Here is a 53,340-nt window from a genome sequence, read left to right as displayed (position 1 = left end):
CGCTGTCCATCGCGGTGACATAGATCGCGGCCGGGCGGCTGTCGGGGGCGGGCACCTTGGAATAGGGGCGGGTGCGAAACGAGGTCCAGAGACCAGCGGCGCAGAGACGTTCTGTCACACCCTCGGGAGTGTCGGCATCGCCCACTTGCGAGAAGTCCACCGGCTCGGCGGCGCCATGATCGACCTCGATCTCGACACTGACCAAAACGCGCCGTGCACCGCGGTTGATCGCCTTGATTCGGCCTGCGACCGGCGCGGTCACCTGCACCTCGGGCGTGTCCTTATGCGCCAGGATCGGCGCCCCGGCGGCCACGACATCGCCCTCCTGAACCGAAAGTCGCGGCTTCAGGCCAATGTAATCCCGGCCTAGAATCGCGGCGGTCCGGACGGGAGCGGCCTCGTGAATCGTCAGGTCGGGTGCGCCAAGTACCGGCACGTCCAGACCTTTTTTCAACGTAAATTGCTGCACGTCTTTTCGTCCTGTCTTCTGTCCCGCCGCCTTATGCGACACTGCGTCCGGGTTTTAAAGGCGGTTTAGACACCCATCTTTCGAATAACTGTTGAACCCCGTGCCGATCTGTCCCAGAAGCTCACGGAATGAACACCGGACCAGATTGCAGCCAGCGGAGCCGTCCCATGACAGACCCTCTTCTTCTTACCCGCCGTAGCGTGTTTGCGATGCCGCTTTTTCTCATGGCGTGCAAGAAAGGCTGGTCGGTACTGGAGCTGACTGGTCTGACCATGGGCACAGGTTATTCCATCGTCGCCGTCGATCACAGCCGCAATGTCGACAAGGCAGAGCTGCAGGCTGCCGTCGACGCCGCCCTTGGCCGGGTCAACGAACAGATGTCGAACTGGGATGCCGGGTCCGAGATTTCGCGCTTCAACGCGAGCGCCGAGGGCGAGAGCCTGACCGTCTCGCCCGAGCTGGCGCAGGTGATGCAGGCCGCTCAGCAGGTGAACACCGCCAGCGATGGCCGGTTCGACGTCACCGTCGGCGCGCTGATCGACCTTTGGGGCTTTGGCGCCGGCCAGAGCCGCCGCGACCTGCCCGCCGAGGCCGAGATTGCCGAGGCAATGGCGTGCTGTGGCCAGTCGACCTCGGTCGGAACCGACGGCACCGCGCTCACCAAGCTGAACGGTGGCGCCAATGTCTACCTGTCGTCGATCGGCAAGGGCTTTGGCGTCGACCAGGTCGCCCGCGCGCTGGCCGGTTTCGGCATCACCGACTACATGGTCGAGATCGGCGGCGATCTCTATGCCGCGGGCCGCAATCCCGATGGCCAGCCCTGGCAGATCGGCATCGAGACGCCGCAGGCCTTCGACCGCGGCATCAGCCAGGTTGTCGGCCTGTCGGGCATGGGCATGGCGACCTCTGGCGATTACCGCAACTATTTCGACCACGATGGCCAGCGCTTTTCGCATATCATCGACGCCACCACCGGCCGACCGGTGACCCATGACACCGCCTCGGTCACCGTGCTGACCGAGAACGCGATGCTGGCCGACGCCTGGGCCACCGCCCTGCTGGTTCTGGGCCGCGAGCGCGGGCTCGAGATCGCCGAGCGCGAAGGCATCGCTGCGCTGTTCATCGACCGCGCTGCCGAGGGTTTCGTCACCACCGCCTCCGACCGGTTTGCGGCGGTCACCGCCTAAGAGGACGCCATGTCGACCTTTCTGCTCGCTTTCGGACTGCTTTTGCTGGTGATGCTGGGGATGGCGCTTGGCGTCATCCTGAACGGCCGCACCATCAAGGGCAGCTGCGGCGGGCTGAACGCGATTTCCGACGCCGACCAATGCCTGGTCTGCAAAAAGGACATCGACCCCGACAGCCCCCTGCGCGAGCGGCTGCAATGTCCGCGGGCGCGCAGGATGCTCGATGAGATGCAGGCCGAGGAACAGCCGGGCTGAGCGCTCAGCCCCGCATCGGTACAAACCCCAGCACCAGCAGCGTCGCCGCGGCGATCACCCCGTAGAGCCACAGCCGGCTGCGGGGGCCTTCCGCCTTCCAGACCGAGCGATAGCGCATGCCCGCCAGACAGGCGATGACGAAGAGCGCCGTCGCGAGCGCAGGCGTGAGGGTGAAATCTGTCAAGCAGCGGACCTTTATGCGCGTGTTGGAACCCATTTACACAGGCACGATTTTCTATAGCGTATAAAGGGAAACACGGAGAGATTACCATGCCGGCGTCTTATCAGCCAAAAACCCGCGACTCGGAAAAGCACGAGAGAACCTCCAGCCAATCGGTGCAGACCAACATGTCGGCCGCCCAGGCCACCGTGGCGCAGGTGCTGGAAAGCAAGAGCGGCGAGATGTTCTGGATCGCGCCCGAAGATACCGTTGGCCATGCGGTCGAGGTGCTGCGCGACAAGAAGATCGGCGCGCTGATGGTCAAGAGCCCGCAGGGCGAGCTGGTGGGCATCCTGTCGGAGCGCGACGTGGTGCGCCGGCTGGCCGACACGCCGGGCCACACCCTGCCGCAGAAGGTGTCCGAGCTGATGTCGACCGAGGTGCAGACCACCACGCCGAACGAGACCCTTGTGACGGTGCTGCGGCGGATGACCGACGGCCGGTTTCGCCACATGCCGGTGATGGAGGCGGGCCAACTGGTCGGGCTGATCTCGATCGGGGACGTGGTGAACTATCGCCTGACAGCGCTGGAATACGAGGCCTTGCAGCTCAAGCAGCTGATCGTCGGCTAGACTTGCGTTAGCCGGGCCAGCGGCTGCCCGCGAGGGGCCGCTGCAAAGCGGGTGTCCCGGCGCTTAATGGCAGCCAAGGTCACCTCGCAGCATTGCGCCTGCAGCAACCGGTCACGCCAGAGGTATGCCACGGTTTGTCGGCGCACCTTTGGTGCGACGGGGCGGGCAGCCGCTGGCCCCTCGCACTTTGCGTGCAAAGTGCTGCCGAGAGACCGGCGGGCTGAGCCCTTGGTCCGGACCGGGCGCAATTCAGCAACGTCGATTGAATCCAAACGGAATGCGCCCTACTACAACGCAACAGTCCTTTTCACTTTCGAGGTTGCCGCATGAAACGCTCCCGCATCAATGACATCATGGCTCAGGCGGACGATATGATCCGCAGCCATGGCTTCGTCCTGCCGCCCTTTGCCTACTGGACGCCAGAGGACTTCAAGTCGCGCAAGGACGAAGCCCGCGCGGTGATCGAGGCGCGCTGCGGCTGGGACATCACCGATTACGGCGAAGGCCGGTTCGACGAGTTGGGGCTGTTCCTCTTTACCCTGCGCAACGGCCGGCTCGCCGACCTGCAGCGCGGCGGCGGCATGTGTTATGCGGAAAAGCTGCTGATCTCGCGGCAGGACCAGCTCTCGCCGATGCACACCCATGTGATCAAGGCCGAAGACATCATCAACCGCGGCGGCGCCACCATGGTCATCGAGCTCTACGGCTCTGACGACGAGGGCAATTTCGCCGAGGACAAGGGCGGCACCGTCTGGTGCGACGGCATCCGCCGCGAGTTTGCCCCCGGCGAAAAGCTGAAATTCGCCCCCGGCGAAAGCGTCACCCTGATGCCCGGCGACTGGCATGCCTTCTGGGGCGAGGGCGGCGACGTGCTGATCGGCGAGGTCTCGACGGTGAACGACGACGAGACCGACAATGTCTTCCGCGAACCGATCGGCCGGTTTGCCGAGATCGAGGAAGACGTGGCGCCCAAGCACCTGCTGGTCAGCGACTACAAGACCTGGCTCGCCTGAGCCTGACGGCGGGCCACCGGATGACGGTGGCCCCTACCCCTCTCAATAGACCAGCCGGAACCCCTGGTGCGAGGTGGTGCTGTCGGGGGTCGAGCCGGTGCGCGCGGCGATCCGGTAGCGGTAGCAGTAGCTGGCGTGGCAGAGGAACGAGCCGCCCTTGGCCAGCTTGTAGCCGACCTTGTCGGCATGCGCCTGCTGCACCGATTTCTTCAGCGACTTCACCTTGAACGGCTGGCTGGTGTACTGCCAGATATTGCCGACCATGTGATAGAGCCCGTAGGCATTGGGCGCGAAGGAACGCGCCGGCGCGGTGCCGCGATATCCGTCGAGCCCCAGGTCGGTCTGCGGAAACCGCCCTTGCCAGATGTTGCAGGGAAAATGATCCTGATCGTTGGGCTCAAGATCGCCCCAGGGAAAGCGCACGTCGCCCTGCCCGCCCCGCGCCGCATGCTCGTACTCGGCCTCGGTGGGCAGACGCCCCCCGGCCCAGCGGGCAAAGACCTGTGCGTCGTTCCAACTCACATGCACCGCCGGGTGATCGTCGAGACAGGCCGCGGCAGAGCCCGGCCCCAGCGGTTCAGCCCAGCTGGCGCCATCGATCACTCGCCACCAGGGCACCGCCGCAACCGCCTGTGTCGGCGGATGATCGGCCGGCAAGAGGTTCTGGAACACGAAGGAATTGCCCAGCCGCTCGGCATCGGTGACATAGCCGGTGGCCTCGATGAACCGGCGGAAACGGGCATTGGTGACGGTGGTGGCGTCCATCTCGAAGGCTTTGATCCGGGTCTGGCGCAGCGGTGCCTCGCCGTCGATCGGCAGCTCTGGCCGGTCGGTGCCGATCAGCCCGCGGCCGCCGGGAATGCGCACCCGTTCGGGCGGATCGGTCTCGCGCGCCTGCGGGTCGTGCGACCGGGTCGCCTGCGTCGGGCGTGTCGCGGTTTCGTCCTCGCGCGCCGGGGCGCAGCAGCCTTTGGCTGGGGTGTCGGTCATCTTGAGGCCTCCTGCCGGCCTTTTTGCCTCAAAGCCCGGCAGAGTTCCATGCCAGGATGGGCCGATTTCGCGCCGCTCAGGGCCGCGCGACGATGAAATCCGGCATAATGCCGGTCTCGGCGATGGCGCGCCCTGCGTCCTGGCCGGCAAAGAAGCCGTACCGTGTGATCAGCGCCGAGGCGAGGCCCGCAGTCTGGGCGCCGAGGATATCGGTGTGCAGGCTGTCGCCCACCATCAGCACCCGGGCGCGGTCGATGGTGCCGATCCGGGCAAAGGCGAGGTCGAAGATATTGCCGAAGGGCTTGCCGAAGAATTCCGGCACCACCCCGCTGCGGTCGGCGAGCCGGTGGGCGAAATGGCCGGGCTCGGCCGAAAAACCGGTTTCGCGCGGGGCGACGATATCGGGATTGCCCACCAGCACCGGCCGCGGGCGGCGCTGCAGGGCCGCCTCGAGCAGGCTCTGGCGCGACTCGGTCCAGTCGGCGCTGCCGATCATCAGGACCCCCTCGACCGCGTCATAGGCCGCCGGATCGTCCTCGAGATAGGTCAGGTTCAGCCCCTCGAGATCCTCGAACCCGCTGGACCGGGTGGCGATCAGCCCCCAGTGCAGATCGCGCCGCGCCTGCAGGCCGGCCAGCAGCGTGGCCCGGCTGGTGATGATCTCTTCTGGCGCGAAGTCATAGCCGATGCGGCGGTACTTGCGCACAAGCGCCGCATGCGGCGCGCCGGCGGCGTTGGAGACCACGAACACCCGCTTGCCCGCCGCCTTGAGCGCCGCGATCCGCTGCGGCGTGTCGGGAATGGCAATTTCTCCGATGTTGAGCACGCCGAAGGCATCGAGCAGGAAGACATCGAAGTCATCGGCCAGGTCTGCCAGCGTCTCGCAATGCTGCCCGGGCCTTGCGGCAGGGACGGCGGCAGGCAGGCGATGGCGGATGGCCTCATAGGCCTTCAGTGCGACCTCTGCGGTCAGCGGGGTCAAATGATCGCCCCCCGCACCTTGGCCGAGACCCATTCGCTGATCACCACGGCGGCGAGGATCACCAGCAGGATCAGGCTCACCTGTGGCCAGGCCAGCACGTTGAGCGAGGCCGAAAGCTGCAGGCCGATGCCGCCCGCCCCCACCAGCCCCAGCACGGTCGACTCGCGGATGTTGATGTCCCAGCGGAACACCGCAACGCCGGCGAAGGCGGGCATGATCTGCGGCACGATCCCGTAGGCCATGACCTGCCAGCGGCTGGCGCCGGTGGCAGTGATCGCCTCGACCTGGGCGTGGTCGATCTCCTCGATGGCCTCGTAAAGCAGCTTGGCGCAGAAGCCGATCGAGCGGATGGCGATGGCGACGACACCGGCGAAGACCCCCGGCCCGATGATGGCGATCAAGAGCAGCGCCCAGATCAGCGAGTTGATCGAGCGCGTCGAGACAATGATCAAGAGCGCGATGGGCCGGATGAAGAGCCGCGACGGCGTTGTATTGCGCGCCGCCAGAAACGCCACCGGCACCGCGAGGAACAGCGCGATGATGGTGCCCAGCGTGGCGATGTTGAGCGTGTCCCAGATCGGCCGGCCCAGCTGGGTGATGTATTCCCAGCGCGGCGGCGTGGCGCGGGTCCAGATATCATTGGCGATGCGCGGCGCGTCCCAGACAAAGAACCACGTCGTGCTTTCCGAGATGATCTGCCAGCAGATCGCGAAGACCAGCAGACCGGCCAGCCAGCCGCCCCAGCGCAGCACCTTTTCGCGCGGGGTGCGCAGGCGCCAGACCTGGGCGCCATCCTTGGCAAACACCGGCATTACTGCACCCTCGCGCGGATGATGCCGGAGAGGTATTCCAGCGCCATGACAATGCCGATGATCAGGATCAGGATCGCCGCGGCGGTGTCGTACTCATAACGGTCAAAGGCGGTGTTCAGAGTCGCCCCGATCCCCCCTGCCCCGACGAGGCCGAGGATCGCGCTTTCGCGGAAGTTGATATCGATACGGTACATCGACAGTCCAACGAGGCGCGGCATCACTTGCGGCTGCACCCCGTAGTTGATCCACTGCATCCAGCGCGCGCCGGAGGCCCGGATCGCCTCGGCCTGCACCTTGTCCATCGCTTCGATGTCCTCGGCCAATAGCTTGGAAAGAAAGCCGATTGTCGCGAAAGAGAGCGTCAGGAAGCCCGCCAGCGGACCGAAACCGAAGATCGCGACAAGCAGGATGGCGACGATGATCTCTTGCAGCGCGCGGCTGATGGCGACGATGCCGCGACAGATGACGTAGACCGGCAAGGGCGCGACATTGCGCGCCGCGCCCAGCCCGATGGGGATCGAGATCGCGATGCCCACGACCGAGGCCGCCACCGTCATCACGATGCTCTCCATGAGCCCGCCCCAAATATCGCTCCCGCGAGTGACGAAGTCGGGCCGCGTGAAGGACAGGATGAAGGCCCAGCCGCGGTCGAGCCCGGCGTAGACCCGGCTCCAGTCGACCTCGATGGTGAGGAACGCCGCGATCAGGTAGGCGATGAACCCAAGGAGCAGCCCCCAGCGCAGCGCCGGGCGCTTGATGAAATGCGGCTTGCGCCAGCCCTGCCCCAGCATGTCGTCCAACTCGCGATGGCTCATTCCGCGGCCTCGATCTCTTCGTCCTCGACCTTTTCGATGGTGGCTTCCCAGTCCTCCTCGCCGTAGATCTCGGTAAGTTTATCCGGGGTCAGCCCGTCCGGCGGGCCGTCAAAGACGATCTGGCCGAACCGCAAGCCCACGATGCGCGGCACGAACATCTGCGCCAGCGCCACGTCGTGAATGTTGATGATCGCCGCCAGCCCGCGCTCACGGCAAAGCTCGGTGATCAGCCGCATGATCTGGCGCGAGGTCTTGGGATCGAGCGATGCGGTGGGCTCATCCACCAGCAGGAGCTTCGGATCCTGGATCAGCGCCCGGCAGATGCCGACCCGCTGGCGTTGTCCGCCCGAGAGTTCGTCGGCGCGCTTGTCGGCCATGTGCAGCAGGCCCACGCGGTCGAGCAGGCGAAAGGCCTCGTCCACGTCGGACTGCGAGTAGCGGCGCGTGAACGACCGCCAGAAGCCGACGTAACCCAGCCGGCCCGACAGGACGTTCTCCATCACCGTCAGCCGTTCGACCAGCGCGTATTCCTGAAAGATCATCCCCATCTCGCGCCGCGCCCGGCGCAGCGCACCGGAGCCCAGCTTGGTCAGGTCGGTTCCGTCCAGCATCACCGCGCCTTCGGTGGGCTCCACCAGACGGTTGATGCAGCGGATCAGCGTCGACTTGCCAGCGCCCGACGGCCCGATCAGCGCCAGCACCTGGCCGGAGGGCACCTCGAGGTCGATGGCCTGCAGGGCCTTGTCACCGGTCTTGTAGGTCTTGGTCAGGTTTTGCAGACGCAGCATGAAGGCCCCCCGAGGCAACAGGCGAACAGGCCCCCACCGGGGGCCCGCCGCAGGGTGATGGTCATTCGCAGGCGTAGGAGACGTCGTTGGCCGCGTCGATCTTGCGGATCACCTCCCAGTACTCCTGATAGGTGATCGGGATGAACTGCGCCTCGCCGTTCTTGGAGAATTCCTCCTCGAGGCTGCTGCCCTCCCAGTCGAAGCTGAAGAAAGCGTCCTGGATGGCCTCCTGCAGCTCGGGCTTCAGGTTGTAGACCACGCCGTAGCCGGTGGTCGGAAAGGTCTGCGACTTGTAGAGGCTGACGATCTGGTCCTCGCTGACCACGTCACGCTCGAGCATCCGCTGCATGACGGAGTTGGCGATCGAGGCCGCCGGGTAGTCCTTGTTGGCGACGCCGAGGATCGAGTTGTCATGCTTGCCGGAATAGACCGGCTCGAAGTCGCGCTCAGGCAACAGGTCGTAATCGGCCTTGAGGATCGCCGAAGGTGCCTTGAAGCCGGAGTTCGATGTGGGCGAGGTGAAGGCCAGCTGCTTGCCCTTGATATCCTCGACGCTTTCGATGCCGGAGCCGGGATAGGTGATGATCTCCATCTCGTAACCAAATGAGCCGTCCTCGCCCGCCATGATGGTGAAGGGGCGGAAGCCGGCGCAGTTTACCGCCAGCGGGTTCGAGCCGGTATTAAAGCCTGCGATGTGAAGCCGGCCGGATCGCATCGCCTCGATCTGGGCAGCGTTGGACTGAACCGGGAAGAAGACGATCTCCTTGCCGGTCTTTTCGGCCATGTGATCTAGAAAATCCGTCCAGGCCGTCTTGTAGACCGCCGGGTCCTCGACGGGAGTAAAGGCAAAGATCAACGTTTCAGGGTCGATCCATTGGCTTTCATCGCTGGGAATATCTGCAATCAGGTCGCCATCGGCATCGCAGAATCGATCATTCAGATCGCCGCGCGGGCAGTCCTGCGCCGAGGCAGCCCCGCTCAGCGACAGCAGCGCTATGGCCGAGGCCGAAAGCATCAGTTTCAGGTCGATTTTCATGTTTTTCCTCCCATGGAAAGCGGCTTTGCGCCGCGTTGGTTTTGGTCTTCACTCCGGATCGGCGACGACAATCTCCACCTCGGCGCCATCGACGGCCGCCAGCAGACGGCCCTGCGGACGACAATCGACGACGATGGAATCGAGGTCGGCCATCTCCCCCACCCGGGCCAGCCCCCTGCGGCCGAACTTGCCTGCGTCGATCAGCAGGTGCCGCTTGGCGGCACGCTGCAGCATCATCCGTTTTACGGCACCAAAGCCGCGCACGGTCTCGGACGGGCCCTCCTCCGATAGGCCCGAGGCCCCGATCATGCACCGGTCGACGTTGAAACGCGACAGGAATTCCAGCGTCTCGGTGCCGACAACCGCCGATTCCGCCGCCAGGTATTCACCGGGGCACAGCACCACGTCGGGCGCGCCGTGGCCGATGGTCATGGCGACCGGGATCGAATTGGTGATCACCGTGCAGCGGGTGCCGCGAAAGGCCAGCGCCCGGGCCAGCTGGATGGTGGTCGAGCCGCTGTCGATCATCACCGTCTCGCCGTCGGTGACAAGTTCGGCGGCGCGGCGGCCGATCCATTCCCGCTCGGCAATCCGCGCCGTGCTGCGCTCGTCAAGGCCGGGGTAATGGCCCTGCGCCGGCGCCGAGGCGCCGCCATGCGCCCGCGCGATCAGCCCGTCCTCGGCCAGCGCGTCGAGGTCGCGGCGCACCGTCTCGGTCGAGACGTTGAAGCCGCGCGCCAGCTCGCTGATCCGCACATGCGGTCGCAGCTTGAGCTCGAGCAGGATCTGCCCGCGGCGGTCGGATTTCTTCAGCCGGTCGCGCCCGCCCTCTGCGTGTTTCCTGCGTGTCTTGGTTCCGGGCATCTCTTGGTCCGACTCGGTTGCCACCCCAGAATTGTGGTGTTTACGACAATTTTGCAATTATTTTGTTGCATTGCCCTCGGACCGGTGGTGAGACTTGCCGGTACCCCAACGGTTGAGACAGTTGATCGGGACGAGATGCAGCAGCACGCAGCACACCGAGGACCAGCCACATGATCGCGCTTGCCACGCAACTGGCCGCCGCGGTGGCGCTGCTCTTGTGGTCGGTGCGGTTGATCCGGACCGGGGTGGAACGGGCGTTCCTGCCAGAGTTGAAACGCGGCCTGAAGGGCTTTTCCAGATCGCGCCTGCTGGCCGCAGCCGGCGGCGGGCTGGCGGCGATGGTGCTGCAGAGCTCGACCGCGGTGGGTCTGATCGGCGCCGGTTTCGCGGTCTCCGGGATGCTGGCGCCAACGGCTGCTCTGGCCTTGCTGCTGGGCGCCGATCTGGGTTCGGCGCTGATGGCGCAGGTGCTGCTCTTGCCCGTGCAGGCGGTGGTGCCCTATGCGCTGTTGATCGGCGTGGTGACCTTTCTCAAGGCCGGCGGACGGCGCACCAAGCAGGTCGGGCGGATCCTGATCGGCTTTGCGCTGGTGCTGATGTCGCTGGGCATGATCCGCGCGGCCACGGTGCCGATCGGGGCCGACCCGATCGTGCAGAGCATCGCCATGTATTTTCAGAACGACCTGGCCAGCGCCTATGTGCTGGGCGCGCTGCTGGCCTGGGCGATGCATTCCAGCATTGCCGCGGTGCTGACCTTTGCCACTTTTGCCACCACCGGGCTGATCGGCGCCCCGGTCGCCGCGGCGCTGGTGATCGGCGCCAACCTCGGGGGTGCGGTGGTGCCGCTGGCCCTGCTCTGGTCGCAGGAGCGCCCTGCCCGGCTGGTGGTGCTGGGCAACCTGATGGCACGCGGCGGCATGACGCTTGCGGCGCTGGCGCTGCTGCTCTCGGGCCAGCTGAGTCTCGGCCTGTTGGGCGCCACCGCCGGCCAGCAGGCGATGACCCTGCACATCCTGCTCAACGCCGCCCTGCTGGCGCTTGCCTTGCCGCTCACCGGCCCGCTGGTGCGACTGGCCGGGGTGATCCTGCCACGCCACTCCGCCAGCACGCCCGAGCAGGTCAGCGCGCTCGACCCCGGCGCACTCGACCACGTGCCGCTGGCGCTGGCCTGCACCCAGCGCGAACTGCTGCGCATGGCCGAGACGGTGCAGACCATCCTGATGCCGGTGGTCAAGCTGTTCCGCACCTGGGACCCAGAGCTGGCGCGGATGATCGAGCTGCGCGAGGACGAGATCGACCGGATGCATTTCGAGATCAAAATCTATGTCTCTCGCCTGCGCGAAAGTACGCTGCAGGCGCCGCAGGACAAGAAAACGCTGGAGCTGGTGGCAATGGCCAACAGTCTCGAGGATGCCGCCGACCGGATTGCCGTCAACCTGGTGGCGCTGGCCAAGCGGATGTCCGATGAGGCGATCACCTTTTCCCGCGAGGGGCTGGACGAGATCGAGCAGTTCCACGACCAGGTGGCGACCAACGGCCAGCTGGCGCTTGGCGTTCTGACCACAGGCGATGCCGAGGCCGCGCGGCAGCTGGTGGCCGAGAAGGATCGCATCCGCATCGAGGAACAGCGCCTGCAGGAACGTCACCTGAAACGGCTGCAGACCGGCACCACCGCCAGCATCGAGACCAGCAACATCCACCAAGAGGTGCTGCGCCTGCTCAAGCAGATCAACGCCGCGCTGGCCTTTGTCGCCTATCCGATCGCCGAGGAGACCGGCGACCTGCTGGGCAGCCGGCTGGCCAAGCCGCGGGTCATCGGGGGCACCGGGTGAAGCCGCGGTGCCGGACCGCCGACCAGATCGCCGCCCTGCCCGTCCATTGGGAGAAGACCGGCAAGCTGCGGGTGCTGATGGTCACCTCTCGCGACAGCGGTCGTTGGGTGATGCCCAAGGGCTGGCTGATGGACGGAAAGTCCCCTTGGCGCGCCGCCGAGATCGAAGCGCTGGAAGAGGCCGGCGCCACCGGTTTCATCTCGAAACGGGCGCTCGGGACCTATCACTACGACAAGCTGCTCGAGGACGGCAGCAGCCTGCGCTGCCGGGTGACGCTCTATCCGATGGTCGTGGGCAAACTGAAACGCCGCTGGAAGGAACGCGCGCAACGCAAGCGGCATTGGTTCGCACCGAAACGCGCCGCCGGGCTGGTGGCGGAGAAAGAGCTGGCGGACCTGCTGACCGGCCTGGCCGAAAAACCCGACCTGCTGGCGGCCATCAAGAAATTGCGCAAGGCCGCCTGAGGGCTGGGTGACCGGTGCCGTCCGACCTCTGGCGCCAACTTCGCCTCCCCCCTGCCCTATCGCGACCAAGCAAGGCGCGCTGACCGTGGCGCGATACCGGTGTCAGAAATCTGTGCGAGCCGGTTTGACCAAGGGCTCTGATCCTTGGCCAGCGCAATCACACACCCGTGTGCGGCTTTCGGTTCCCTTGATTTCGTTCTCTCTTTGTTCTATGTATCTATTCTCATACGACGAAGGAGTTACCAAGATGGAAAGAGTGACCCAAGTCCTGCCCGCGACACCGAGACAGATCGCCTATGCCCGATCGCTGGCGTCGCGCAACCAGATCTCCCTGCCCTGGGAGGTGCAACAGGATCGTCGCACGCTCAGCGCCTGGATCGACAGCCAGAGCAAGGTCGCACCGCAGCGCGACAACCGGCCAAGCTCGAAACAGGTGGCCTTTGCCGAAAGACTGGCGCGGATCAAACGGCGCGCGGTGCCAGACGAATGCTTCCGCGACCGCGGACTGATGTCGAAATGGATCGACGGCAATCGGTGACTGTGCGACGGCGGACCGTTTCTGTCGCGCATCAAGAGCGACCCGAAAGTTGGCCATGGCCAACCCTCGGCTGTTCCCGCCGCAAGGCCATAGCAAAATACTGATCGGGGTTCGCAATCTTGACGATGTCCCTGGCAATCCTGTCTTGCAACAGCAGGGTCTTGGCAGAGCCCAGCACGGCGATGGCGCGCGCCAGGGCGTTGTGAGGAATGCCAAGCATCTTTCCAAAGCCATAGATGACATCGTGGAACCCGTGTTCAGATGTGGGCTTCTCAGGGAAAAACTTCGGGACAGTCGAAAGCTGTGACCAGTCGTCGATCTGGTTCGCAAAAGATTTTTTTGTATAGGGTTTTACAGGCTCTTTGTGCCGGACGTTTCGTCCGTCAGTGGCGGGCGTTTCGCGGGAGTCCACAGTGCTCCCGAGCGTCTTCGCGAGCGTCACATCAGCCGTCTGCGCGGCGTCGGCGCACGGCGTATCCTTGCCGGCATCGGACAGCATCCGGGCGAGTCTCATCAGGATGGCCTTCGCTTGCGCCACGCTCGCCCCGGCCCTCCGCATCAGGTTGCGGGTGCTCTCGACAAAGTCGCGCGCCGCAGCATCCAGAGCGATCCGCAGGCATTCCGACCTGAGCTGCTGGATATGCGCCTTCAGTCCGCGCAGCTCGGCAGCCTCGTCCCGGCGCAGCTGCGCGCGGGCAAGAAGCTCCCGCGACTGCTGCAGAAGCGGTGACAGGTCGAGCCCGAAGGCCCCCACAACCCGACCGCCGCGATAGATCGGAAAGCGTTTGCCGTTGGCGCTGTCACGGCGTCGGAGCAAGCCGACCTCTTCCAGCCGCTCCAGATGCCGGCGCAGCTGGCGGTCGGTGATCCCCTTGGCGCGGTAGCACAGGGTGTCGTTGCTGGCGAAGACCGTCAGCAGGATCGCGGGGGTGATCGGTTGATCGCGGCCATCAGGACCCTTGCACGGCAGGCAGCTCAGCAGCGCATCAAGCACCACGATCGAGGCCGGACGCAACCCAAGGTCGCGGCCAAGCGTGTTGACCGCGGCCATCAGATCGCGCCGCCGGATGGGCTGGAACCCTGGCTGCGCGTCGATTGTGCCCATCCCGTGGAAGGGGCGCGGTCCCGACAAGGCACAGGTCTCCTGTGCCGCGACGCTGAACGTCGTGACTTTTGTGGAATTCATCAATTTTCAGACGGCAAAAGGGTACCGATCACCGAAAACGGTGTTGCAGCGATTCGTTTTTGGGGGTACCAATAGAGTGCTAGTAAATCGGGACCCTCTGGAGTGCTTCACCGCCTTCGGGGGGTTTCTTTTTGCGCTTCTGTCTGCCTCCTTGCTGCTCGTTTCTGTCTGTTTGCGTCTGGTTGGCCAGGGCCAACCATCGCGAAATCAATCGGTTACCGTTTCTTTTCCTCGGTTCCCCGTTGCTTCCACTCCCGGTAGAGCGTCTCGAGATTGTCTTCGACAAACCCGATAAACCCCTGTTCCTTTTTCTCGGTCACTTCGATCATTAGCCGTTTGCCCTTGGCCTTGAACCCCACCGGTGCGCCTTTGACACGCGACAGCGGGGCAGGGGGGGCGGATTTGCCGGGTTGGGGCGGACGTTGAGCGCTCTCGAGGTCCGCCTGCAGGGCGCCGATCGTGACGGCCAGCTTCTCTGCCGGGCTGCCGTTTTCGGGCACCAGCGCAGCGATCTTCTCGGCTGACAGAGCGTCCTCGGACTTAATCAGCCGCCGCAGCTCGAGCCACGGCCGGCGGCCGGCGTCATGCGCGGCACCGATGCTGTAGATCACCGCATCCGGCACGTCGCGGGCGACGCCGACCAGCTTGCTCAAGGTGCCCTTGTCGACCGCGAGAACCTCGCCGATCTCGGCCCGGGTAAACCCCTGATCCTCGAGCTTGGTGGCAAAGATCGCCTGTTCGATGAAGCTGCGTTCCAGCCGGGCAGAGTTTTCCAGCGCCTGCGAGACCAGCGCCTCACGCTGGTCCATCTCCTTGATGTAGGCCTTGACCTTGAGCCCCAGCACGCGACAGGCGGCGATCCGGCGGCGACCATAGACCACCTCGTAACGCGCGCCGCTGCCGCGGCGATAGCGCAGCAGGGCCGGCAACTGCTGACCCGAGGTGCGGATCGACTCGATCAGATCCTCGAGCCCCTCCGCCACGTCGAAGCGGTCGGCGATCTCGGAATCGGCGATCTCTGAGACATCCACTTCCTGCGCCGATTGCGCAGACACCTGCGACAGCACGTCTGACATGCTTTTGAGCGAACGGGGCGTGGCCTCGTCCGCTCTCGGGGGTGTCTCGGTCGGGGCAGGGGCCTTGGAGCCCATCTGCGCCAGGCTCTTGGCCAGAAGATCACGTTTCATCGCTGCCTCCCCGGCCCCAGGCCGCCTGGATCATCTGTTCGATGTCGTTGGAAAAACCGATCGCCGATTCCAGCGCCCGGTCATAGGTCTTGCGGTTCTTGGAGCCGACCAGATCGACCTCGAAGATGGTTTTCTGCGACAAGCCAGCCTCGCTGACCGCCGAGGATTTGACAAAGGGCGTGCGGATGACGCTGTCGCCGAGCAACTGCCGGATCCATTCCACCAGGTCCTGTTGGGTGCTGATCGCAGTGTCGAAGCGGGTCAGCAAATAAGCGAAATTGTCGTAGGCGCCGATGCCGCCATTGGCGTGCAGAACCTCGAGAATGCCCGAGGCCATTGTCAGGAACTGGCTGGCCGAGGCGAGGTCGACGCGCTCGGGGATGACGGTCATCAGCAGTGAGGTCGAGGCGCAGACCGCGGCCATGGTGAGATAGCCAAGCTGTGGCGGGCAGTCGATCAGCACGATGTCGTAATCGTCTTCGACCTGCCGCAGGGAGTCGCGGATGCGGTTGAAGAACACCGGTTGCTCGCCCCGGCTGAGCGCGGTCGGCGTCTCGGTCTCGAACTCCGAGAGCATGATTCCCCCGGGCACCAGGTCGAGATTCGGGAAGTATGTCTGCCGCAAAACCTCGGTGATCGGCTGCCGAGAGGTGTCGCCGTCGTTGTAGCGGATGGCATCGTAGAGCGTACCGCCCTCGCGGAAATCGATCTCGGGCTGATAGCCGAAGAAGGTGGTCAGCGAGGCCTGCGGATCGGCGTCGACCAGGCAGACCCGGTAGCCGCGCAGCGCCAGCCGCATGCCGAGGGTCACCGTCGTCGTGGTCTTGCTCGATCCGCCTTTGAAGTTGACCGTGGACCAGATCTGCAGCTTGTCGCCTGGCCTGCGCCCGGGCAGGAACTGATCGGGGTCCTTGGCGTTCTGGGCCAGAATATTGCGGATTTCCAGTATGTTGGCGGCCGAGTAAAGGCGTTTGTTGCCGGGGCCTTGCTCGACCTCGGGGATACGGCCGTCAAAATGCGCCTTGCGCAGGTAGCCGTCGCTGACACGCAACAGCTCGCCCACCTCGGCGGTGGTGAAGCTGCGCAGGGTCTTTTCCTCCTTGGGTGCGAGGAAGAGTTTCGACATATGTTCAAGCGCCTCGGACAGCCTGCCGGCGTCTGCTTTCAGCTTGTCATGCAACACAGGGTGCATCGTGGTCTGCCCATTTCCGCCTCGCCCGTTTTCGCGTTACTGCTCTGTTGCCGATGAGGGGCGATGGTCAGGAACGCGGTGGGCGAATTTTCTATTGTTTTCGCGTTACAGGTATGGCCCGCGAGAGGGTGAAACTCAAGAAAAATGTTCATGCGCCTCTTGCGCTGCTGTCCGCGCGCTCTACTAGATACAGCGGTCCTGTCCATGCGTGACAGCGGATGATCCAACCTAATTCGCTGAATTTAAAGAATAAACTTACCCTCGCCTTATCCACAGGTCGCGTATGCCCTGTTCTTGGGTTAGTCCTTGTTCAACTGCACGCGCTTGGTCAGTAACGCAGTCTTCGTCGTTTCCAAGGTCCGTCCGTCCTGACTGCCGCACTGGTGATTCATCGCACTGCAGGCCTGCATAGGCGTGAATACCTTAGTCAGAGGCACAGGAGCGTTACTACGACAGAATCGGGGATGCTGGGGGAGACAGGCCCGGTTCAGCCACGGTGTGCCGTGCGTCCGGGCCGCGCGGGCGGCCATGTTACGCCGCCCGGCGACGCGCCCTGCGCGGCCATTGTCATCAAGGGGAAATCAGGCAGCGCTAGCCTCCGAAGCCGGTGCGCCCCGCGCCAGTCTTGCCGAAGCCCCCCCGGGAGGCGGCGGTGGCACGGGTCATCGGCGTCTTGCCGACGGTCGAGGCCGGTCGGGCGAACTGCGAGGTGCTCAGTTTGGCCGCGCCCTTGTTGGAGGTGAAGGTGCTCGAGCCCGCGGCATTGGTGAAGCGGCCGTCCGAGGTCTTGTAGAGCGGTTGCGCCGCCGACATCCCGGAACGCCCGCCCAGCATGTTGCCGATCAGGTAGCCCGCCAGCAGGGGCATGAAGATGCTGCCGGATCCGCCCTGCGTCGCCTGAGCCTCGGAACCGCAGGCGCCTTCGCCATGCTGCTCTTCGCAGACCTCGACGCTGTCATAGCGCGGTGCGGCCTCGACATGCAGCGTCTCGGCCTCTTCAAAGGCCTCGGTGCATTGCTGTGCCTGAAAGATGCTGCCGAGCGCGGCATCGTCGAGACAGCTTTGCAGGTCGGGATAGGCGGCGGCGTCGACCTTCTCCTCTTCGCAGCCGGCGAGGGTAAAGGCGGCAGCGCCGACAATCGCGATGGCAACCCGTTTCGAGCGTTTGGTCATGACAATCGTCTTTCTGCCAAGGGGGCGGTGGGGCGGTTCATGGTGTAATATAGTGTGGTTTGAAGCGGGACAAATCCTGAGTGATCCGCGAGCGGTCCTCGCGGATGCCGATGCCGGCACAGCTCTGTCCGACGATCCAGGCGCCGACCACCGGGCGAAAGCCGTCATGCAGGGGCAGGGGGGCATAGGCCTGGATCACCCTGGGGTGTTCGGCGTAGTCGGTGTTCTGTGCCGTTTCGGTGATCTCGCCGTTTTCCCGGATCGTCACCGAGGCGCCCTCGCGTGACAGGATCGGCTTGCTGACATGGCCCTCGGCCAGCTGCGTCTCGACCCGGGCAAAGGCTTCGGCCACCGCGGGGGCCGCGGAGCCCCGGCCGGCGATGGCCTCGGCGATATCAGCCTCGAAAAAGGCGGGCAGCAGGTTGGGGTGGCCCTCGAACATCTGCCAGAGCACCGGCAGCAGGCCCTTGTTCGAGAGCAGCGCCTTCCAGGCCGGTTCCAGAAACAGGCAGCCGGAGCCCGGGATATGCGCGGCATAGTCATCGCGCAGCAGGTCTTCCCAAGGGTAGAGCTTGAACAGCACCGCGATCCGCCGGTCCTGGTCGTCGAGGAACTGGCCATCGGCGCTCAGCGCGATCTTGTCGAGGTCGCAGTAATGCGCACCCAGTCCCGCCTCGCGCGCGGCCCAGCCCATGGCCTCGACGGTGCCGTAGTCCTCGGGGTTGCCGGCGACGGCGGTGAAATGCAGGTCGCTGCCCTTTTCGAACACCTCGGCAAAGCGCGCCACCAGCGCCTCGTGGATACCGTTGAACTGGTCGGCGCCCTCCGGCAGCACGCCGGCCTCCAGCTGATCCTCGAGCCATTGCCACTGGAAGGCCGCGCTCTCGTAAAGCGAGGTCGGGGTATCGGCGTTGTATTCCAGCAGCTTGGCGGGTCCGGTGCCGTCAAAGGCAAAGTCGAAACGGCCATAGATCTCGGGGTCGCCATGGCGCCAGCTTTCGGCCACCAGGTCGCGGCGCGCGGCGGGGATCGCCAGCCGGTCCATCAGCTCTTCGCTGTCGATGATCTGCGCCACCGCTTCGCGGCACATGCCGTGCAGTTCGGTGGCCGGGTCCTCGAGATCGGTCTCGATCTGCGCCAGCGAGAAGGCATAGGCCGAGGTTTCGTCCCAATAGGGTTCGCCATGCATGTCGGCGAAGGTGAAACCGACTTCTTCGGCATGGCTGCGCCAATGGGGCCGTTCGGGCAGGGGGGTCTTTTGCATGGCACCGCTCCGGGATGTTCAGCCGAGGTGTAGTGGGTTTCGGCCGCGGCAACCAGCCGGTTCTCAGACCCCGAGATAGCGTTCGGTGGTCGCGGCGTCGAGTTCGGCAAAGCCGCCCTGCCAGACGGTGCGGCCCTTTTCGAGGATCACCGCCGCATCGGCCACGCCGGAAAGCTCGCGCAGCGACTTGTCGATCACCAGGATGGCGAGGCCGGTCTCGGCCTTGAGCCGGGCGATGGCGGCCCAGATCTCCTGCCGCACCACCGGGGCCAGCCCCTCTGTCGCTTCGTCGAGGATCAGCAGCCGGGGGTTGGTCATCAGCGCCCGGCCGATTGCCAGCATCTGCTGTTCACCGCCCGAGAGCGAGGCGGCAGTCTGGTCGCGCCGCTCCGCCAGCCGCGGAAAGAGCCCGGCTACCTCGGCAAGATCCCAAGGGCCGGGGCGGGCGGCGGCCACCAGGTTTTCCCGCACCGTCAGCGAGGCAAAGCAGCGCCGGCCCTCTGGCACCAGCCCGATGCCGAGCTGCGCCACCTTGTGGGGCGGCAGACCTGCAAGGGTCTGGCCGGCGAACAGCGCGGTGCCGCCGCGGGGCCGCAACAGGCGGCAGATCACCTTGACGGTGGTTGACTTGCCCATGCCGTTGCGGCCCATCAGCGCCAGCACCTGGCCCTGCTCGAGCCTCAGATGCACGTCAAACAGCGCCTGGCTGGCGCCGTAGAAGGCCGAGATGTTGGAGAGGTGCAACAGGCTCATGCCGCGGGCGCCTCTTCGCCCAGGTAGGCGCGGCGGACCTGCGGATCGCGCCGGATCTCCTCGACGCTGCCGCTGGCGATGATCCGGCCATAGACCAGCACGCTGATCCGGTCGGCGAGGGCAAAGACGGCGTCCATGTCATGTTCCACCAAGAGGATCGGCGCGCGCTGGCGCAGGGTGCCAAGCAGCCTGGTCAGCCGTGCGCTGCCTTCGCTGCCAAGCCCCGCCATCGGCTCGTCCATCAGGAAGATCCGCGGCGAGAGCGTCAAGGCCACCGCCACCTCGAGCTGTCGGCGCTGGCCATGCGACAGCTCCGAGGCGCGCACCGCCTCGAAATCGGCCAGCCCGACTTCCTCGAGCGCCGCGCGGGCGCGGGCCTGCAGCGCCGCGTCGCGCATCACCGGGCGAAAGAAGCGAAACACCCCGCCGCGGGCACCGAGTGCGCCCAGCACGGCGTTCTGCAGCACGGTGTAATCCATCGGCAGCGCCGAGATCTGGAAGGTCCGCGCCATGCCGCGCCGCGCCCGGGCGGCGGTGGACAGCGCGGTCACATCCTCGCCGTCGAACCAGACCGCGCCGCTGTCGGGGCGCAACCCGCCGGCGATCTGCTGGATCAGCGTCGATTTTCCGGCGCCATTCGGCCCGATCAGCGCATGGATCTCGCCCGGCCGCAGGTCGAGCGAGATGTCGTCACTGGCCGCCAGCGCGCCGAACCGCTTGCTGATGCCGCGGATGTCGAGGATCGGCTCAGTCATGCGCCACCTCGCGCCCCGCGATCAGCCCGTAGAGCCCGCCGCGGGCAAAGAGCACAACGCCCAGAAGGATGGCGCCGAGGTAGATATGCCAATAGGCACTGAGCCCGCCCAGCAGGTGTTCGAGCAGGATGAACAGCACCGCGCCGGCGACCGGGCCGAAGATGCGACCGACCCCGCCGAGGATGACGAAGACCATGATCTCGCCGGAGGTCTGCCAGGAAAACATCGTCGGGCTGACAAAACGGTTGAGATCGGCAAAGAGCGCGCCGGCCAGTCCGGTGATCGCGCCCGAGATCACGAAGGCCACGAGGTAGAGCCGGTAGGGCGTCTGGCCCACCGCCTGAACCCGCGCTTCGCTTTGCCGTGCGGCCCCCAGCGCCAGCCCGAAGGCCGATCGCGCCGTCAGGCTGACCAGTGCCAGCACGATCAGTAGCAGCGCAAAGCAGACAGCAAAGAACTGGATCGGGTCCATGGTGTTGAGCCCGGGAAAGCCGTTGCGGACATAGATCGACAGACCGTCCTCGCCGCCATAGGCCGCCCAGGAGATGGTGAAATAATAGAGCATCTGGGCAAAGGCGAGCGTGATCATGATGAAATAGACCCCGCTGGTGCGCAGGCTCAGCGCGCCGATGGCCAGCGCCAGCAGCGCCGAAAGCGCGATGGCCACCAGCCAGATCACCGGCATCGATTTCGTCCCGTGGATCGCCAGCGGCCAGTCCGTCAGCGGCGTGTAGGTCTGGGCGTGAAAGGCCAGCACCCCCATGACATAGCCGCCGAGGCCGAAGAAAGCCGCATGGCCAAAGCTCACCAGCCCGCCGAACCCGAGGGCAAAGTTCAGCCCGACGCCGGCGATGGCAAAGATCACCGCGCGGGTGGTCAGGGTGATCAGGAAGGGCTCGTCGGAGAGCTGCGCCCAGAGCGCGCCGCCGAGGATCAGCAGCAGCAGGGACGCGTTGAAAAGGGTCTCGCGTGTCATCTCAGACGCTCCCGAACAGGCCCTTGGGGCGGAATATCAGCACCCCGGCCATCAGGATGTAGATCGACATCGAGGCCAGCGACGCCCCGACCGCGCGCGCAGTCTCGGGCGAGAGGACCAGGGCGAAGGCCTCTGGCAGCAGGAAGCGGCCCAGCGTCTCGGTCAGCCCGACCAGCAGCGCGCCGACGAAGGCGCCCTTGATCGATCCGATGCCGCCGATCACGATCACCACGAAGGCCAGGATCAGCACCGGCTCGCCCATGCCGACCTGCACCGACTGGATGGTGCCGACCAGCGCCCCGGCGAACCCTGCCAGCCCGGCGCCGAGGGCGAAGACGAAGGTATAGAGCCGCGAGATGTTGACCCCGAGCGCCGCGATCATCTCGCGGTCGTTCTCGCCGGCGCGGATGCGGATGCCGACGCGGGTGCGGGCGATCATCCAGAACAGCCCCGCCGCCACCGCGAGCCCGACGCCGATGATGGCAAGGCGGTAGAGCGAATATTCGATGCCGCCGGGCAGCATCACCGTGCCCGACAGCCAATCGGGCTTGTCGAGAAACAGCGGGAAGGAGCCGAAGAGCCAGCGCGTGCCCTCGGAAAAGATCAGGATCAGCGCGAAGGTCGCCAGCACCTGGTCAAGGTGGTCGCGATCGTAGAGCCGTCGGATCACCAGCATCTCGATCAGCACGCCGGCAAAGGCGGCGCAGATCAGGCTTGCCACCAGCGCCAGCAGGAAGGAGCCCGAGGCCTGCGCCACCGCCGCCGCCGCGAAGGCGCCGATCATGTAGAGCGAGCCATGCGCGAGGTTGATCAGCCCCATGACGCCGAACACCAGCGTCAGCCCGGCCGCCATGAGAAACAGCATGACGCCGAATTGCAGGCCGTTCAGGGTCTGCTCGATGAGAAGGATCAGTGACATGCGACCGAGCGAAGAGGCCCCGGCGCTGAGGCCGGGGCGGGGGTGTTACATCTTGCAGGCATCGAGGAAGGCGTTGGAATGGTCTTCCAGCGCGACCCCGACGATCTTGTTGGTATAGACGTCACCTTCCTTGATGACCTCTCGGACATAGATGTCCTGCACCGGATGGTTGTTGGCGGCAAAGGCGAAATCGCCCCGCGTGCTGTCGAAATCCGCTTCTTTCAGCGCCGCGCGAAACGCCTCGCGGTCGGAAATGTCGGCTTTTTCCATCGCAGAAATCAGCAGGTTCGCCGTGTCGAACCCTTGGCTGGCATAGAGCGAGGGCAGGCGGCCGTATTCGGCCTCGAAGCTCTCGACAAAGGCGGTGTTGGTCGGATTGTCGAGGTCCTTGCTCCATTGCGAGGTGTTCTTGACGCCGAGCGCTGCGTCACCCACCGCCTGCAGGATGCCCTGGTCAAAGCTGAAGGCCGGGCCCACCACCGGCAGGTCGACACCGCTGTCGGCATATTGCTTGAGAAAGGAGATCCCCATTCCGCCGGGCAGGAAGAAATACACCGAGTCGGCGCCGCTGGCGCGGATCTGGGCGATCTCGGCGGCGTAATCGGTCTGGCCGAGCTTGGTGTAGAGCTCGTCGGCCACCGCACCCTCGAAGGTGCGTTTGTAGCCGGTCAGCGCGTCCTTGCCGGCCGGATAGTTGGGCGCGAGCAGAAAGCTGTTGGCATGACCCGCGTCATTGGCATAGGCGCCGGCGGCCTCGTGCAGGTTGTCGTTCTGCCAGGCGACATTGAAATAGTCGGGGCTGCAGCCGGGACCGGCCAGCGCCGAGGGGCCGGCGTTGGGCGAGAGGTAGAACTTGCCCTGCGCCACCGCGCCCGGCACCACTGCCATGGCGAGGTTCGACCAGATGATGCCGGTGAGGATATCGACCTTCTCTGACTGGATCATCTTGTCAGAGAGCTGCACCGCCACGTCGGGCTTGCGCTGGTCGTCCTCGATGACGACCTCGATGTCGTCACGCCCGGACTGGTTCACCGCCAGCATGAAGCCGTCGCGCACGTCGATCCCGAGCCCGGCGCCGCCGCCCGACAGCGTGGTGATCATGCCGACCTTGACGCCCTCGGCCAGGGCACCGGTGGCGGCCGTCGCCAGCGCGGCGGCAAGAATGGTCTGTGTGAATTTCATCGGTATCCCTCCCGAGGACAAATCTTGTTATGAACCGAGCTTTAGCGCCCTTTTTGCCCGGCCAACAGGGTCTTGGCCGAAAACCCGCGCGCGGGGGCGTGAAATTCCTGCTGCCGATGTGTAGCAATGCGGCGGGCAAGACAAAAGCGGCGAAAGGCGGAAGCGATGACATGTGGCTGCGGGATCGACTGGGACGATGCCTTCGCGAACCCTCCCTACATCGCCGGCGCGGCGGACTATCCCGCTCGCTGGGCGCAACAGGCGGCGCGGTTCCGCGCGGCCCATGCCGACGCAGCGTCGGAGATGACGGCCGGGCGCGCCTTCGACCTGTTTCGGCCGCAGGGCGGGGCGCGGGGCCTCGTGGTGTTTGTCCATGGCGGCTTCTGGCGCGCGTTCGGCAGGTCCGACTGGTCGCATCTGGCCGCCGGTGGGCTGGCGCGCGGCTATGCGGTGGCACTGCCGGGCTATACGCTGGCGCCCAAGGCCCGCCTGCCCGAGATGACGGCACAGATCGCCGCCGCGCTCACCGCAGCGGCCACAGAGGTGGCGGGGCCGATACATCTCGCCGGCCACTCCGCCGGTGGACACCTGGTGACCCGGATGCTCTGCGCCGACGTGGCGCTTGCACCGGCGGTGCGGGCGCGGCTGGCGCGGGTGGTCTCGATCAGCGGGCTGCATGACCTGCGGCCGCTGCGCCTGACGCAGCTCAACGATGTGCTGCAGCTGACCGAAAAGAGCGCGCTGGCCGAGAGCGTGGCGCTGCAGCGCCCGCGCGATCCGGTGCCGGTCACCGCCTGGGTCGGCGGGGCCGAGCGGCCGGAGTTCCTGCGCCAGTCCGCCCTTCTGGCCGAGGCCTGGGGTTCTCAGGCAAGCTTGGTCGTCGAGCCCGGAAGGCACCATTTCGACGTGATCGACGGGCTGAGAGACCCTGACAGCCCCTTGATGACCACGCTGCTGGGCTAGCTCTCGGGGTCGCGCAGGCGCGAGCCTACCGGCGGCGCGCGGCGCTTGTCCTTCTTCAGCTCCATCACGTAACCGATGATCGCCGCGACCGCCTCCCAGTGCTCGACCGGGATCTCGCGGTCGATCTCGGCGACGTCATGCAGGGCGCGGGCGAGGGGGCGGTTCTCGATCACCGGGATCTCTGCCTCGGCGGCCAGGCTGCGAATCCGCGCGGCGACGAGGTCGGTGCCCTTGGCCAGGCAGATCGGCGCCACGTCGCGGCCGCTTTCGTATTTCAGCGCCACGGCGTAATGCGTCGGGTTGGTGAGGATCACCGTGGCGCGTGGCACTGCGGTGGCCAGCCGCTGGCGCGCGCGTTCGCGGCGCAGCCCCATACGCTTGGCGCGGATCAGCGGGTCGCCTTCGGTGTCCTTGTGCTCGTCGCGCAGCTCCTTCATCGACATCCGCTGCTTGCGCCGGTGATCGAACCGCTTCCACAGGATGTCGGCGATGGCGATCACGGTGATCAGCACCAGCGTATAGAGCAGCATCCGCGCCGCCGCCGCGCGGGCGAAATCGGCCAGCGCCTCGGGCAGCAGCCCCTGCGCCATCCAGATCTGCCCCACCGCCTGCCAGGTGACCACCCCGGCGATGGCGCCGACCAGCATCACCTTGGTGACGCTCTTGCCAAATTCCACCATTGCCCCGGCCGAAACCAGCCGCTTGATCCCGGCCAAGGGCGAGATCTTGGACCATTTCGGCTTGAGCCGCTCGAGCGCCACCACCACCTCGCCCGACAGCGCTGCCCCGGCCAGAGCGCCCAGTACCATCAGCAGCACCAGCGGCGCCAGCAGCAGCGCCACGCCGCGCATCAGTTCGCGGGTGACGCCGCCCAGATCGCGCAGGCCGGCAAGATCGGTGCCGACATCGATCTGCCCGGCGGTCTCGTACACCCCGCGCAACAGGCCCGAGAGTGGCCCGGCGGTGTTTGGCAGCACGAAGACGGTGATCGCAAAGAGCGACAGCATCGCCATCGCGGTGCCGCCTTCCCTGGAGGAGGCGACGTCGCCCTTGTCGCGCGCCTTGCGCATCTTGCGCTCTGACGGCTCCTCGGTCTTGTTGTCCTTGTCTTCGTCGTCGGCCATCGATCAGACCTCCCTCAGAACACCAGCAGGCCGAGCCAGTCGGCAAAGCGTTCAGCCCATTCGCGCAGCATCAGAGGCGCCGCAACCCCCAAGAGCAGCAGGCCGGCGGCGATCAGCATCGGCGCGGCGACAAAGAACACCGGCAGCGTCGGCATCATCCGCGCCGCCAGCCCCATCCCGAGGTTGATCAACAGCCCCATCACAAAGAACGGCGCCGCCACCGACAGCCCGATGTAGAAGCTCTGCGCCACCGCGCGGACGATCTGCTGCGCCAGATCGCCGGCCATCATCAACCCGGGCGGAAACACCTCGTAGCTCATCACCAGCGCGCCGATGATGACGTGATGCAGGTCGAGCGCAAAAATCACCGCCACCCCGGCCAGCATCAGCCCGGTCGAGATCAGCGTCGAGCCCTGGAACGAGCCGATGTCGGGCGAGAAGGCGTTCGACAGGCCGATGATCATGCCGATCTGAAAGCCGGCGAACTGCAGCGCGCCCAGCAGGATGCGGGCGGTCATGCCGATCCAGACGCCCAGCGTCAGCTCGATCCCCAGCGCGGCCACCAGCAGGGCCGGCGCGTCAAGGCTTTGCGGCCCGACCGGCAGCGAGGGGTAGAGCGCCAGCGACAGCAGCAGGGCAAAGGCCACCCGGTGACGGACCGGAACGAAGGCCTCGCCCAGAGCAGGCATGTACATCATCACCCCGCCGATGCGGGCAAAGACCAGCGCGACCCCCATGAACTGACCGGTCAGGAAGGCCGAGAGATCCACCCTATTGCCCGATGGTCGCGACCGTGCGCAGCGACGCCTTGCGGTGGATTTCATTGTGCGACAGCACCACCGTCATCGGGCTGACCCGTTCGAGCATCGAGCGGGCATAGCTGCGCACCTCCGGCGAGACCAGAAGCGCCGGCCATTGGTCCTGCTCGGCGTATTTCTGGATTTCGCGGCGGGCCTGCAGCACGAATTCCTGCACCCGTTGCGGCGACATGACGAAATTGCGCTCTTCGCCGTTGACCCGCAGCGCCTCGAGAAATTCCTTTTCCCAATGGGGCGCCATGGTGATGACCGAGATGAAGCCGTTGCTATCGATCAGCGACTTGCAGATCTGGTTGGCCAGCCGGCGGCGCACCGCCTCGGTGATCTGCGCCACGTTCGAGGTCGAGCGCCGCGCATCGGCAATCGCCTCGACGATCAGCGGCAGGTTGCGGATCGAGACCCGCTCGGCCAGGAGCCCCTGAAGCACCTGCTGGATCAGCACCAGCGGCGCGTTGGGCGTCACTTCGTTGGCGAGCTTCTGGTAGTCGCGGTCAAGCCCGCCCACCAGTTCCTGCGCGGCGCCAAAGGTCATCAACTCTGGCAAGTGTTCCTTCACCACCTCGGTGAGATGGGTGATGATGACGCTTTCGGGGTCGACCACCGTCAGCCCCATCGCCTCGGCCTTCGGCGCGGTGGCATGGTCGATCCAGAGCGCCTGCAACCCGAAGGACGGGTCGCGGCCCGGCTCGCCCGGCAGGCCGCAGTCGCCGGGGTTGACCACCATCAGCCCGTTGGGCCGCACCTCGCCGCGCGCCACCTCGACGCCCTGCACCACCAGCGCATAGGTCTGCGCCGGCAGCATCGGCTCGTCCTTGATCCGCACCGAGGGCAACACGAAGCCGAACTCGCGGGCAAACAGGTTGCGCAGGCTCTTGATCTTGCCGGCCAGCGCCGCGTCATTGCTCGAGATCAGCGGCACCAGCGATTGTCCCAGCTCGAGCCGCAGGCTGTCGAGCCTCAGGGTGTCCTTGATGTTGTCCTCGGGCGTGGCGGCCTCGGCGCGTTCGCGTGCGGCATCGGCGGCGTCGGCACTGCGGCGGGCCTCTTCGGCCTTGCGCGCGATGGTCAGCCCCAGCGCCGCCATTCCGGCCGAGAGCACCGCAAAGACCGGCACCGGAAAGCCCGGCAGCAGTCCGATGCCGAAGAGCAGCGCGGCCGCCATGTAGAGCGCCTTGGGGAAGCGCACCAGCTGGCCCAGAACCGCCTCGTTGGCCGCGCCCTCGGTGCCGCCCTTGGTGACGATCAACCCGGCCGCGAGCGAGACGATCAGCGCCGGCACCTGCGTGACCAGCCCGTCGCCGATGGTCAGCACGGTATAGGCGCCGGCGGCGTCGGAGAGCGAGAGGTCGTGCTGCGCCACGCCGATCAGGATGCCGCCGACCACATTGATCAGGGTGATGATGATCCCGGCCACGGCATCGCCGCGGACGAATTTTGACGCACCATCCATCGCGCCATAGAAGCTGGTCTCGTCCTCCAGCACCTTGCGGCGCGCTCGGGCCTGATCCTCGTCGATCATGCCGGCCCCGAGATCGGCGTCGATCGCCATCTGCTTGCCCGGCATCGAGTCGAGCGAGAACCGCGCCGAAACTTCGGCAATCCGGGTCGAGCCCTTGGTGATGACCACGAAGTTGATCACCACGAGGATCGCAAAGACCACCACCCCGATGACGAAGTTGCCGGAGATGATGAATCGCGAGAAGCCCTCGATCACCCCGCCTGCCGCGTCGCTGCCGGTATGGCCCTGCGACAGGATCAGCCGGGTCGAGGCGACGTTGAGCGACAGCCGCAGCATCGTCACCATCAGAAGCAGCGAGGGGAAGGAGTTGAAATCCAGCGGCCGTGGGATCCACAGCGCCACCATCAGGATCAGCACCGAGAGCGACAGCGAGATCGCGAGCCCCAGATCGAGCAGCACCGGCGGCAGCGGCACGAAGAGCATGGCGAGGATCAGCACCACCGCGGCGGCAAAGCCGATGTCGCGATTGGCCATGCCGCGCGCCATCATCGCCTCGCCGCGACCGGGCCGGAGGTGATCGGTCAGCGCCATCAGAACATCTTCTCGAAGGCGGGCAGCACGGCCTGCAGGGGCTCGCGGCCGAACAGGCTGCGGCCGCCATCGGCGGTTTCGGCGTTGCGCGACAGATCGGACGACCAGAACAGCCCCTTGGCCGCGGGCGTCCCGCGCGTCTGGGCCGGAATGACGGCGGCCCCGCGGGACGGCCCGCGCGAGGCGAGGTCGCGGAACACCTCGAGCCGGTCGTTGGCAATCGCCAGGTTCTGGCGCAGCCGGCCGATATAGGCGGTCTTGTAGCTCTCGGTCGTCGAGTGATAGCGCCCGGCGGCCTCGGTCCAGTCGCCGGCCTGTTCGTAGAGCCGGACCAGCAGGCGGGCGGCGTAATCGACGTTCTGCGCCGGGTCGAGTGCCTGGTCGAGGCTGGCAAAGGCCTCGGGATGCCAGCGCAGGTTGATCTGCATGCAGCCCACATCGATCGAGATCACCCCGGCGGCCTGGCGCGCCCGCACCCAGCTGGCGGCGGTGCCGGGGCTGTCAAAGAACCGCCCGTCGCCATCGGCATTGGCCACCCAGGGCCAGACTGTCAGCTCGCCCTGATGCATCATGCCGGCCTCCTGCAACCCGATGCCGAGCAGCAGGTTGCCGGGGATGTTGTGTCGCAGCTGCGCCTTGAGGATCTCGCGGATGCAGACGCCCGCGGGCGCCGGCCGGCGGGCCTCGGGCTGCAGCGGGGCAGGGGCCGCGGTGGTGGTGGGCGTGTAAAAGCTCGACCAGTCGGCGCGTGCCACCGGGGCGGCGCAGAGCAGGGCAAGCAGCAGGGCCGTAATCCGGCGCATCAGATGCCTCCGCTGACGATCAGGTCAAAGGCCCGGTCCGACAGCCGCTTGACCATGGCATACATGAACGGGGTAAAGATCAGCAGGCCGACGAAGATCGCCACGATCTTGGGCACGAAGGTCAGCGTCATTTCCTGCACCTGGGTCAGCGCCTGGAAGAAGGCGATGACCAGACCGACCACCAGCGCGATCGCCATGATCGGGCCCGAGCCATAGAGCACGGCCAGAAAGGCGTCTGAGAGCAGGGTGTGGACATCGGCCTCGGTCATGGCGCGCGGCGATCAGACGGGCATGTTCAGGATTTGCTTGTAGGCTTCGACCAGCTTGTCGCGGACCGAGACCGCCATCTGCACCGTCGTTTCCAGCTCGAGCGTCGCCTCGACCACCGCCTGGGTGTCGGTGCCGCCGTGCAGGCCGGAGACCGCCGCTGCCTCGGCTTCGCGGATCGCAGTGACCGTGTCGCGGCCCGATTGCGCCAGCATCTCGGCAAAGCCGGTGCCCTCGGTCGCACCGGTGCTTTCGCCCGCCATGTCACGGGCATTGCGATAGGCGCCGGAGGCGGCGTTGATGGAGGTCAGTGTCGTGGGGTCTGCCATGAGGGCCTCGCCTTATTTGAGAAGGTCGAGAAGCTGCGACCGCATGCTGCGGCCGGTCTCGAACATGTTGAGGTTGGCCTGATAGCTGCGCGACGCCTCGCGCATGTTGGCCATTTCGATAATGGTATTGACGTTCGACACCTTGACGAACCCGTCGGTATCGGCCGCCGGATGCGCGGGATCGTAGCGGAGCTGGAATTCGGTGGTGTCGCGGCCGATCTCGGCCACGGCGACACCAGAGGTGCCGGCGTCGCGGTCGAGCATCTCCTGAAAGGTGATGGTCTTGCGGCGGTAGGGGTCCGCGCCCGGCGCGGCGCCGGTGGAATTGGCATTGGCGACGTTTTCCGAGACGACCTTGAGCCGCTCGCCCTGGGCCTGCATGCCGCTGGCCGCGACCGTCAGGATGGATTTCAGAAGGTCCATGGCGGGTCTCCTACCGGATGCCGGTGACGGCGACGGTCAGAAGATCGTGGCCTTTGCGATACAGTTCCGCGGCCAGGCGATAGTTGCCCGCCACTTCAGCCGACTTGATGGTCTGCTGCTCGAGCACGACATTGTTGCCGTCGAGCGCGCTTTCCCAGGCGGCGTCGTCAGTCTCGACCCGGACGCCGTCGGGGGTGCTGGCGGTGGTCCGGATGTGCTGCGCATCGGTCACCGCCAGCCCCTGGGTCGGGGTGCGGGCCTGCACCATCCGGTCGAACCCACTGATTTCCTTGGCGCGATAATTCGGCGTGTCGGCATTGGCGATGTTCTCCGAGATCACCGCCTGCCGCGCGCCGAGCCAGCTCATCCGCTGAGAGGCGAGTTGAAAAAAGGACATTCCGGACAGCTTCATCAACAATTCCTTTCCCTTTGAACAAGAATAGCATTAATAAAAGCGTAATAGCAATGGATAGTGACCATGCATACATCATTTTCAGAGCTTTCTAGCCTTGCGCGCCGCATCGAGAGGACAAGCGTCGCCGGTCAGGTGACCTCGGCGCTCGGGCTGTCTCTGGTGGTGACCGGGCTGGAGCGGGCGGTGGGCATTGGCGCGCATTGCACGGTGCAGGGCAGCGGCGGCCCGGTGCTGGCCGAGGTGGTGGGCGTCGATGCCGAGGGCACGCGGCTCTTGCCCTTCGGCAACTGGGACGGGGTGCGCAGCGGCGATCCGGTCAAGGTGACCCAGGCCGCGACCGAGATCCGCCCCGATGCCGCTTGGCTGGGCCGGGTGGTGGATGCGCTGGGTCGGCCGCTCGACAACCGCGGCCACCTGCCCGAGGGCGACACGCCGCGCCCGGTACGCGCCGGCCCGCCGCCGGCCTTCGACCGCCGCCGGGTGGGGCCGCGGCTGTCGACCAAGCTCAAGGTGATGGATGCCTTCACGCCGCTTTGTCAGGGCCAGCGAATGGGGGTCTTTGCCGGATCCGGCGTCGGCAAATCCACCCTGATGGCGATGCTGGCCCGCCACGCCCAGCCCGAGGTGATCGTGGTCGGCCTGGTCGGCGAGCGCGGCCGGGAGGTGCAGGATTTCATCCGCGACGATCTGGGCGAAGAGGGACTGGCGCGCTCGGTCGTGGTGGTCTCGACCGGCGACCAGCCGCCGCTGATGCGCCGACAGGCGGCCTGGACCGCCACCGCCGTCGCCGAGCATTTCCGCGATCAAGGCAAGCAGGTGCTGCTGCTGCTCGACAGCGTGACCCGCTTCGCCATGGCACAGCGCGAGATCGGGCTGGCGGGGGGCGAGCCGCCCACCTCGAAGGGCTATCCCCCGACCACATTCGCCGAACTACCGCGGCTGATGGAACGCACCGGGCCGGGCAGCGGCGGGGCCGGGGACATCACCGCGCTCTATACCGTGCTGATGGATGGCGACGACATGGACGACCCGGTGGCCGACGCGGTGCGCGGCATCCTTGATGGGCATATCATCCTCGACCGGCGCATTGCCGAACGGGGTCGGTTTCCGGCGGTCGATATCCTGCGCTCGCTGTCGCGGATGCTGCCGGAGTGCCACACGGCAGAGGAATACGCGCTCTACCGTGCCGCGCGTCAGGCGGCGGCGCGGCATTCCGACATGGAAGAGCTGATCCGCATCGGCGCCTATCGCACGGGCAGCGATGCCGAGGTCGACGCCGCGATCCGCCTCTCCGGCCCGCTCGAGGCGCTGCTTGGCCAAGGCAAGGGCGAGACCCTGACACCGGAAGAGACCTTTGCCGCCCTGCGCGGCTGTCTCGAAACCGCGGGCATCGAGGTGCCGGCCTAAGTCAGGGGTCGCGGGTCCAGCGCTGCAGGGTCTGAAGGTCCTGCGCGGCGGCGGCGCGGCGGGCGGCCTCCTTGCGCTGGCGGCGCAGGGTGGACAGCCTCAGGATCTCAAAGGTCTTCTGCTCGGACAGCGCCGCGCGCAGCTTTTCCTCGGCCGCGGCGAGATCGGGGGTCAGCCTGGCGGTCTCGCGGCCGTTGCGCTCCAGCTCGGCGCGGATCGAGGCGATGAAGCGGCCAAGATAGGGTGCGCCCTCGAGCCCGTCGATATGCGACTCGCCGAAAAGCCGGGCCAGCAGCGCCGCGCGCTCCTGCTCTAGCGTGTCGAACCGGGCCCGCAAGGCCCCGACGACGCCCGCCTGTTCGCGGGTCTCGAGCTCCTTGACCCGCTCCATCACCGAAAGCGACCGCAGCCGCTTAGTGGTCATCGGCCTCGGGCTCTGTGGATTCGGCGGGCACGGGCTCGCCGCCCAGCCGTTCGCGGATCTTCAGCAGCATCTCGATCGGATAGCCGGTGCCGGTGGGCGGCAGCGCCTTGAACACCCCGGCCACCGCGGCCGAGCTGAACGCCGGCTCGTCGGCTTGGCCCGAGCCGGCCGTGGGCGCGGCGGCCAACACAGGCGTGGTACTCGCAAGGGAAAGGCCGATGAGCAGGGCGCGGATCATGCCGCCGGCAACTCCTTCTGCGCCGCCTCGACCTCGTAGAAATCGGGCTGCATCCGCGAGGGAATGCTGCCGCGGCCGATCTCGATGCAGATGTTGGGCGGATGGTTCGAGACCATGGCAACAAAGATGTCGCGGATCACGAGGTAGAGCGCACCGTCCTCTTCCTCGATCTGCTTGAGCCGCCCGGCCACCGGCTGCACCATGCAATAGGCCAGGAACACCCCCAGGAAGGTCCCGACCAGCGCGCCGCCAATCATCTTGCCGAGGATTTCCGGCGGCTGGTCGATCGAGGACATGGTCTTGATCACGCCGAGAACCGCCGCGACGATGCCGATCGCCGGCAGCCCGTCGGCGACCTGCTGGACCGCATGGACAGAGGCCAGCGATTCATGGTGATGCTTGCGGATCTTGCGGTTGATCACATCCTCGGTGGCATAGCGGTCGTCGAACTGCATCGACAGCATGCGGAAACTGTCGCGGATCAGGTCGACGGCGAAGTGATCGGCCATGATGCGTGGATAGCGCGAGAAGATGTCGCTGCTCTTGGGGTCCTCGATGTGGCTGTCGAGCGCGAGGATGCCCTTGGCCTTGTAGGTCCGGGTCAGCTCGTACATCAGCTGCAGCAGGTCGTTGTAATCCTTGGCCTTCCAGCGCGGCCCCTTGATCACCTTGAGAATGCCGCCGGCCGAGCTCTTGATCACCGTGACGCTGTTGGCGATCACGAAGGCGCCGATCGCCGCGCCGCCGATCATCATGCCCTCGAACGGCAGGGCATAGAGCACGATGTCCATCTTGCCGCCGGACAACATGAAGCCGCCAAAGACCAGTCCGAAGACAAGAGCAAGCCCGAGTATGAAGGTCATGAGGGATGTCTCTGCTTTTGGTTATTGTTGCGCGAGGTGGCCTGATTGCCTCCAAATCATAAGTATAATTGACTTTCATTCAAGTATAAATAAGGATAGTTTGCAGTTGTGAAGAACAATTCCTGGAGTCGCGACATGGCGTCCGGCAAGCTCGCCTACTTCTTCGAAGCCCACGACCTCGTCCATGTCTTTGCTGACTGGCCCGAGGAGATCGGGCTTGTGCTCTGTCTGGAAGAGGCCGGGAATTGCGAGTTGCTGCTCTATCATCTCAGCGAACGCGGCCGGATGCCGGCCAAGGCGGCGGCGGTTCTGGATTGCGCGCGCTCGGAGCTCGAGGTGGTGCCCGAGGTCGAGGGCTATCCGACGCGGCGGGTGCTGTTCACCGACGAACAGAAGCTGATGGCGCTGATCCTTGACGAGGACGACCTGGCCGAACTGGCACAGGATTACCTGATCAACCACCGCTATGAGGCCTCTCGCAAGCAAGAGGACGCGCGCAAGCGCCAGGCGCCCACCCCCGAGCCGGAACCGAAACCCCAGCCGCGGGCGAGCGCGTTCTCGGATGTCTTTCGCTGGAAGCCGCGGCTGCATCTGTCAGAGTCGCTGCCGAGCTCAATGCTCAAGCCGACCCTGCCGGAAGGCTTTGTCGCGCTGGACGAAACCGCCGAATGCGATTTCGCCGAGGGCATCCTCGAGGTCAACCCCAACGGTGTCCGGCTCTCGATCGCGCCCGAAGAGGTCAGCATTCACACCCCGGTGCGCCGTGCCCGCCAGATCGGCTTTCGTGACGACTTTTCTTGCTTTGTGCTGCCGCGCTATGTCGCGGCCGGCTGGGAGCCCGGCAAATCGCTGGTCATCGACATGCCGGAAGAGCATTTTCCGAGAGCCCTGCGCGCCCGGTATGCACAAGGCCCGCGCCAGACACAGGTGACGATCACCGCCCAGGGCGTGTTCATCTCACCCGGCGCGCTGGTGCCCACACCAGAGCCCGAGGCCGCAGCCCCGGTGCGCCGTCGCCGGCTGTTTTCGCCGGTGCGCTCGGCGCTGATCGCCATGGTCTGCCTCGGTCTCGTGGCCGGTGCCATGCTGCGCGAAGACGGGCCGCTGTCACTGCCGTTCCTCGAACTGCAATGGGGCCGGCTGATGGCGCCTGAGGAGCCGGGCGAGACCCGGCTGGCCCTGCGCTGACACGGTCAGTCGCGATCCGGATCATCGAGGATATAGCCGCGGCCGCGGACGGAACGCACCTGCATCCCCGCGTCGGACCGATGCTCGAGCTTTTGCCGGATCCGGGCGATATGAACGTCGATGCGGCGGTCGCCATAGGACCAGTCGGCGTCGCCCAGAACCTGCGCCAGCGCGGCGCGCTCGACGATCTGGCCGGCATGACGGCTCATGTACTCGAAAATGCGCTCCTCGACCGGGGTCAGCCCGAGCTGCACCAGCCGCGCCGATTTGCGATTGCCGCGCTGCGCCCCCTGCAACCGCAGCGACAACCGGGCGCGCAGCTCTCCGGGGTCGTGATCGGCGCGCAAGGCGTCGTCGGCACCGGCGGCAAAGGCGGCAATCGCGCCCTGCGAGCGGTTGGCATGATCGATCGCCAGGATCACCGCATCGCCGGCCTGTCGCCGCGCGGCGGCAATCAGGGTCAGCATCGCCTCGTCAGGCACCTGACGCGCCGAAAGCCCGACGATCAGCGCACTCAGCGGCGCGCCCTCCGTCAGCGTCTCGCGCATCTCGGACGGTCGGGCCCGGCGCAGCACCCGCGGCAAGCCGCAGTCCTGCAGCACGCCGGCCCAGGTGTTGCGCAGTCCGGTGTCGCGCTCGACCACCGCGGCAAAGGATCCCCTGTTCTTCATGTGCCGGGCCAACCCCTGCCTTTAACCTGTAAAATAAATGGAGGTTTGTTCAAATTCTCGCGAATTTTCAACTCCGATTAACCTTGGCTGCCTATCTATCTTTCAGATGACATGAAGAAACCAGAAGAAAGACACGATTGAGGCATGCAAGTTCATCGCGTTGCCGACCGGCGTACTATCTAAACCGTCGCCTGTCGGACCGGTCAAGCCCTTGAGAGAATAGTGAATATTCCTGGGCTGCGGCGCTCTTTTCCGGATCTGTCCCGGAGAGAGCCTGGGCCGGACGCAAGAATTTGCAAGATTAACATCAGGTTTCGCGTAGAGTAACGCGACTGTTCCGGAAGAGGCTTGTAGGGCGGCCCCGGACAGGGTTCGCACCGGTCCCGCCGGTGTGGATCGCGAGCTAGGAGAAGACAATGAACAGCCAGGCCATGAAAGAGGAAACCGCAGGGCGCATCGTCGCGGCCTATGCCTCCCGGCCAGACGTCGGCCCGGACCAGATCGTGGCGCTCTATCGCCGGCTGGCGGAAGAGTTCTCGCGGCCCGGCGGCAGCGCGCTCCGCGGCACGGCCGCCGCACCGGGAGAGCTGCGCCCGGCGCTGCCCATCGACCAGGCGGTCTCGGAGGACCGGGTGACCTGCCTGTGCTGCGGCCGCAGCTTCAAGATGCTGAAACGCCACCTTGGCGCCGAACACGGCATGACCGAAGCGGCCTATCGCGCTGCCTTCAACCTGCCCGAGGACTTCCCGCTGGTCGCGCCAAGCTATTCGCGCAAGAAGGCCAATCACGCCAAACAGGCGGGGCTCGGCAAGTACGAGCGCTCCGTCGTCACCGACGAAGCCTAGAGCCAGACAATGCCCCAGACCGAACCCACGATCATCGTCCGCCGCACCGAAGAGGGCGAAGAGCACGGCCATCACGGCGGCGGCTGGAAGGTCGCCTATGCGGACTTCATGACCGCGATGATGGCGTTCTTTCTGCTGCTTTGGATCCTCGCCGCCTCTGACGAGGAGAAACTGCGCGGGCTGGCGGATTACTTCTCGCCCAGCCTGTCGCAAAGTGGCGGCCGCGGCGACGGCCTTCTGGCGGGGACCACTGTGGCGGCGGACGGTGTCTTGGGCGGGGCAGACGGGGCCGCGGCGCCGGTGCAGCTGCCGACCTTTGGTCAGGAAAACCCGCTGGCCGTCTTTGACAGCCGATTGCGCGACGACCGCCCGACGCCGGCGGTCGAGGTCGAGACCCAGTCCGACGGCACCGCGCCGCCAGAGGCCGCCGACAGCCCCGATGCGGTCGAGACGGTGCGCGTCCGCGAAGCTTGGGAGGCGGCGCAGGACAAGCTCGAGCAGCAGATCACCGAGGATATCGCCAGCACTGCCGGGCTCGAGATGCTGTCAGAGCATCTGCAGTTCAACCGCCGGGCCGAGGGGCTCGAGATCCAGATCGTCGACCGCACCGGCCTGTCGATGTTCGGCTCGGGCAGCGCGCGCATTCCCGACCGCACCCGTCAGCTTCTCGAGGTGGTGGCCGGGGCTCTGGCGGATCTGCCCAACGAGATCACCATCGCCGGCCATACCGACTCGCGCCGCTACCAGGGTGGCACCTATTCCAACTGGGAGCTGTCGGCCGACCGCGCCAATGCCACCCGGCGGGCGCTGGTGGAAAATGGCGTCAACCAGCTGCGCATCACCGGGATCTCTGGTCTGGCCGATACCGTTCCGCTTGACGGTGTCAGCGCCGATGCGCCCGAGAACCGCCGCATCAGCATCATGGTGCTGCAGTCCAAAGAGCGCCCGGTTCCAGAGACGGATTCGATTCCCTGACAGCCGTAGAACCCTGTGGAAAACTTCGCCGATACCTTGGGTCAGCACCGCTATATAGCGGGAGGGCAGGTGTTTTCCCGCAAAATATAGGGGCGATCGGAGGTTTTGTAACGAAATCTCAGAGGGTGTTTATGCTTTGCGGGCGGTCGGAACAGCCGGCGAACATCCGCCGAACCCTCAAGCCAGTATAGATCATGTAGGGCCTGCCGCATCTAGAGTCTGCCCTCGCAGAACCGTCTAAATATGGTAGGGCCTTAACACTTGAATCCTTTCAGCAACGTTAAGTGGCACGTACTGATTGCAGGACGGAGATTGAGCTGAACTAAAAAAGAGAAGCGGACTGAGAATGCTCGGACAACATGTGCTGGACCTCATCTGGGAAAAAAGCGTCGCGATGCCTGACGCCGACCTGTCCGACCGCTTCCTGTCGCTGTTCTCGCGCATCCTGCCGGTCCGCACCGCGCCGCTGATGGCGGGCGGGGCCTGCGATGCGCCACTGGCGATGTCCGACAACCTCGAAGTGGCCGCCGGCCTGCCGCTTGGCGACGTGCTGGTCGAGGAATTGCCGCTCGATCTGACCTATGACACACTGGTCGTCTTTCTGCCGGGCAGCCAGCGCAGTCTCGGCTGCCTGCTGGGCGGCGCCGTGGCGGAAACCCTGATCCTCGCGCTGGCGATGGGCGACGTGCCGGTCGAACGCGAGACCGAAGCGCTGCACGTGCTGGCACAGGCGGCGATGCGCCGGGCGGCAGAGCTCAAGGCCACCGGCGCGGTGCTCGACATGGGCGGCTTCCGGCTTGGCATGGCGCAGGCGCTGGGGCGGCACTGGATGGTCGACGCGGCGCTCACCACGCAGCCCGATTTCCTCGGCAACCCGGCGATGATCGCGCATCTCACCCGGCTCGACCCCGGCTTTTCCGAGCCCGACCTCAGCCTTTTTGGCAGCCGTCTGCTCGATGTCGCGTCAGAGCCGGTCTCGCTGGATGAATGGATCAGCCGGACCAACATGATGCTGCGGGCCTGCCTGGGCGCACCGGAGCGCGCTTTCGAGCCGCTTCAGCAGGACATCAGCTCGCGCTTTAACTTTCACTAAAGCTTTAAATTCTTTTTGTTTTCCCAGAAATGTGTTTTCCTATCCTTGCAATCAAGGATAGGGCGACATTCTTCATGATGTCCATGTCGTACCAAGCCGCGATGCGGATGCCGCTGCTCTCGTTCGAGCAGGAGCGCGCCGCGATCGGCGGCTGGCAGGATAAAGGTGACCGCAAGGCGTTGGAGCTCTTGGTCTGTGCGCATGCGCGCCAGGCCTGGGCGCTGGCGGCGCGGTTCACTGACAACCCCACACATCTCGAGGATCTGGCGGCCGAAGGGATGATGGGCCTCCTGCGTGCCGCCGACAGTTTCGACCGCAGCCAGGACGTGCGGTTCTCGACCTATGCCACCTGGTGGGTGCGCAATGCGATTTCCTCGGCGGTGACCCGGATCAAGGCGGTGATCGACGTGCCAGCGCGCAGCTATCATGACGCCCGCGCCGGCCGGCTGCCCGAGCAGGAGCACCATCTGGTCCGCCTGGCGGTGCAGGCGGCGATCGAGATCGACGGCGCGCTCGAGGGGGCGGGAGATGATCCCCGTCGCGCGCTCGTCTGCGACGATCCCGGCCCGGAGGAACATGTCACCCGGCGCGACCACGAGGCGCAGCTGACGCAGTTGCTGGCGCATGCGCTGGTGCAGCTCGACCGCACGGAGATCGAAGTGCTGCGGCGGCGGCACCTTGTGTCCGACCCCGACCCGCATGCCAAGATCGCCGCCGACCTCGGCCTGCCGGTGGCGCGGCTGCGCCAGGTGGAACGCCGGGCGATGATGCGCCTGCGCCGCAACCTGGTGGAGGCAGGCTTTTCGCGCAGCCTGTTGCACGGGTGATGAATATTCTCTCTGCCCTCGTGGGGCTGGCCGGTGCCACCCGGTCCGACCCATTGCATACCGCCACCGCGGATCCGCGCGCCGGCCTGTTTGCCGCCCTGCTCGGGCGGCAGGCCGAGGTGCCGATGGCAGAGCCTGACGCCGGCGCGCCAAGAGAGGACGGCAGAGGCGCCGCGGTGTTGGCCGAGATACAGACGGCTTTGGCCGATCCAGACATGGGCGACGAGGCGCTGGCCGAGACGATCGCGCCGCTGGTGGCCGCCCTGACCGGACAGATGTTGCCTGTGGCCGATGCCGACACCGGCGCGCCGCTTCCGGCCGAGCAGCGCTTGCTGGCGGCGCTGCAGGCGTTGCAGGAGGTGGCTGGCGATGCCCGTCCGCAGCCCGAGGCGGCGCCAGACCGTACACCCATGGCAGTCTCGGAAACGGCCCCCAGAGATGCGCTGGAAACGGCACCCAGTGTGGTTCCGGAGAAGGCTCCCGCAGAGGCGCTGAGCACAGCACCCAGCGGTGTGCCGACAACGGTCCACAGCGGTGCGCCGAAACCGGCGCCCAGTGGGGTACCGGAGAAAGCTCCCGCGGTCGTACTGGGCGCGACACCCCGCGCTGTGCCGGAAACGGTACCCAGCGCTGTGCCGGAAACGGCATCCCGCGGCGCGTCGGAAAAGGCACCCGGTGCAGAGTCGGAGAAGGCTCCCGCGGTTACGCTGAGCGCGGCACCCAGCACCGTGCTGGAAACGGCACCCGGTGTGGTACCGGAGAAGGCTCCCGCGGTGGCGATGAGCGCGGCACCCAGCGCAGGTCTGGAGGCGGTCCCTCGCAATGTGCCGGAGAAGACACCCGCCGCAGCCCTGAACCCGGCAGCCGAGGCGCCCAACGAGGGTGCCGCCGAGGTCCGGACCGAGCTGTCGCGTCTGGTGTCGGTGCTGACCGCCCGCGAGGGCGAGGCCAGACGCCCCATGGCCGGCTCGTCGATGCCGCGCGGTGATCTGGAAGCCGGACCGGTACGCGCGGGCGCAGAGGCCGTGACGCGGCTTGGCCCGCCGACAGAGGCACCGGCGGGTGCCTCGGCAGAAACCGGCCCTGACCTGCGACCGGAGACCCCAGCGGTGCGCGCAGCCCCGCCGGCAGGAGAGGCACGCGCGCCGATCCCCTATGCGACAGAGCCGCCGGCGGCACCGCAAACCCAGCCTCTCGCGCCAGTCGCGGCCACCGCGGCCGCCAGCCCGACACCGGCCCCGCGCGCGGCGCCCTTGCCGGACAGCGGCCAGATTCTCACCCAGCTGCGCGCCCATGTCAGCGAGACCGGCACCATCCGCGTGGCATTGCGTCCCGAGGGGCTCGGCCGGGTCGAGATCAGCCTGACGCCCGGCGACGATGGCCAGCTCAGCGTGACCGTCCGGGCCGACCAGACCTCGGTGCTGGGCAGCCTGCGGGCCGATCGCGAGGGTCTTCTGACGCTGCTGCGCGAGGCCGGCCACCAGATCGACACCCGCAGTCTCAGCTTCGGCGATCTGGGCGACCAGCGTGGCGGCGACGGCGCGCAGCAGGGCGCCGGGCAGGGCGGGCGGCCGGGCACACAGAGCATGACATGGACCGGCCCGGGCGAGCCCGCCGCCGATGCGACAGAAACCCCGACCCGCGTCGCGGCACCCTCCGGTGCCGTCGACATCACGGTCTGAACAGGACGGCACAATGGCAATCGACCCCTACGGCGTCTCCAGCTCCACCTTGCCCCCCGCCAGCAATTCCGGCAATGCGCTGAGCCAGCTGGGCGAGGATTACCAAAGCTTCATCACCCTGCTGACCGCGCAGATCCAGAACCAGGACCCGCTCGAGCCGATGGACAGCACCGCCTTCGTGTCGCAACTGGCGACGCTGACCCAGGTCGAGCAGGCGGTGGCGCAGAATGCCAATCTCGAGGCCATCGCGGCACAGATTTCCAGCCTGTCGGCGATTTCAGGGCTGAACCTGATCGGCCACAGCGTGGTGGCGCCGACCTCTGAAGTGGCGCTGAACAACGGCGAGGCGACCCTCGGCTATCGGCTGGGCAACGAGGCGCAGCTGGTGACGATGGATGTGACAGATGCCAACGGTACCATCCTGCGCACCTTCTACGGGCTGCCCGGCAGCACCGGGAGCCTGCACGAGGTGGTCTGGGATGGGCTTGACGACAATGGCCAGCCGTTGCCGGACGGGCCCTATTCGATGCAGCTCACCGCGCTCGATCTGGATGGCAATACGGTGACCTCTCAGAGCTATGCGCTCTCGCAGGTCACCGGGCTGACCTATGACCAGGGGTTGGCGGTGCTGCAGCTCGACACCGGCGAGGCGGTGCTCGCCGGCTTGATCGAGGAAGTCCGCTAGCTGCGCGGCACCTCGGCCTGAAGCAGCGACAGAAGCAGCACCTGGGCCACGTCCTCGCCAAAACCCTGGCGCAGGTCAGAGACCAGCGATTCCGAGAGCTGCGGGCTGTCGACGGCGCCGCCGGTCAGGCTCAGCCCTTCGGCCGCCTTGTGCATCGAGGCCAGCACCGCGTCGCGCAGCCGAGAGGCATTCTCGACCTCGCTGTATTTCATCGCCGCCTCGGTGTCGCGCATCTCGATGCCGATCTCCGAGACCACATAGGTGACGCTGTGGGCGCGATAGACCGGCACGCTCATCCGTCCCAGGCGCACGACGTTGGAATCGCTGCGCTCGTTCTTGGCCTGCACCTCGGCCTCAGGGGCCGGTTCGGTGCTGCTGACCTTGGCGAGCTTGGCCGCCTCGGCCTCTTCCTCGTTGGCCAGGCGGTCAAGCACCAGCGCCGCGGCGGTGGGTGTCGGGGCGGGCGCTGCGGCAGACGTGGCCCGCGGCGCAACGGCGGCGGGCAGCACCTGGCCGCCGGCAAAGCCGGCCGCGGCAAAGGCGAGCGGCATGGCGACAAAGGCGATTGCGGTCTTCTGCATGTCCTGATTCCGATCTGGTTCGTTCGGAATCGGTTATCGCCCTGCAATCCGTCAAAAGTTTTCGCAAACCATGTCGGAAATTCGATCTAATATGGCAGGATTACGTCCATCACGTCTTCGCCGTAGCCGCGCGCCTGTTGCCGGCTGATCGATCCGCGGCCGCCATAGCTGATCCTGGCCTCGGCCATCTTGTCATAGGGGATGGTGTTGCCGCGGTCGATGTCCTGCGGCCGGATGATGCCCGAGACCCTGAGCTCGCGCAGCTCCTCGTTGACCTTGACCTCCTGCCGGCCGACGACCACCAGGTTGCCGTTCGGCAGCCGCTGCACCACCAGCGCCGCCATCCGCAGCGAGATCGACTCGCTGCGATCGATCGAGCCGTCGCCGCTGGCACCGGTGCGCGAGCTGATGTCGACGATGTCGCCGCTGGGCAGGTCGGCGGGACCGACGCCGGGCAGGATCTTGTCGATCTGCGAGCCATAGCCGAAGAACCCGGCCAGCGTCAGCGACGACGCGCCGCTGCGGTAGCGGTCAGAGGCATTGTCGAGGCTGGCCTCGTCGTCGATCTCGATCACGATGGTCAGCAGGTCGCCGATCTCGGTGGCGCGCTGGTCGGCAAAAAAGCCGCCGCTACCATGCTGCCAGAGCGAGGCGCGCTCGGCCCGGTCGGGCACATGCGCCACCTCGGGCGGTGGCATCGGCACGTTGACAGTCTGCGCCGCGGCCAGGTCGCGGCGGTCGACGCCGATCGGGCTGAGTTCCGGGTCGCGGTCGAACACCGGCCCGCCACAGGCGGTGAGAAACACCAGCGCCGGGGCGACCGGCAGGACAGGACGAAACAGGACTGGGCGAAATCGGATCATCGGATCACCTCCACGAGCCCGGGCCCGCGGGCGATACCCTCGAGCGCGGCATTGCTGACCAGGTTGACGATGCGCAGGCCGGCGCCGCGATGGGCACTGTCCAGGGCGCGGCCGGGGGCGGTCAGGACCAGCCGGCCATCGTCATAGAGAATACTGACCTTGTCGCCGCGGTCGATCACCAGCGGCTGCATCACCGATTGCGTCATCACCGGCCGGCCCTGGGCCAGCATCCGGCGCACCTGCATGCCCTCGAGCAGCGTGGGATCGGTGATGGTAAAGGCCCCCACCCGACGCAGCGAGAGCTCGGTCATCACGATGTCCTCGGGGCCGATGATGGCGCCGGGCATCAGCCGCTGCGCCGGCACCGGCAGCGCCATCACCGCCAGCGCCATGCCGGCAAGCCGATGCGTTACCCCGGTCTCGGTCACCGCGTTGGCAAGGAACTGGCCGCTGTCGCGATCCATCCAGAAGGCCGAGATCGCCTCGGCCGCCTCGGGCGTTGCGCCCTTGAAGCGCACCCGGATCATCGCCTCCGGCGGCAGCTCGGCGCCCAGCGTCTGGCGCACCTGCTCCTCGATCAGCACCGCGGGGGTTTCGGCCAGCGCCGCCAGCGGCACCAGCAGGGTGGCAAGGATCAGGGCAAGGGCGCGGCGCATCGGCTTACTTGATCTGGTTGGCGGCCGACATCATCTCGTCGGCGGTGGAAATGGCCTTGGAGTTCATCTCATAGGCCCGCTGCGCCTGGATCAGGTCGGTGATCTGGCGCACGATGTCGACGTTCGAGCTTTCGAGGTAGCCCTGCCGCAGGATGCCGACGCCCTCGTCGCCCGGCAGCGACGGGATCGCATCGCCGGAAGCGACGGTGGCCTGCAGCAGGTTGTCGCCCAAGGGCCGCATGCCGGCATCGTTGACAAAGGTGGCGAGGGTGAGCTGGCCGATCTCGACCGGCACGGGGTCCTCGGCGACATAGGCGCTGACGATACCGGTGTCGCCGATCTCGATCTTGGTGGTGTTGTCGGGCAGCACGATGCCGGGGTCGATCTCGTAGCCGTTGCCATTGACGATCTGCCCCTCGGCCGAGAGCCGGAATGAGCCATCGCGGGTGAAGGCCTGATCGCCATCGGGCAGGTTGACTGCGAAATAGCCGCGACCGTCGATCGCCAGGTCGAACTGGTTCTGGGTCTGGGTCAGCCCGCCCTGGGTGTTGAGCCGCACGGTGCCCACGGCCTGCACGCCAAGTCCCACGTCGAGGCCGACGGGCCGGGTGTTGCCTTCTTCAGCCGTTACCGCGCCCTCACGCGAGAGGTTTTCGTAGATCAGGTCGGTAAAGGAGGCGCGGGCGGTCTTGAACCCGGTGGTATTGGCGTTGGCAATGTTGTTCGAGATCACGTCAACATTGGTCTGCTGCGCCATCATGCCGGTCGCGGCGATGCCCAGGGCTTTCATCTGCGTTTCCCTCTGTTATGTGCTGCGGCCGACACGGCTCAGCATTTCCTTTTTCAGGTCGTCTTCCGAAGAGATCAGGTTCAGCGCGTGCTGATAGGCCTGCTGGATGTCGATCAGGCGGGTCACCTCGCTCACCGCCTGCACGTTGCTGCCCTCGAGCGCGCCCTGGATCACCTTGGTGCCGGTCTCGTCGGCCTGCAGGTCGATCCGCCCGTCCTCTGTCACGAACATGCCGCCGCCGGCGCGGCCAAGGCTCTGGCGGTCGGGCAGGGCGAAGATGCCGACCTGTCCCAGCACGCCCCCCACCTCGGACGAGATCACCCCGTCGCCCGAGATCGCCACCGATCCGGCCAGCGCCGGCGGCAGGGCCAGCGGCGCGCCGCCGGCGTCAAGCACCTGGGCCCCGGCGGTTGTGACCACGCGGCCCTGCGGATCGAGCACGAAATTGCCATCGCGGCCAAAGGCTTGCTGCCCGTCCTGAAGCTGATAGGCGAACCAGCCCGCGCCCGAAAGCGCCATGTCGAGCGGATTGCCGGTCTGGATCACCACGCCCGAGCGGCTGTCGAGATAAGAGCCGCGGTCGATCAGGTAGTTGGTGCTCTCGCCGGCCGAGGCGCTGTCATCGGACTGAAGGTAACTTTCGAACAGCACCCGCTCGGCCTTGAAGCCGGTGGAGTTGGCGTTGGCGATGTTGTTGGCGGTGACGTCCAGCTGACGCTCCAGCGCGGTAAGCTGTGACAGCGCGACATAGGTGGAATTATCCATCACTCATCCCGATCAATTCTTGAGCTGCAGCGTGCCAGAGGCTCTTTTCTTGCTGACAATGCGATTTCACATGGTGTATATCAAGAACAATCATGATGAAACGGCGAAAAAACTTGGCCTATCCTTGGTTCATCGCGGCGCTTCCGGCGCTGATTCTTGCGGCGGCGCTGCCGGTTTCGGCCACGACCGAGCGGGTCAGGGCGGTGCCCGCGGTGCAGGGTCAGGCAGTGCCGGGGCAGGCGGTCCCGGTCTGGGGGATTGCGCCGCCGGTGCTCTACCTGATGCCGCGCCGCAAGCAGCCGTTTCTCGAGGAACGCATCGCCCTGATGCAGGCGCTGACCCGCGCCGAGGACAATCCGCCGGCCCGCTACCGGGTGCTGCTGGAGCTGGCCGAGTTCCACTTTGCCCACGGCATGATCACTGAGGCGCTGTCGATCCTGACGGGGGTGCACGGCGCACAAGTGCCGCCGGCGCACGGGCTGCGGGCGGCGGCGCTGGAGCTGGCGCTGGGCCTGTTCGATCCGTTGCAACGTCCGCTGACCGAGCGCGCCGCAGCGCTGCTGTCGCCGGGCTATGCCGACTGGCCGGACCAGCCGATGCTGCTGGCACTGTCGCAGCTGCGCGCCGACGATTGTGCCAGCGCCGCGCCGGGGCTCAGGGCGGCGTTTGACCGGCTGCAGCGGTTTCCCGACACCGCGCGCGAAGAGGCGCTGCCGCTGATGCTGGAATGCGCCATAGACGACCGGCAGTGGCGGCTGGCGCGCGACATCGCCACCCGGTTCGCCGATCATGCCAGCCTGGACGACGGGCCGGCGCTGCATTTTCTGCTGGGCAAGGTGGCCGAGGTCGGCGACGAGCCGCTGGCGGCGTTTGACAGCTATGCGCTGGCGCAGGGGGCCAGCAATCTCTGGGGGCACAGGGCACGGCGCGCCATCGTCGAATTGGGGTTGAAGCACGAGGCGCTGAGCTCGGCCGAGGCGGCGGATCTGTTGGCACTCGAGACCGAGGTCTGGCGCGGCGATGCGCTGGCGGCCGAGACGCTGGCGGATCTCGCGGCGCTGCAGGAGATTTCCGGCGATGCGGTGGCCGCGGCCGAGACCTATGGCAAGCTGCGCCAGCGTCATGCGGGCAGCCGCGAGGCAACACTGGCGCGCGGCAAGGCGCAAAAGCTGATCGACCGGCTTTACGTCGAAGGCGCGGAAGGCGAGATCACCCTGTCGACCTTCATGGACCTGCATGCCCGCATCGCGCCCTGGTTCCGCTTTACCGAGGGCTACGCCGCCTCGGCCGAGCACTTTGCCGACCACTTCTTTGCGGTCGGGGCGACCACCATCGCGGCGCAGGAGTATGCCGCCATCCGCGACCACCTGACCGCCGCGCAGGACCTCGGACTGTTCTCGCCAGAGCCCGGCGCGCTCGACCGGCTCGCGGTCAAGGAGGCCGAGGCCCTGCTTGCTGGGGGGCAGTTCGAGACGCTGGGCCTGTTGCTGGCCGCGGCAGCGACGCCGGATGACCCGGAGCTGGCGGAACGTCTGGCCCTGGTCTCGGCGCAGCATCTGGAGGAAACCGGCCAGAGGGCAGCGCTCTTGTCCGATACCGACGGCGGCGCGCCGGAGCAGGTTCTGCGGCTGCGGGCGCAGGCGCGGTTCGAGCGCGGCGAATGGCCCGAGGCGCAGGCGGCCTATGCGGCGCTGGCGCAGCGCTCTGGTCCGGATCTGCCGCTGCCGGATGCGATCCGGTACCTGCTGGCGGCACATCGCAGCGGCGACAGTCTCACCGCCGGCGAACTGGTACAGCGCTTCGACGGGCTGACCGACCTGCCGCAATGGACCGAGATCGCCGCCACACTGACCCGGGTTCCGCCCGATCTCCTGCCGCTGCGCCAGGACGCCGCCCGCAGCCGGATCAACAGCGCGCAGGAGATGCTCGACACGCTCTCGGCGCCGCGCGGGGTCAACTGACGTCAGGACCGGACAGAAACCGCCCCCTGCCACAAGAATAGCCGTCCAGCGGGCAAGCTCTGGTGAAATATCGCTTGGAATGGCCCGCTTTAAACCTGCTGTAACCTTGCTGCTCTATATGTTGTTGCAACGGTGACCAAACACCGACACGGCAAAAACGAGGCGGTTATGAGCATTTCCAACGCGATGGCGTCTGGCGTCAGCGGCCTGCTGGCAAATTCCACGGCAGTGAGCAGCATTTCCTATAATATCGCGAACGCCGACACGGTCGGCTATCGTCGCAGCTTCGAACAGATGGTGACCTCTGGCGTGACCGCCACCGGGGCGATGTCGACCGGGGTGCAGACCACCTCGATCCACCGCAACACCGACGACGGCAACTACCTCGACACGGCCATCGCCACCAACCTGGCGATCAGCGGCGGCGGCTTCTTCGTGGTCAACTCCAACATCGAAGCCTCTTATGCCACCGGCAACATGTTCACCCGCACCGGCAGTTTCGAGCCGGATCAGGACGGCAACCTGGTCAACTCTGCCGGGATGTACCTGATGGGCTATGCCTACGGCGCGAACGGGACCCTGGGCGGGGTCGACCGCAACAGCTTTGCCGATCTCGAGCCGGTCAATGTCGCCGCGCGCTCGATCTCGGGCTCGGCCACGGCCGGGATCGGCATCAGCGGCAACCTGCCAGCGCAGGAAACCGGCCAGCTGGAGGCGGGTGATCCCTTTGTCTCGTCGATCGAGTATTACAACGCGCTTGGCGGGGCCGAGCGTCTGACCCTGTCGTTCCAGCCCACCGCAACGGCGAATTCCTGGCAGGTGCGGATCCACGACGACACCACCGATTACGGCGAGGTCACGGTGACCTTTGCCGACAGCGGCGCCACCGCCGGCGCCCCGCAGAGCTATGCCGATGCCACCGCCCTCGCCACCGCGCCGGCCGGGTTTGCCTTTGACCCGGTGACCGGGACCATGAGCCTGACCATCGACAACGGCACCACACCGCAGACCATCGATCTGACGCTCGGCGCGCCCGGCAGCTTTGACGGGCTGAGCCAGTTCGCCGGCGACTACTCGCCGCTGGCGATCGAGGCCGACGGCGCCGAGAGCGGCGTGCTGGCGCGGGTGGAATTCGACGAGTTCGGCAATGTCTGGGGCATCTTCGACAACGGTGCCCGCAGCGCGCTCTATCAGGTGCCGCTGGCCACCTTCTCCAATGCCAACGGGCTGGAGACCGCGAACAACTCGACCTTCACCATGTCTGCGGGGTCCGGCGGTTTCTATCTCGGGCAGGCCGGCGACGGCGAGACCGGCACGCTGACCTCTGGCGGGGTGGAATCGGCCAACGTCGACATCGCGCAGGAGCTCACCAGCCTGATCCAGCGCCAGCGCGCCTATTCATCCAACGCCAAGATCATCACCACCGCCGACGAGATGCTGTCGGAAACAGTGAACATCAAGCGTTAATCGGCCAAGGATAGGCCAGCAATCGGCCTGACAGGAGGGCGCCATGAGCCTGACTTCTGCGCTCGGAGTGGCAGCAAGCGGGATGACCACCAGCTCGCGCTGGGCCGAGACCGTTTCGAACAACATCGCCAACGCCGGCAACGCCGGCTTTGCGCGCCGCGATCTTTCGGTCACCACCGATCCGTCCGGCACGCCGCGGGCCTCGGTGATCACCCGCGCGGTCGACAGTTCGCTCGATGCGATGTACCGCGGCGAGGTGGCGCGCACCGCCACCCAGGACGCGATCGCCACCGGCCTCTCGCCCTATACCACGCTTCTCGGCGACAGCGAGAGCACCACCACCGTGCTGACCCGGCTGACCGATTTTCAGAACGCGCTCGACCTGCTGGCCGTCGCACCAGCCGATAGCGCCCAGCAGCGGACCACCGTGACGGCCGCGCAGGACCTGGCGGCGACGCTCAACCGCGCCGGCGATGCGCTGTCTGACACCGCCGGCGACACGGCCGCCGCCATCACTGGCGATGTGGCCGCGATCAATGCCAGCCTGTCGCGGCTGCTGGCGATGAACGACCGCATTTCGGGCGGTATCGAGGGCGAGGCGCGTCTGGCGCTCGACGACCAGATCGGCAGCGAGCTCGACGCGCTGGCCGAGCTGACCGATTTCACCCTGCGCAGCGACACCAAGGGCCGGATGGAGTTGTTTACCACCGGCGGCACACAGCTGCTCTCTGGCAGCTCGGCCGAGGTGCTGCAGTTCGACGCCGCAACCGGCACCCTGCTGGCCGGCGAGGTCGACATCACCCCCGGCCGGAGCGGAGCGCGCGGCATCGCCGATGGGGCGCTGGCCGGCAAGATCGCCCTGCACAGCGACATCCTGCCGGAGATGCAGGCCCAGCTCGACCAGGTGGCCGGCGCCTTGATCGACGCCATGGCCACCGCCGACCCGAGCCTCGCGGCCGGCGAGACGGGGCTCTTTACCGATGCCGGTGCGGCGCTCGGCGATGACATCGCGCCAGGCCTTGCCAGCCGCATCGCGATCAATGACGCGGTGCTGCCAGAAGCCGGCGGCGCGCATTGGCGGATCCGCGACGGCATCGGCGCGACAGAGCCGGGTGCCCCGGGTGACAACAGCCTGGCCCGCGCTTTCGGCGACGCGCTGAGCGCCGCCACCAGCTTTGACGAAAGCGCCGGTCTGGGCGCGCGCAGTTCCCTGCCGGACTATGTCGCCACGCTGATCGCCAGCCAGAACACCACCCGCGTCCGGGCCGAGAGCTCGGCCGCCGAACTGGCGGCAGGGGCGGTGGCGGTCCAAAGCTCGCGGATGGCGTTCTCCGGCGTCAATATCGACGACGAGCTGCAACAGCTGATCTCGATCCAGCAATCCTATGCCGCCAATGCCAAGGTGCTGACCGTGGCCACCGAAATGATCGACACATTGCTCGCCTCGGCCTGAGGAAGGACGCACCGATGATCTACAATATGACCCGCGGGCCCTCGACGCTCTACAGCAACCTGCTGCGGCGCAACACCAACGCCGAGTTGCAGACCCGCCTGGGCCAGGCCGAGCAGGAGCTTGCCACCGGCGTCAAGAGCGACATCTACAAGTCGCTCGGCACCGGCGCGTCAGAGGCGCTGGCGCTGAACGCCAGTCGCGCCCGCGACAGCGCGCAGATCGCGGCCAACAGCCTGCTGGCCGGGCGGCTCGACAGCATGAGCACCGCGCTCGACACCATGCGCGGCTCGGTCCAGCCGGCGCTCGAACTGGCGCTGACCAACAGCCAGGCCAGCGGCCCCACGGCCGAGGGCCTTCAACGTCAGGCCCGCGAGGCGCTGAACACCATGGTGAGCCAGGCCAATGTCACCCACGCCGGCATGGCGCTCTTTGCCGGCACCGCGGTCGAGGCCCAGTCGCTCACCCCCTGGGAGGCGCCCAGCCCGGCCACCGGCGAAAGCCCGGCCAGCGTTGTTGCGACCCTGATCGCCGGCGGGCTGGAAACCGCGGCCGACGCCACCGCGCGGATCGCCGAGATCGACGCGCTGTTTGACAATGACGACGGCAGCTTCGACGCGCTGTTCGGCACTTCCGGCGGCACCGGCACCACCCTCGGCATCGGCGATGGCGAGACCCTGCAGCTTTCGGTGCAGGCCAATGACCCGGCTTTCCGCAACGTGCTTCAGGGGCTGGCCATGCTGGCCGCGACCGATGTCAGCGAGATTGCCGATCCCGGGGCCTATGCCGCCTGGGTCGGCACCGCGACCAGCCGGCTCTCGGAAGGAATGGCGGGGCTGCTCGACAGCCAGACCGGGCTCGATGCGGCCTCAGGGCGGATCGAGGCGGTCAATACGCGCATGGAGGACCGGGCCACGGTCTATGCCACGCGGATCGATGATCTTGTGGGGGTCGACAGCTATGAGGCCGCGACCGAGATCACCGCGCTCGAGACCCAGCTTCAGGCCAGCTACGCGGTGACCGCGCGGCTGTCACAGCTGAGCTTTCTGAACTTCATGAGCTGATCCGGCCAGCGGCAGCGGCCCGTCGGCCGGCTCGGCTTCGGCCGGGTCGAGCTTGTAGCCTCGGCCGCGCAGGGTGCGGATATGCGGGTCGCTCAGCGGCGACATCTCCTCGATCTTGCGCCGGATGCGGTGAATGTAGACATCGATCACCTTGTCGAAAGGCTGGTCGTCGGCCATGCCGTAGACCGCATCGTAGATCCGCGATTTCGACACCACCCGCGGTGCGGCCAGGGCAATCTGCTGAAAGATCGCCAGCTCGCGCTGTGACAGTTTCATCGGCTGGCCCGCAACCTCGGGGTCGCGGCCGTCGAAATAGGCGGTGACATCGCCGATGTGGATCGACGCCGCCGCATGGCCGTGGAACCGCCGGGTGATCGCATTGACCCGCGCCCGCAACTCGAGACCGGTCAGCGGCCCGACGATATCGTCGTCGGCGCCGGCATCGAGCGCCGCCATTGCCGCCTCGGGATCTCGCTGACCGCGCAGCACCAGCACCGGGTTGCAACAGCCCGCCCGCCTGAGCCGCGCGATGTGCTTGATCGCCTGCGGATGCGCCGAAAGCAGCACCGGACGGTCGGCAAACCCCTCTGGCGACAGCAGGTCGAGCTGGCGTTCAAAGAAGTCGTCGGTCACCGGCACCGGCTGCCAGGCGGCTTCGCCGAGATCGGAGAGCAATCCGCCAAGGGCGTGCGATCGCGTGTCGTAAAGGTAGATGTGCACCCGCGCCCCCTGACCGAAGTTGAAACCCTGCCATGCTTTGGCAAGCATACATTGCGCACATCCTGTCCGGTGGTCAAGCATAAGGCAAGAATAGAATGGTTAATCATGAATTAAACATTGCGGTTTCATTCCCTGCGATGTTTACTCTGCAATGAGGGGCTCCGCTGCGGGCCCGACCGTCAGACCCCCGGAGCGTCATGCGTATCCTCGCCATTCTCGCAACCCTTGCTGCTGTCCTGCTGCCTGCCGTATCGGCCATGGCGCAGGTCAGGATCAAGGACATCGCCACGTTCGAGGGTGTGCGCGAGAACCAGCTGGTGGGCTATGGCCTCGTGGTCGGCCTCAACGGCAGCGGCGACAGCCTGCGCAACAGCCCCTTCACCGAGAAGAGTATCGAGGCGATGCTTGAACGTCTTGGCGTCGGCAACCTCTCGGAAGACAGCATCAAGACCGCCAATACCGCCGCCGTCATGGTCACAGCGATGCTGCCGCCTTTCGCCCGCCGCGGCTCGCCGATCGACGTGGTGGTTTCATCGCTGGGCGATGCCAGCTCGCTGCGCGGCGGCACCCTGATCGTGACCCCGCTGACCGGTGCCGATGGCGAGGTCTATGCGGTGGCGCAGGGGCCGATCGCGGTGGCGGGCTGGGCGGCGCAGGGGCAGGGGGCCTCGCTCACCGAGGGCGTGCCGACGGTCGCGCGGATCGAGAACGGCGCCACGGTGGAGAACGAGATCGAGTTCGAGCTGGCCTCGCTGCGCAACATCCGGCTCAACCTGCGCAACCCCGATTTCACCACCGCCGCCCGGGTCGAAGAGGCCATCGAGTCCCGGCTGGGCGGCAATGTCGCCCGGGTGCTCGATCCCGGCACCGTCGAGATCGCGCTCGGCAGCGCCGACAAGCTCGACGTGCCCGGCGTTCTGGCCGATATCGAGAACCTGCGGGTCTCGCCCGACGGCGTCGCCAAGGTGGTGATCGACGCGCGATCCGGCACCATCGTGATCGGCGCCAATGTCCGCATCGACCGGGTGGCGGTCAGCCAGGGCGGGCTGACGGTGATGGTGCGCGAGGACCCGGAAGTCAGCCAGCCCAACCCGGTGACCATCGGCGGCACCACCGTTGTCGTGCCCCGCACCACCGTCGGCGTCGAGGAAACCGAGACCCATTTCACCATTCTCGATGGCGCCGATGTCAGCCTGCAGCGGCTGGTCGACGCGCTCAATGCCATCGGGCTGACCGCGACGCAGACCATCTCGATCCTGCAGGCCATCAAGGCCGCCGGCGCGCTGCATGCGGATCTGGAAATCATCTGAGGAGGCAACATGGACATTTCAACCAACATGGCCGCGCTCCAGGTCACGGTTGCCCAGGCCGCCGAGCCGGGCAAGGCCGCGCCAGACGCCGCCCAGTCCGCGGCGCGCGAATTCGAGGCGATGTTCCTCGGCCAGATGGTCAACGAGATGCTGTCTCAGGTCGATATCGGCGATTTCGGCGGCGGCCAGGCGGAAGAAC

General features: G+C 66.4%; 59 protein-coding genes (2 of these 59 only partly in view). 22 read left to right on the top strand and 37 right to left on the bottom strand.

Going from position 1 to position 53,340, the window contains the following annotated elements; genetic code table 11:
* Nucleotides 1-469, bottom strand: the start of a protein-coding gene (locus VOI27_RS10285; protein WP_323765250.1) for a Na(+)-translocating NADH-quinone reductase subunit A. The gene continues 875 nt to the left of window position 1, outside the view; only the first 469 of its 1,344 coding nucleotides appear in the window; it begins with the start codon at nt 467-469; the stop codon falls past the left edge of the window.
* Between the two features lie 167 nt (nt 470-636).
* Between VOI27_RS10285 and VOI27_RS10280 the strand changes: the two genes are divergently transcribed.
* Nucleotides 637-1,656, top strand: a complete 1,020-nt coding sequence (locus tag VOI27_RS10280; protein ID WP_323765249.1) for an FAD:protein FMN transferase — start codon at nt 637-639, stop codon at nt 1,654-1,656.
* 9 nt (nt 1,657-1,665) lie between these two features.
* Nucleotides 1,666-1,911 carry a (Na+)-NQR maturation NqrM gene (gene nqrM / locus VOI27_RS10275; protein ID WP_323765248.1) on the top strand — a complete coding sequence of 82 codons (246 nt, stop codon included), beginning with the start codon at nt 1,666-1,668 and terminating at the stop codon, nt 1,909-1,911.
* Nucleotides 1,912-1,915: 4 nt separating this feature from the next.
* Here the strand turns inward: nqrM and VOI27_RS10270 are convergent, their stop codons facing one another.
* Entirely contained in the window at nt 1,916-2,095 is a 180-nt protein-coding gene (locus VOI27_RS10270; RefSeq protein ID WP_323765247.1) for a hypothetical protein, read from the bottom strand.
* Nucleotides 2,096-2,181: 86 nt separating this feature from the next.
* Between VOI27_RS10270 and VOI27_RS10265 the strand changes: the two genes are divergently transcribed.
* Both VOI27_RS10265 and VOI27_RS10260 read left to right on the top strand, forming a co-directional pair.
* Complete coding sequence (locus VOI27_RS10265) at nt 2,182-2,703, top strand: CBS domain-containing protein (protein ID WP_323765246.1); 522 nt, start codon at nt 2,182-2,184, stop codon at nt 2,701-2,703.
* 326 nt (nt 2,704-3,029) lie between these two features.
* The gene (locus tag VOI27_RS10260) at nt 3,030-3,716 is read left to right on the top strand and encodes a D-lyxose/D-mannose family sugar isomerase (protein ID WP_323765245.1); all 687 of its coding nucleotides are present in this window, start codon (nt 3,030-3,032) and stop codon (nt 3,714-3,716) included.
* Nucleotides 3,717-3,758: 42 nt separating this feature from the next.
* Here the strand turns inward: VOI27_RS10260 and VOI27_RS10255 are convergent, their stop codons facing one another.
* The 7 genes from VOI27_RS10255 to VOI27_RS10225 form a co-directional block, all read right to left on the bottom strand.
* Complete coding sequence (locus tag VOI27_RS10255) at nt 3,759-4,706, bottom strand: formylglycine-generating enzyme family protein (protein WP_323765244.1); 948 nt, start codon at nt 4,704-4,706, stop codon at nt 3,759-3,761.
* Nucleotides 4,707-4,782: 76 nt separating this feature from the next.
* Nucleotides 4,783-5,721, bottom strand: coding sequence for a TIGR01459 family HAD-type hydrolase (locus VOI27_RS10250; protein WP_416374665.1), 939 nt, complete (start codon nt 5,719-5,721; stop codon nt 4,783-4,785).
* Nucleotides 5,685-6,500, bottom strand: coding sequence for a phosphonate ABC transporter, permease protein PhnE (phnE, locus tag VOI27_RS10245; protein ID WP_323765242.1), 816 nt, complete (start codon nt 6,498-6,500; stop codon nt 5,685-5,687). The genes VOI27_RS10250 and phnE (VOI27_RS10245) overlap by 37 nt, the downstream gene beginning before the upstream one ends.
* A complete protein-coding gene (phnE, locus tag VOI27_RS10240) occupies nt 6,500-7,315 on the bottom strand; it encodes a phosphonate ABC transporter, permease protein PhnE (protein WP_323765241.1) in 816 nt (271 codons plus the stop codon). Before phnE (VOI27_RS10240) ends, phnE (VOI27_RS10245) begins: the two co-directional genes overlap by 1 nt.
* Nucleotides 7,312-8,103: a phosphonate ABC transporter ATP-binding protein gene (gene phnC / locus VOI27_RS10235; RefSeq protein WP_323765240.1), complete on the bottom strand. Its 792-nt coding sequence runs from the start codon at nt 8,101-8,103 to the stop codon at nt 7,312-7,314. Before phnC ends, phnE (VOI27_RS10240) begins: the two co-directional genes overlap by 4 nt.
* A gap of 61 nt (nt 8,104-8,164) precedes the next feature.
* Nucleotides 8,165-9,139 (bottom strand): phosphate/phosphite/phosphonate ABC transporter substrate-binding protein, encoded by a 975-nt coding sequence (gene phnD / locus VOI27_RS10230; protein WP_323765239.1) that lies wholly within the window; start codon nt 9,137-9,139, stop codon nt 8,165-8,167.
* 48 nt (nt 9,140-9,187) lie between these two features.
* A complete protein-coding gene (locus VOI27_RS10225) occupies nt 9,188-10,003 on the bottom strand; it encodes a DeoR/GlpR family DNA-binding transcription regulator (protein ID WP_323765238.1) in 816 nt (271 codons plus the stop codon).
* A gap of 170 nt (nt 10,004-10,173) precedes the next feature.
* Between VOI27_RS10225 and VOI27_RS10220 the strand changes: the two genes are divergently transcribed.
* The 3 genes from VOI27_RS10220 to VOI27_RS10210 all read left to right on the top strand — a co-directional run bounded on the left by VOI27_RS10220 (nt 10,174) and on the right by VOI27_RS10210 (nt 12,837).
* Nucleotides 10,174-11,835 carry a Na/Pi cotransporter family protein gene (locus VOI27_RS10220; protein WP_323765237.1) on the top strand — a complete coding sequence of 554 codons (1,662 nt, stop codon included), beginning with the start codon at nt 10,174-10,176 and terminating at the stop codon, nt 11,833-11,835.
* A complete protein-coding gene (locus tag VOI27_RS10215; RefSeq protein WP_323765236.1) occupies nt 11,832-12,299 on the top strand; it encodes an NUDIX hydrolase in 468 nt (155 codons plus the stop codon). Before VOI27_RS10220 ends, VOI27_RS10215 begins: the two co-directional genes overlap by 4 nt.
* A gap of 247 nt (nt 12,300-12,546) precedes the next feature.
* On the top strand, nt 12,547-12,837 hold the full coding sequence (locus tag VOI27_RS10210; protein WP_323765235.1) for a hypothetical protein: 291 nt from the start codon (nt 12,547-12,549) through the stop codon (nt 12,835-12,837).
* Between the two features lie 31 nt (nt 12,838-12,868).
* Here VOI27_RS10210 and VOI27_RS10205 read toward each other — a convergent pair whose 3' ends face one another.
* From VOI27_RS10205 to VOI27_RS10160, 10 genes are all read right to left on the bottom strand, one after another.
* Complete coding sequence (locus tag VOI27_RS10205) at nt 12,869-14,023, bottom strand: helix-turn-helix domain-containing protein (protein ID WP_323765234.1); 1,155 nt, start codon at nt 14,021-14,023, stop codon at nt 12,869-12,871.
* A gap of 215 nt (nt 14,024-14,238) precedes the next feature.
* Complete coding sequence (gene repB, locus VOI27_RS10200) at nt 14,239-15,210, bottom strand: plasmid partitioning protein RepB (protein ID WP_323765233.1); 972 nt, start codon at nt 15,208-15,210, stop codon at nt 14,239-14,241.
* Nucleotides 15,200-16,402, bottom strand: coding sequence for a plasmid partitioning protein RepA (gene repA, locus VOI27_RS10195; protein WP_323765232.1), 1,203 nt, complete (start codon nt 16,400-16,402; stop codon nt 15,200-15,202). Before repA ends, repB begins: the two co-directional genes overlap by 11 nt.
* A gap of 591 nt (nt 16,403-16,993) precedes the next feature.
* Entirely contained in the window at nt 16,994-17,575 is a 582-nt protein-coding gene (locus VOI27_RS10190; RefSeq protein ID WP_323765231.1) for a DUF1190 domain-containing protein, read from the bottom strand.
* Between the two features lie 37 nt (nt 17,576-17,612).
* A complete protein-coding gene (locus VOI27_RS10185; RefSeq protein ID WP_323765230.1) occupies nt 17,613-18,839 on the bottom strand; it encodes a glutathionylspermidine synthase family protein in 1,227 nt (408 codons plus the stop codon).
* Nucleotides 18,840-18,902: 63 nt separating this feature from the next.
* Nucleotides 18,903-19,592 carry an ABC transporter ATP-binding protein gene (locus tag VOI27_RS10180; protein ID WP_323765229.1) on the bottom strand — a complete coding sequence of 230 codons (690 nt, stop codon included), beginning with the start codon at nt 19,590-19,592 and terminating at the stop codon, nt 18,903-18,905.
* Nucleotides 19,589-20,347, bottom strand: coding sequence for an ABC transporter ATP-binding protein (locus VOI27_RS10175; protein ID WP_323765228.1), 759 nt, complete (start codon nt 20,345-20,347; stop codon nt 19,589-19,591). Before VOI27_RS10175 ends, VOI27_RS10180 begins: the two co-directional genes overlap by 4 nt.
* Nucleotides 20,340-21,323 (bottom strand): branched-chain amino acid ABC transporter permease, encoded by a 984-nt coding sequence (locus tag VOI27_RS10170; protein ID WP_323765227.1) that lies wholly within the window; start codon nt 21,321-21,323, stop codon nt 20,340-20,342. Before VOI27_RS10170 ends, VOI27_RS10175 begins: the two co-directional genes overlap by 8 nt.
* Nucleotide 21,324: 1 nt before the next feature.
* Complete coding sequence (locus VOI27_RS10165) at nt 21,325-22,242, bottom strand: branched-chain amino acid ABC transporter permease (RefSeq protein WP_323765226.1); 918 nt, start codon at nt 22,240-22,242, stop codon at nt 21,325-21,327.
* A gap of 45 nt (nt 22,243-22,287) precedes the next feature.
* Nucleotides 22,288-23,424: an ABC transporter substrate-binding protein gene (locus tag VOI27_RS10160; RefSeq protein ID WP_323765225.1), complete on the bottom strand. Its 1,137-nt coding sequence runs from the start codon at nt 23,422-23,424 to the stop codon at nt 22,288-22,290.
* 165 nt (nt 23,425-23,589) lie between these two features.
* Here VOI27_RS10160 and VOI27_RS10155 point away from each other — a divergent pair, with 165 nt between their 5' ends.
* A complete protein-coding gene (locus VOI27_RS10155; RefSeq protein WP_323765224.1) occupies nt 23,590-24,387 on the top strand; it encodes an alpha/beta hydrolase in 798 nt (265 codons plus the stop codon).
* Here VOI27_RS10155 and VOI27_RS10150 read toward each other — a convergent pair.
* Genes VOI27_RS10150 through VOI27_RS10115 form a run of 8 tightly spaced genes read right to left on the bottom strand, consistent with a single transcriptional unit; the run spans nt 24,384 to nt 30,598 of the window.
* Nucleotides 24,384-25,511 (bottom strand): flagellar type III secretion system protein FlhB, encoded by a 1,128-nt coding sequence (locus tag VOI27_RS10150; protein ID WP_323765223.1) that lies wholly within the window; start codon nt 25,509-25,511, stop codon nt 24,384-24,386. The two genes, VOI27_RS10155 and VOI27_RS10150, sit on opposite strands and share 4 nt — an antisense overlap.
* 14 nt (nt 25,512-25,525) lie before the next feature.
* Nucleotides 25,526-26,281 carry a flagellar biosynthetic protein FliR gene (locus tag VOI27_RS10145; protein WP_323765222.1) on the bottom strand — a complete coding sequence of 252 codons (756 nt, stop codon included), beginning with the start codon at nt 26,279-26,281 and terminating at the stop codon, nt 25,526-25,528.
* A 1-nt stretch (nt 26,282) separates the two neighbouring features.
* Entirely contained in the window at nt 26,283-28,379 is a 2,097-nt protein-coding gene (gene flhA, locus VOI27_RS10140; protein WP_323765221.1) for a flagellar biosynthesis protein FlhA, read from the bottom strand.
* Entirely contained in the window at nt 28,379-29,182 is an 804-nt protein-coding gene (locus tag VOI27_RS10135) for a lytic transglycosylase domain-containing protein (protein ID WP_323765220.1), read from the bottom strand. The genes flhA and VOI27_RS10135 overlap by 1 nt, the downstream gene beginning before the upstream one ends.
* Nucleotides 29,182-29,451 carry a flagellar biosynthetic protein FliQ gene (locus VOI27_RS10130; RefSeq protein ID WP_323765219.1) on the bottom strand — a complete coding sequence of 90 codons (270 nt, stop codon included), beginning with the start codon at nt 29,449-29,451 and terminating at the stop codon, nt 29,182-29,184. The genes VOI27_RS10135 and VOI27_RS10130 overlap by 1 nt, the downstream gene beginning before the upstream one ends.
* 12 nt (nt 29,452-29,463) lie before the next feature.
* Complete coding sequence (locus VOI27_RS10125) at nt 29,464-29,778, bottom strand: flagellar hook-basal body complex protein FliE (protein WP_323765218.1); 315 nt, start codon at nt 29,776-29,778, stop codon at nt 29,464-29,466.
* Between the two features lie 12 nt (nt 29,779-29,790).
* Nucleotides 29,791-30,201, bottom strand: coding sequence for a flagellar basal body rod protein FlgC (gene flgC, locus VOI27_RS10120; protein ID WP_323765217.1), 411 nt, complete (start codon nt 30,199-30,201; stop codon nt 29,791-29,793).
* Between the two features lie 10 nt (nt 30,202-30,211).
* Nucleotides 30,212-30,598: a flagellar basal body rod protein FlgB gene (locus tag VOI27_RS10115; RefSeq protein WP_323765216.1), complete on the bottom strand. Its 387-nt coding sequence runs from the start codon at nt 30,596-30,598 to the stop codon at nt 30,212-30,214.
* Between the two features lie 81 nt (nt 30,599-30,679).
* Between VOI27_RS10115 and VOI27_RS10110 the strand changes: the two genes are divergently transcribed.
* Nucleotides 30,680-32,023 carry a FliI/YscN family ATPase gene (locus tag VOI27_RS10110; protein ID WP_323765215.1) on the top strand — a complete coding sequence of 448 codons (1,344 nt, stop codon included), beginning with the start codon at nt 30,680-30,682 and terminating at the stop codon, nt 32,021-32,023.
* Nucleotide 32,024: 1 nt separating this feature from the next.
* Here the strand turns inward: VOI27_RS10110 and VOI27_RS10105 are convergent, their stop codons facing one another.
* Genes VOI27_RS10105 through motA form a run of 3 tightly spaced genes read right to left on the bottom strand, consistent with a single transcriptional unit; the run spans nt 32,025 to nt 33,548 of the window.
* Nucleotides 32,025-32,447 (bottom strand): hypothetical protein, encoded by a 423-nt coding sequence (locus VOI27_RS10105; RefSeq protein WP_323765214.1) that lies wholly within the window; start codon nt 32,445-32,447, stop codon nt 32,025-32,027.
* Complete coding sequence (locus VOI27_RS10100) at nt 32,437-32,685, bottom strand: hypothetical protein (protein ID WP_323765213.1); 249 nt, start codon at nt 32,683-32,685, stop codon at nt 32,437-32,439. Before VOI27_RS10100 ends, VOI27_RS10105 begins: the two co-directional genes overlap by 11 nt.
* Nucleotides 32,682-33,548 carry a flagellar motor stator protein MotA gene (gene motA, locus VOI27_RS10095; RefSeq protein WP_323765212.1) on the bottom strand — a complete coding sequence of 289 codons (867 nt, stop codon included), beginning with the start codon at nt 33,546-33,548 and terminating at the stop codon, nt 32,682-32,684. The genes VOI27_RS10100 and motA overlap by 4 nt, the downstream gene beginning before the upstream one ends.
* A 135-nt stretch (nt 33,549-33,683) precedes the next feature.
* Here motA and VOI27_RS10090 point away from each other — a divergent pair, with 135 nt between their 5' ends.
* Entirely contained in the window at nt 33,684-34,736 is a 1,053-nt protein-coding gene (locus VOI27_RS10090) for a hypothetical protein (protein ID WP_323765211.1), read from the top strand.
* A gap of 5 nt (nt 34,737-34,741) precedes the next feature.
* Here VOI27_RS10090 and VOI27_RS10085 read toward each other — a convergent pair whose 3' ends face one another.
* Nucleotides 34,742-35,407, bottom strand: coding sequence for a helix-turn-helix domain-containing protein (locus VOI27_RS10085; RefSeq protein WP_323765210.1), 666 nt, complete (start codon nt 35,405-35,407; stop codon nt 34,742-34,744).
* 416 nt (nt 35,408-35,823) lie between these two features.
* On the opposite strand from VOI27_RS10085, the gene VOI27_RS10080 reads away from it, so the two are divergent.
* From VOI27_RS10080 to VOI27_RS10055, 6 genes are all read left to right on the top strand, one after another.
* On the top strand, nt 35,824-36,252 hold the full coding sequence (locus tag VOI27_RS10080) for a MucR family transcriptional regulator (protein WP_323765209.1): 429 nt from the start codon (nt 35,824-35,826) through the stop codon (nt 36,250-36,252).
* Nucleotides 36,253-36,261: 9 nt separating this feature from the next.
* Complete coding sequence (locus tag VOI27_RS10075) at nt 36,262-37,227, top strand: flagellar motor protein MotB (RefSeq protein WP_323765208.1); 966 nt, start codon at nt 36,262-36,264, stop codon at nt 37,225-37,227.
* A gap of 346 nt (nt 37,228-37,573) precedes the next feature.
* On the top strand, nt 37,574-38,320 hold the full coding sequence (locus VOI27_RS10070) for a hypothetical protein (RefSeq protein WP_323765207.1): 747 nt from the start codon (nt 37,574-37,576) through the stop codon (nt 38,318-38,320).
* Nucleotides 38,321-38,403: 83 nt separating this feature from the next.
* Nucleotides 38,404-39,147 carry a sigma-70 family RNA polymerase sigma factor gene (locus tag VOI27_RS10065; protein ID WP_323765206.1) on the top strand — a complete coding sequence of 248 codons (744 nt, stop codon included), beginning with the start codon at nt 38,404-38,406 and terminating at the stop codon, nt 39,145-39,147.
* Entirely contained in the window at nt 39,147-40,829 is a 1,683-nt protein-coding gene (locus tag VOI27_RS10060; RefSeq protein WP_323765205.1) for a flagellar hook-length control protein FliK, read from the top strand. Before VOI27_RS10065 ends, VOI27_RS10060 begins: the two co-directional genes overlap by 1 nt.
* Before the next feature lie 13 nt (nt 40,830-40,842).
* Nucleotides 40,843-41,514: a flagellar hook assembly protein FlgD gene (locus tag VOI27_RS10055; RefSeq protein ID WP_323765204.1), complete on the top strand. Its 672-nt coding sequence runs from the start codon at nt 40,843-40,845 to the stop codon at nt 41,512-41,514.
* Here the strand turns inward: VOI27_RS10055 and VOI27_RS10050 are convergent.
* From VOI27_RS10050 to VOI27_RS10030, 5 genes are all read right to left on the bottom strand, one after another.
* Nucleotides 41,511-42,095, bottom strand: coding sequence for a hypothetical protein (locus tag VOI27_RS10050; protein ID WP_323765203.1), 585 nt, complete (start codon nt 42,093-42,095; stop codon nt 41,511-41,513). The two genes, VOI27_RS10055 and VOI27_RS10050, sit on opposite strands and share 4 nt — an antisense overlap.
* A gap of 86 nt (nt 42,096-42,181) precedes the next feature.
* Nucleotides 42,182-42,958 carry a flagellar basal body L-ring protein FlgH gene (locus VOI27_RS10045; RefSeq protein ID WP_323765202.1) on the bottom strand — a complete coding sequence of 259 codons (777 nt, stop codon included), beginning with the start codon at nt 42,956-42,958 and terminating at the stop codon, nt 42,182-42,184.
* Nucleotides 42,955-43,614 (bottom strand): flagellar basal body P-ring formation chaperone FlgA, encoded by a 660-nt coding sequence (flgA, locus tag VOI27_RS10040; RefSeq protein ID WP_323765201.1) that lies wholly within the window; start codon nt 43,612-43,614, stop codon nt 42,955-42,957. Before flgA ends, VOI27_RS10045 begins: the two co-directional genes overlap by 4 nt.
* A gap of 4 nt (nt 43,615-43,618) precedes the next feature.
* Nucleotides 43,619-44,404 (bottom strand): flagellar basal-body rod protein FlgG, encoded by a 786-nt coding sequence (gene flgG, locus VOI27_RS10035; RefSeq protein ID WP_323765200.1) that lies wholly within the window; start codon nt 44,402-44,404, stop codon nt 43,619-43,621.
* Between the two features lie 15 nt (nt 44,405-44,419).
* The gene (locus VOI27_RS10030; protein WP_323765199.1) at nt 44,420-45,169 is read right to left on the bottom strand and encodes a flagellar hook basal-body protein; all 750 of its coding nucleotides are present in this window, start codon (nt 45,167-45,169) and stop codon (nt 44,420-44,422) included.
* Nucleotides 45,170-45,264: 95 nt separating this feature from the next.
* Here VOI27_RS10030 and VOI27_RS10025 point away from each other — a divergent pair, with 95 nt between their 5' ends.
* The 4 genes from VOI27_RS10025 to VOI27_RS10010 all read left to right on the top strand — a co-directional run bounded on the left by VOI27_RS10025 (nt 45,265) and on the right by VOI27_RS10010 (nt 51,111).
* Nucleotides 45,265-47,130, top strand: a complete 1,866-nt coding sequence (locus VOI27_RS10025; protein ID WP_323765198.1) for a hypothetical protein — start codon at nt 45,265-45,267, stop codon at nt 47,128-47,130.
* Between the two features lie 168 nt (nt 47,131-47,298).
* Entirely contained in the window at nt 47,299-48,597 is a 1,299-nt protein-coding gene (locus VOI27_RS10020) for a flagellar hook-basal body complex protein (RefSeq protein ID WP_323765197.1), read from the top strand.
* Between the two features lie 43 nt (nt 48,598-48,640).
* Nucleotides 48,641-50,050, top strand: a complete 1,410-nt coding sequence (gene flgK, locus VOI27_RS10015) for a flagellar hook-associated protein FlgK (RefSeq protein WP_323765196.1) — start codon at nt 48,641-48,643, stop codon at nt 50,048-50,050.
* A gap of 14 nt (nt 50,051-50,064) precedes the next feature.
* A complete protein-coding gene (locus VOI27_RS10010) occupies nt 50,065-51,111 on the top strand; it encodes a flagellin (protein ID WP_323765195.1) in 1,047 nt (348 codons plus the stop codon).
* Here VOI27_RS10010 and VOI27_RS10005 read toward each other — a convergent pair.
* A complete protein-coding gene (locus tag VOI27_RS10005) occupies nt 51,079-51,879 on the bottom strand; it encodes a response regulator transcription factor (protein ID WP_323765194.1) in 801 nt (266 codons plus the stop codon). The two genes, VOI27_RS10010 and VOI27_RS10005, sit on opposite strands and share 33 nt — an antisense overlap.
* A 149-nt stretch (nt 51,880-52,028) precedes the next feature.
* On the opposite strand from VOI27_RS10005, the gene VOI27_RS10000 reads away from it, so the two are divergent.
* Nucleotides 52,029-53,141: a flagellar basal body P-ring protein FlgI gene (locus tag VOI27_RS10000; protein WP_323765193.1), complete on the top strand. Its 1,113-nt coding sequence runs from the start codon at nt 52,029-52,031 to the stop codon at nt 53,139-53,141.
* A 9-nt stretch (nt 53,142-53,150) separates the two neighbouring features.
* Nucleotides 53,151-53,340: the 5' portion of a rod-binding protein gene (locus tag VOI27_RS09995; protein ID WP_323765192.1), read on the top strand. The gene runs 131 nt beyond the window's last position; only the first 190 of its 321 coding nucleotides appear in the window; the start codon lies at nt 53,151-53,153; its stop codon lies off the right edge, out of view.

The sequence above is a fragment of the Marinovum sp. genome, from assembly GCF_034669705.1.
In the GTDB taxonomy this organism is placed as follows: Bacteria; Pseudomonadota; Alphaproteobacteria; order Rhodobacterales; family Rhodobacteraceae; genus Marinovum.
Note: the sequence above shows the minus strand (reverse complement) of the source record. Positions and strands in the feature narration are given on the sequence as shown.

Excerpts from the sequence above, each read along its gene's own strand:
- VOI27_RS10280 (WP_323765249.1), top strand. The coding sequence starts at position 637 with ATGACAGACCCTCTTCTTCTTACCCGCCGTAGCGTGTTTGCGATGCCG.
- nqrM (WP_323765248.1), top strand. The coding sequence starts at position 1,666 with ATGTCGACCTTTCTGCTCGCTTTCGGACTGCTTTTGCTGGTGATGCTG.
- VOI27_RS10265 (WP_323765246.1), top strand. The coding sequence starts at position 2,182 with ATGCCGGCGTCTTATCAGCCAAAAACCCGCGACTCGGAAAAGCACGAG.
- VOI27_RS10260 (WP_323765245.1), top strand. The coding sequence starts at position 3,030 with ATGAAACGCTCCCGCATCAATGACATCATGGCTCAGGCGGACGATATG.
- VOI27_RS10255 (WP_323765244.1), bottom strand. The coding sequence starts at position 4,706 with ATGACCGACACCCCAGCCAAAGGCTGCTGCGCCCCGGCGCGCGAGGAC.
- VOI27_RS10250 (WP_416374665.1), bottom strand. The coding sequence starts at position 5,721 with ATGGGTCTCGGCCAAGGTGCGGGGGGCGATCATTTGACCCCGCTGACC.
- phnE (WP_323765242.1), bottom strand. The coding sequence starts at position 6,500 with ATGCCGGTGTTTGCCAAGGATGGCGCCCAGGTCTGGCGCCTGCGCACC.
- phnE (WP_323765241.1), bottom strand. The coding sequence starts at position 7,315 with ATGAGCCATCGCGAGTTGGACGACATGCTGGGGCAGGGCTGGCGCAAG.
- phnC (WP_323765240.1), bottom strand. The coding sequence starts at position 8,103 with ATGCTGCGTCTGCAAAACCTGACCAAGACCTACAAGACCGGTGACAAG.
- phnD (WP_323765239.1), bottom strand. The coding sequence starts at position 9,139 with ATGAAAATCGACCTGAAACTGATGCTTTCGGCCTCGGCCATAGCGCTG.
- VOI27_RS10225 (WP_323765238.1), bottom strand. The coding sequence starts at position 10,003 with ATGCCCGGAACCAAGACACGCAGGAAACACGCAGAGGGCGGGCGCGAC.
- VOI27_RS10220 (WP_323765237.1), top strand. The coding sequence starts at position 10,174 with ATGATCGCGCTTGCCACGCAACTGGCCGCCGCGGTGGCGCTGCTCTTG.
- VOI27_RS10210 (WP_323765235.1), top strand. The coding sequence starts at position 12,547 with ATGGAAAGAGTGACCCAAGTCCTGCCCGCGACACCGAGACAGATCGCC.
- VOI27_RS10205 (WP_323765234.1), bottom strand. The coding sequence starts at position 14,023 with ATGAATTCCACAAAAGTCACGACGTTCAGCGTCGCGGCACAGGAGACC.
- repB (WP_323765233.1), bottom strand. The coding sequence starts at position 15,210 with ATGAAACGTGATCTTCTGGCCAAGAGCCTGGCGCAGATGGGCTCCAAG.
- repA (WP_323765232.1), bottom strand. The coding sequence starts at position 16,402 with ATGCACCCTGTGTTGCATGACAAGCTGAAAGCAGACGCCGGCAGGCTG.
- VOI27_RS10190 (WP_323765231.1), bottom strand. The coding sequence starts at position 17,575 with ATGACCAAACGCTCGAAACGGGTTGCCATCGCGATTGTCGGCGCTGCC.
- VOI27_RS10185 (WP_323765230.1), bottom strand. The coding sequence starts at position 18,839 with ATGCAAAAGACCCCCCTGCCCGAACGGCCCCATTGGCGCAGCCATGCC.
- VOI27_RS10180 (WP_323765229.1), bottom strand. The coding sequence starts at position 19,592 with ATGAGCCTGTTGCACCTCTCCAACATCTCGGCCTTCTACGGCGCCAGC.
- VOI27_RS10175 (WP_323765228.1), bottom strand. The coding sequence starts at position 20,347 with ATGACTGAGCCGATCCTCGACATCCGCGGCATCAGCAAGCGGTTCGGC.
- VOI27_RS10170 (WP_323765227.1), bottom strand. The coding sequence starts at position 21,323 with ATGACACGCGAGACCCTTTTCAACGCGTCCCTGCTGCTGCTGATCCTC.
- VOI27_RS10165 (WP_323765226.1), bottom strand. The coding sequence starts at position 22,242 with ATGTCACTGATCCTTCTCATCGAGCAGACCCTGAACGGCCTGCAATTC.
- VOI27_RS10160 (WP_323765225.1), bottom strand. The coding sequence starts at position 23,424 with ATGAAATTCACACAGACCATTCTTGCCGCCGCGCTGGCGACGGCCGCC.
- VOI27_RS10155 (WP_323765224.1), top strand. The coding sequence starts at position 23,590 with ATGACATGTGGCTGCGGGATCGACTGGGACGATGCCTTCGCGAACCCT.
- VOI27_RS10150 (WP_323765223.1), bottom strand. The coding sequence starts at position 25,511 with ATGGCCGACGACGAAGACAAGGACAACAAGACCGAGGAGCCGTCAGAG.
- flhA (WP_323765221.1), bottom strand. The coding sequence starts at position 28,379 with ATGGCGCTGACCGATCACCTCCGGCCCGGTCGCGGCGAGGCGATGATG.
- VOI27_RS10135 (WP_323765220.1), bottom strand. The coding sequence starts at position 29,182 with ATGCGCCGGATTACGGCCCTGCTGCTTGCCCTGCTCTGCGCCGCCCCG.
- VOI27_RS10130 (WP_323765219.1), bottom strand. The coding sequence starts at position 29,451 with ATGACCGAGGCCGATGTCCACACCCTGCTCTCAGACGCCTTTCTGGCC.
- VOI27_RS10125 (WP_323765218.1), bottom strand. The coding sequence starts at position 29,778 with ATGGCAGACCCCACGACACTGACCTCCATCAACGCCGCCTCCGGCGCC.
- flgC (WP_323765217.1), bottom strand. The coding sequence starts at position 30,201 with ATGGACCTTCTGAAATCCATCCTGACGGTCGCGGCCAGCGGCATGCAG.
- VOI27_RS10115 (WP_323765216.1), bottom strand. The coding sequence starts at position 30,598 with ATGTCCTTTTTTCAACTCGCCTCTCAGCGGATGAGCTGGCTCGGCGCG.
- VOI27_RS10110 (WP_323765215.1), top strand. The coding sequence starts at position 30,680 with ATGCATACATCATTTTCAGAGCTTTCTAGCCTTGCGCGCCGCATCGAG.
- VOI27_RS10105 (WP_323765214.1), bottom strand. The coding sequence starts at position 32,447 with ATGACCACTAAGCGGCTGCGGTCGCTTTCGGTGATGGAGCGGGTCAAG.
- VOI27_RS10100 (WP_323765213.1), bottom strand. The coding sequence starts at position 32,685 with ATGATCCGCGCCCTGCTCATCGGCCTTTCCCTTGCGAGTACCACGCCT.
- motA (WP_323765212.1), bottom strand. The coding sequence starts at position 33,548 with ATGACCTTCATACTCGGGCTTGCTCTTGTCTTCGGACTGGTCTTTGGC.
- VOI27_RS10090 (WP_323765211.1), top strand. The coding sequence starts at position 33,684 with ATGGCGTCCGGCAAGCTCGCCTACTTCTTCGAAGCCCACGACCTCGTC.
- VOI27_RS10085 (WP_323765210.1), bottom strand. The coding sequence starts at position 35,407 with ATGAAGAACAGGGGATCCTTTGCCGCGGTGGTCGAGCGCGACACCGGA.
- VOI27_RS10080 (WP_323765209.1), top strand. The coding sequence starts at position 35,824 with ATGAACAGCCAGGCCATGAAAGAGGAAACCGCAGGGCGCATCGTCGCG.
- VOI27_RS10075 (WP_323765208.1), top strand. The coding sequence starts at position 36,262 with ATGCCCCAGACCGAACCCACGATCATCGTCCGCCGCACCGAAGAGGGC.
- VOI27_RS10070 (WP_323765207.1), top strand. The coding sequence starts at position 37,574 with ATGCTCGGACAACATGTGCTGGACCTCATCTGGGAAAAAAGCGTCGCG.
- VOI27_RS10065 (WP_323765206.1), top strand. The coding sequence starts at position 38,404 with ATGTCGTACCAAGCCGCGATGCGGATGCCGCTGCTCTCGTTCGAGCAG.
- VOI27_RS10060 (WP_323765205.1), top strand. The coding sequence starts at position 39,147 with ATGAATATTCTCTCTGCCCTCGTGGGGCTGGCCGGTGCCACCCGGTCC.
- VOI27_RS10055 (WP_323765204.1), top strand. The coding sequence starts at position 40,843 with ATGGCAATCGACCCCTACGGCGTCTCCAGCTCCACCTTGCCCCCCGCC.
- VOI27_RS10050 (WP_323765203.1), bottom strand. The coding sequence starts at position 42,095 with ATGCAGAAGACCGCAATCGCCTTTGTCGCCATGCCGCTCGCCTTTGCC.
- VOI27_RS10045 (WP_323765202.1), bottom strand. The coding sequence starts at position 42,958 with ATGATCCGATTTCGCCCAGTCCTGTTTCGTCCTGTCCTGCCGGTCGCC.
- flgA (WP_323765201.1), bottom strand. The coding sequence starts at position 43,614 with ATGCGCCGCGCCCTTGCCCTGATCCTTGCCACCCTGCTGGTGCCGCTG.
- flgG (WP_323765200.1), bottom strand. The coding sequence starts at position 44,404 with ATGAAAGCCCTGGGCATCGCCGCGACCGGCATGATGGCGCAGCAGACC.
- VOI27_RS10030 (WP_323765199.1), bottom strand. The coding sequence starts at position 45,169 with ATGGATAATTCCACCTATGTCGCGCTGTCACAGCTTACCGCGCTGGAG.
- VOI27_RS10025 (WP_323765198.1), top strand. The coding sequence starts at position 45,265 with ATGAAACGGCGAAAAAACTTGGCCTATCCTTGGTTCATCGCGGCGCTT.
- VOI27_RS10020 (WP_323765197.1), top strand. The coding sequence starts at position 47,299 with ATGAGCATTTCCAACGCGATGGCGTCTGGCGTCAGCGGCCTGCTGGCA.
- flgK (WP_323765196.1), top strand. The coding sequence starts at position 48,641 with ATGAGCCTGACTTCTGCGCTCGGAGTGGCAGCAAGCGGGATGACCACC.
- VOI27_RS10010 (WP_323765195.1), top strand. The coding sequence starts at position 50,065 with ATGATCTACAATATGACCCGCGGGCCCTCGACGCTCTACAGCAACCTG.
- VOI27_RS10005 (WP_323765194.1), bottom strand. The coding sequence starts at position 51,879 with ATGCTTGCCAAAGCATGGCAGGGTTTCAACTTCGGTCAGGGGGCGCGG.
- VOI27_RS10000 (WP_323765193.1), top strand. The coding sequence starts at position 52,029 with ATGCGTATCCTCGCCATTCTCGCAACCCTTGCTGCTGTCCTGCTGCCT.